General features: G+C 57.6%; 54 protein-coding genes and 4 tRNA genes (1 of these 58 only partly in view). 32 read left to right on the forward strand and 26 right to left on the reverse strand.

Going from position 1 to position 56,175, the window contains the following annotated elements; translation table 11 throughout:
- Positions 1–95: 95 nt before the first annotated feature.
- Positions 96–1,151: a histidinol-phosphate transaminase gene (hisC, locus tag BLW01_RS08200; RefSeq protein ID WP_092569038.1), complete on the reverse strand. Its 1,056-nt coding sequence runs from the start codon at positions 1,149–1,151 to the stop codon at positions 96–98.
- Positions 1,152–1,257: 106 nt separating this feature from the next.
- On the opposite strand from hisC, the gene BLW01_RS08205 reads away from it, so the two are divergent.
- The 5 genes from BLW01_RS08205 to mnmH all read left to right on the forward strand — a co-directional run bounded on the left by BLW01_RS08205 (position 1,258) and on the right by mnmH (position 6,405).
- The gene (locus BLW01_RS08205; protein ID WP_092569039.1) at positions 1,258–2,142 is read left to right on the forward strand and encodes an AEC family transporter; all 885 of its coding nucleotides are present in this window, start codon (positions 1,258–1,260) and stop codon (positions 2,140–2,142) included.
- A 115-nt stretch (positions 2,143–2,257) separates the two neighbouring features.
- Positions 2,258–2,710 carry a copper resistance protein NlpE N-terminal domain-containing protein gene (locus BLW01_RS08210; protein ID WP_092569040.1) on the forward strand — a complete coding sequence of 151 codons (453 nt, stop codon included), beginning with the start codon at positions 2,258–2,260 and terminating at the stop codon, positions 2,708–2,710.
- 109 nt (positions 2,711–2,819) lie between these two features.
- Positions 2,820–4,196 (forward strand): DNA repair protein RadA, encoded by a 1,377-nt coding sequence (gene radA / locus BLW01_RS08215; protein ID WP_092569041.1) that lies wholly within the window; start codon positions 2,820–2,822, stop codon positions 4,194–4,196.
- Positions 4,197–4,252: 56 nt separating this feature from the next.
- Complete coding sequence (selD, locus tag BLW01_RS08220; RefSeq protein WP_092569042.1) at positions 4,253–5,290, forward strand: selenide, water dikinase SelD; 1,038 nt, start codon at positions 4,253–4,255, stop codon at positions 5,288–5,290.
- Complete coding sequence (gene mnmH / locus BLW01_RS08225; RefSeq protein ID WP_092569043.1) at positions 5,287–6,405, forward strand: tRNA 2-selenouridine(34) synthase MnmH; 1,119 nt, start codon at positions 5,287–5,289, stop codon at positions 6,403–6,405. The genes selD and mnmH overlap by 4 nt, the downstream gene beginning before the upstream one ends.
- On the opposite strand, the gene BLW01_RS08230 is transcribed toward mnmH, so the two are convergent.
- Positions 6,358–7,044 (reverse strand): type 1 glutamine amidotransferase, encoded by a 687-nt coding sequence (locus tag BLW01_RS08230; protein ID WP_092569044.1) that lies wholly within the window; start codon positions 7,042–7,044, stop codon positions 6,358–6,360. The two genes, mnmH and BLW01_RS08230, sit on opposite strands and share 48 nt — an antisense overlap.
- Before the next feature lie 91 nt (positions 7,045–7,135).
- Here BLW01_RS08230 and BLW01_RS08235 point away from each other — a divergent pair, with 91 nt between their 5' ends.
- A complete protein-coding gene (locus tag BLW01_RS08235; RefSeq protein ID WP_092569045.1) occupies positions 7,136–7,432 on the forward strand; it encodes an MGMT family protein in 297 nt (98 codons plus the stop codon).
- A gap of 29 nt (positions 7,433–7,461) precedes the next feature.
- The gene (locus BLW01_RS08240) at positions 7,462–8,052 is read left to right on the forward strand and encodes a YjaG family protein (RefSeq protein WP_092569046.1); all 591 of its coding nucleotides are present in this window, start codon (positions 7,462–7,464) and stop codon (positions 8,050–8,052) included.
- A 12-nt stretch (positions 8,053–8,064) separates the two neighbouring features.
- Here BLW01_RS08240 and BLW01_RS08245 read toward each other — a convergent pair whose 3' ends face one another.
- From BLW01_RS08245 to hisB, 5 genes are all read right to left on the reverse strand, one after another.
- Positions 8,065–8,577: a hypothetical protein gene (locus tag BLW01_RS08245; protein ID WP_092569047.1), complete on the reverse strand. Its 513-nt coding sequence runs from the start codon at positions 8,575–8,577 to the stop codon at positions 8,065–8,067.
- Between the two features lie 10 nt (positions 8,578–8,587).
- Positions 8,588–9,361: an imidazole glycerol phosphate synthase subunit HisF gene (gene hisF, locus BLW01_RS08250; RefSeq protein WP_092569048.1), complete on the reverse strand. Its 774-nt coding sequence runs from the start codon at positions 9,359–9,361 to the stop codon at positions 8,588–8,590.
- Between the two features lie 3 nt (positions 9,362–9,364).
- Entirely contained in the window at positions 9,365–10,117 is a 753-nt protein-coding gene (gene hisA / locus BLW01_RS08255; RefSeq protein WP_092569049.1) for a 1-(5-phosphoribosyl)-5-[(5-phosphoribosylamino)methylideneamino]imidazole-4-carboxamide isomerase, read from the reverse strand.
- An 80-nt stretch (positions 10,118–10,197) separates the two neighbouring features.
- Positions 10,198–10,839, reverse strand: coding sequence for an imidazole glycerol phosphate synthase subunit HisH (gene hisH / locus BLW01_RS08260; RefSeq protein WP_092569050.1), 642 nt, complete (start codon positions 10,837–10,839; stop codon positions 10,198–10,200).
- Between the two features lie 24 nt (positions 10,840–10,863).
- On the reverse strand, positions 10,864–11,457 hold the full coding sequence (gene hisB, locus BLW01_RS08265; RefSeq protein ID WP_092569051.1) for an imidazoleglycerol-phosphate dehydratase HisB: 594 nt from the start codon (positions 11,455–11,457) through the stop codon (positions 10,864–10,866).
- A gap of 183 nt (positions 11,458–11,640) precedes the next feature.
- Between hisB and BLW01_RS08270 the strand changes: the two genes are divergently transcribed.
- The 9 genes from BLW01_RS08270 to BLW01_RS08310 all read left to right on the forward strand — a co-directional run bounded on the left by BLW01_RS08270 (position 11,641) and on the right by BLW01_RS08310 (position 17,125).
- The gene (locus BLW01_RS08270) at positions 11,641–12,093 is read left to right on the forward strand and encodes a GNAT family N-acetyltransferase (protein ID WP_092569052.1); all 453 of its coding nucleotides are present in this window, start codon (positions 11,641–11,643) and stop codon (positions 12,091–12,093) included.
- Positions 12,093–14,432 (forward strand): AsmA family protein, encoded by a 2,340-nt coding sequence (locus tag BLW01_RS08275; protein WP_092569053.1) that lies wholly within the window; start codon positions 12,093–12,095, stop codon positions 14,430–14,432. The genes BLW01_RS08270 and BLW01_RS08275 overlap by 1 nt, the downstream gene beginning before the upstream one ends.
- Before the next feature lie 72 nt (positions 14,433–14,504).
- Positions 14,505–15,599: an A/G-specific adenine glycosylase gene (mutY, locus tag BLW01_RS08280; RefSeq protein WP_092569054.1), complete on the forward strand. Its 1,095-nt coding sequence runs from the start codon at positions 14,505–14,507 to the stop codon at positions 15,597–15,599.
- A 15-nt stretch (positions 15,600–15,614) separates the two neighbouring features.
- The gene (locus BLW01_RS08285; RefSeq protein WP_092569055.1) at positions 15,615–15,887 is read left to right on the forward strand and encodes an oxidative damage protection protein; all 273 of its coding nucleotides are present in this window, start codon (positions 15,615–15,617) and stop codon (positions 15,885–15,887) included.
- Positions 15,888–15,969: 82 nt separating this feature from the next.
- Positions 15,970–16,045 (forward strand) — tRNA-Phe (locus BLW01_RS08290).
- 5 nt (positions 16,046–16,050) lie between these two features.
- A tRNA-Gln gene (locus BLW01_RS08295) sits at positions 16,051–16,125 on the forward strand.
- 23 nt (positions 16,126–16,148) lie between these two features.
- Positions 16,149–16,224: transfer RNA gene (locus BLW01_RS08300), tRNA-Thr, on the forward strand.
- Between the two features lie 140 nt (positions 16,225–16,364).
- Positions 16,365–16,440 (forward strand) — tRNA-Thr (locus tag BLW01_RS08305).
- A gap of 19 nt (positions 16,441–16,459) precedes the next feature.
- A complete protein-coding gene (locus BLW01_RS08310) occupies positions 16,460–17,125 on the forward strand; it encodes a fumarylacetoacetate hydrolase family protein (RefSeq protein WP_092569056.1) in 666 nt (221 codons plus the stop codon).
- 16 nt (positions 17,126–17,141) lie between these two features.
- Here BLW01_RS08310 and speA read toward each other — a convergent pair whose 3' ends face one another.
- From speA to BLW01_RS08330, 4 genes are all read right to left on the reverse strand, one after another.
- Entirely contained in the window at positions 17,142–19,043 is a 1,902-nt protein-coding gene (speA, locus tag BLW01_RS08315; protein ID WP_092569057.1) for a biosynthetic arginine decarboxylase, read from the reverse strand.
- Positions 19,040–20,002, reverse strand: a complete 963-nt coding sequence (locus BLW01_RS08320; RefSeq protein WP_092569058.1) for a homoserine kinase — start codon at positions 20,000–20,002, stop codon at positions 19,040–19,042. Before BLW01_RS08320 ends, speA begins: the two co-directional genes overlap by 4 nt.
- 119 nt (positions 20,003–20,121) lie before the next feature.
- On the reverse strand, positions 20,122–20,397 hold the full coding sequence (locus tag BLW01_RS08325) for a DUF2782 domain-containing protein (protein WP_092569059.1): 276 nt from the start codon (positions 20,395–20,397) through the stop codon (positions 20,122–20,124).
- A 60-nt stretch (positions 20,398–20,457) separates the two neighbouring features.
- Entirely contained in the window at positions 20,458–21,651 is a 1,194-nt protein-coding gene (locus BLW01_RS08330) for an MFS transporter (RefSeq protein WP_092569060.1), read from the reverse strand.
- 134 nt (positions 21,652–21,785) lie between these two features.
- Here BLW01_RS08330 and polA point away from each other — a divergent pair, with 134 nt between their 5' ends.
- Positions 21,786–24,551 carry a DNA polymerase I gene (polA, locus tag BLW01_RS08335; protein WP_092569061.1) on the forward strand — a complete coding sequence of 922 codons (2,766 nt, stop codon included), beginning with the start codon at positions 21,786–21,788 and terminating at the stop codon, positions 24,549–24,551.
- A 78-nt stretch (positions 24,552–24,629) separates the two neighbouring features.
- Here the strand turns inward: polA and BLW01_RS08340 are convergent, their stop codons facing one another.
- Positions 24,630–25,658, reverse strand: a complete 1,029-nt coding sequence (locus tag BLW01_RS08340; protein ID WP_092569062.1) for a Fe(3+) ABC transporter substrate-binding protein — start codon at positions 25,656–25,658, stop codon at positions 24,630–24,632.
- Positions 25,659–25,972: 314 nt separating this feature from the next.
- Between BLW01_RS08340 and BLW01_RS08345 the strand changes: the two genes are divergently transcribed.
- Positions 25,973–27,088: an ABC transporter ATP-binding protein gene (locus tag BLW01_RS08345; RefSeq protein WP_092569063.1), complete on the forward strand. Its 1,116-nt coding sequence runs from the start codon at positions 25,973–25,975 to the stop codon at positions 27,086–27,088.
- Here BLW01_RS08345 and BLW01_RS08350 read toward each other — a convergent pair.
- Positions 26,990–28,690: an ABC transporter permease gene (locus tag BLW01_RS08350; protein WP_092569064.1), complete on the reverse strand. Its 1,701-nt coding sequence runs from the start codon at positions 28,688–28,690 to the stop codon at positions 26,990–26,992. The two genes, BLW01_RS08345 and BLW01_RS08350, sit on opposite strands and share 99 nt — an antisense overlap.
- Before the next feature lie 112 nt (positions 28,691–28,802).
- On the opposite strand from BLW01_RS08350, the gene BLW01_RS08355 reads away from it, so the two are divergent.
- Positions 28,803–31,046: a tRNA(Met) cytidine acetyltransferase TmcA gene (locus BLW01_RS08355; RefSeq protein WP_092569065.1), complete on the forward strand. Its 2,244-nt coding sequence runs from the start codon at positions 28,803–28,805 to the stop codon at positions 31,044–31,046.
- Between the two features lie 38 nt (positions 31,047–31,084).
- Positions 31,085–32,569 carry an aminoacyl-histidine dipeptidase gene (locus tag BLW01_RS08360; protein WP_092569066.1) on the forward strand — a complete coding sequence of 495 codons (1,485 nt, stop codon included), beginning with the start codon at positions 31,085–31,087 and terminating at the stop codon, positions 32,567–32,569.
- Between the two features lie 600 nt (positions 32,570–33,169).
- On the opposite strand, the gene BLW01_RS08370 is transcribed toward BLW01_RS08360, so the two are convergent.
- Both BLW01_RS08370 and BLW01_RS08375 read right to left on the reverse strand, forming a co-directional pair.
- Positions 33,170–33,643, reverse strand: coding sequence for a Dps family protein (locus BLW01_RS08370; RefSeq protein WP_092569068.1), 474 nt, complete (start codon positions 33,641–33,643; stop codon positions 33,170–33,172).
- 141 nt (positions 33,644–33,784) lie between these two features.
- The gene (locus BLW01_RS08375) at positions 33,785–34,930 is read right to left on the reverse strand and encodes a glycerate kinase (protein ID WP_092569069.1); all 1,146 of its coding nucleotides are present in this window, start codon (positions 34,928–34,930) and stop codon (positions 33,785–33,787) included.
- Positions 34,931–35,073: 143 nt separating this feature from the next.
- Here BLW01_RS08375 and BLW01_RS08380 point away from each other — a divergent pair, with 143 nt between their 5' ends.
- Complete coding sequence (locus BLW01_RS08380) at positions 35,074–35,613, forward strand: hypothetical protein (protein ID WP_092569070.1); 540 nt, start codon at positions 35,074–35,076, stop codon at positions 35,611–35,613.
- Positions 35,610–35,975 (forward strand): hypothetical protein, encoded by a 366-nt coding sequence (locus BLW01_RS08385; RefSeq protein ID WP_092569071.1) that lies wholly within the window; start codon positions 35,610–35,612, stop codon positions 35,973–35,975. The genes BLW01_RS08380 and BLW01_RS08385 overlap by 4 nt, the downstream gene beginning before the upstream one ends.
- A gap of 10 nt (positions 35,976–35,985) precedes the next feature.
- Here BLW01_RS08385 and BLW01_RS08390 read toward each other — a convergent pair whose 3' ends face one another.
- Complete coding sequence (locus tag BLW01_RS08390) at positions 35,986–36,405, reverse strand: HIT domain-containing protein (protein WP_092569072.1); 420 nt, start codon at positions 36,403–36,405, stop codon at positions 35,986–35,988.
- 83 nt (positions 36,406–36,488) lie between these two features.
- Between BLW01_RS08390 and BLW01_RS08395 the strand changes: the two genes are divergently transcribed.
- The 4 genes from BLW01_RS08395 to BLW01_RS08410 all read left to right on the forward strand — a co-directional run bounded on the left by BLW01_RS08395 (position 36,489) and on the right by BLW01_RS08410 (position 38,142).
- Positions 36,489–37,241 carry a sulfite exporter TauE/SafE family protein gene (locus tag BLW01_RS08395; protein ID WP_229806310.1) on the forward strand — a complete coding sequence of 251 codons (753 nt, stop codon included), beginning with the start codon at positions 36,489–36,491 and terminating at the stop codon, positions 37,239–37,241.
- 80 nt (positions 37,242–37,321) lie between these two features.
- Positions 37,322–37,450, forward strand: coding sequence for an entericidin A/B family lipoprotein (locus tag BLW01_RS08400; protein WP_092569073.1), 129 nt, complete (start codon positions 37,322–37,324; stop codon positions 37,448–37,450).
- Between the two features lie 120 nt (positions 37,451–37,570).
- Positions 37,571–37,702 (forward strand): entericidin A/B family lipoprotein, encoded by a 132-nt coding sequence (locus BLW01_RS08405; RefSeq protein WP_229806311.1) that lies wholly within the window; start codon positions 37,571–37,573, stop codon positions 37,700–37,702.
- A 101-nt stretch (positions 37,703–37,803) separates the two neighbouring features.
- Positions 37,804–38,142, forward strand: coding sequence for an I78 family peptidase inhibitor (locus BLW01_RS08410; protein ID WP_092569074.1), 339 nt, complete (start codon positions 37,804–37,806; stop codon positions 38,140–38,142).
- A gap of 24 nt (positions 38,143–38,166) precedes the next feature.
- On the opposite strand, the gene BLW01_RS08415 is transcribed toward BLW01_RS08410, so the two are convergent.
- From BLW01_RS08415 to BLW01_RS08450, 8 genes are all read right to left on the reverse strand, one after another.
- Entirely contained in the window at positions 38,167–39,171 is a 1,005-nt protein-coding gene (locus BLW01_RS08415) for an ion transporter (RefSeq protein WP_092569075.1), read from the reverse strand.
- 28 nt (positions 39,172–39,199) lie between these two features.
- Positions 39,200–40,189 carry an MDR family NADP-dependent oxidoreductase gene (locus BLW01_RS08420; RefSeq protein WP_092569076.1) on the reverse strand — a complete coding sequence of 330 codons (990 nt, stop codon included), beginning with the start codon at positions 40,187–40,189 and terminating at the stop codon, positions 39,200–39,202.
- A 14-nt stretch (positions 40,190–40,203) separates the two neighbouring features.
- Positions 40,204–40,689, reverse strand: a complete 486-nt coding sequence (locus BLW01_RS08425; protein ID WP_092569369.1) for an acyl-CoA thioesterase — start codon at positions 40,687–40,689, stop codon at positions 40,204–40,206.
- A gap of 98 nt (positions 40,690–40,787) precedes the next feature.
- On the reverse strand, positions 40,788–42,098 hold the full coding sequence (locus tag BLW01_RS08430) for a short-chain fatty acid transporter (RefSeq protein ID WP_092569077.1): 1,311 nt from the start codon (positions 42,096–42,098) through the stop codon (positions 40,788–40,790).
- Between the two features lie 61 nt (positions 42,099–42,159).
- Positions 42,160–43,503: an MATE family efflux transporter gene (locus tag BLW01_RS08435; RefSeq protein ID WP_092569078.1), complete on the reverse strand. Its 1,344-nt coding sequence runs from the start codon at positions 43,501–43,503 to the stop codon at positions 42,160–42,162.
- Between the two features lie 73 nt (positions 43,504–43,576).
- Positions 43,577–43,825 (reverse strand): YfhL family 4Fe-4S dicluster ferredoxin, encoded by a 249-nt coding sequence (locus BLW01_RS08440; RefSeq protein ID WP_092569079.1) that lies wholly within the window; start codon positions 43,823–43,825, stop codon positions 43,577–43,579.
- A 48-nt stretch (positions 43,826–43,873) separates the two neighbouring features.
- Positions 43,874–44,353: a pantetheine-phosphate adenylyltransferase gene (gene coaD / locus BLW01_RS08445; RefSeq protein WP_092569080.1), complete on the reverse strand. Its 480-nt coding sequence runs from the start codon at positions 44,351–44,353 to the stop codon at positions 43,874–43,876.
- A gap of 16 nt (positions 44,354–44,369) precedes the next feature.
- The gene (locus tag BLW01_RS08450; RefSeq protein ID WP_092569370.1) at positions 44,370–46,250 is read right to left on the reverse strand and encodes a beta-ketoacyl synthase; all 1,881 of its coding nucleotides are present in this window, start codon (positions 46,248–46,250) and stop codon (positions 44,370–44,372) included.
- 207 nt (positions 46,251–46,457) lie between these two features.
- Between BLW01_RS08450 and trmB the strand changes: the two genes are divergently transcribed.
- From trmB to aroQ, 6 genes are all read left to right on the forward strand, one after another.
- Positions 46,458–47,159 (forward strand): tRNA (guanine(46)-N(7))-methyltransferase TrmB, encoded by a 702-nt coding sequence (gene trmB / locus BLW01_RS08455; RefSeq protein WP_092569081.1) that lies wholly within the window; start codon positions 46,458–46,460, stop codon positions 47,157–47,159.
- A 79-nt stretch (positions 47,160–47,238) separates the two neighbouring features.
- Positions 47,239–47,568: a DMT family transporter gene (locus BLW01_RS08460; protein ID WP_092569082.1), complete on the forward strand. Its 330-nt coding sequence runs from the start codon at positions 47,239–47,241 to the stop codon at positions 47,566–47,568.
- Positions 47,569–47,596: 28 nt separating this feature from the next.
- Positions 47,597–49,027, forward strand: a complete 1,431-nt coding sequence (gene dacB / locus BLW01_RS08465; protein WP_092569083.1) for a D-alanyl-D-alanine carboxypeptidase/D-alanyl-D-alanine endopeptidase — start codon at positions 47,597–47,599, stop codon at positions 49,025–49,027.
- 43 nt (positions 49,028–49,070) lie between these two features.
- On the forward strand, positions 49,071–49,442 hold the full coding sequence (locus tag BLW01_RS08470) for a diacylglycerol kinase (RefSeq protein ID WP_092569084.1): 372 nt from the start codon (positions 49,071–49,073) through the stop codon (positions 49,440–49,442).
- Positions 49,443–49,517: 75 nt separating this feature from the next.
- Positions 49,518–52,502 carry a bifunctional [glutamate--ammonia ligase]-adenylyl-L-tyrosine phosphorylase/[glutamate--ammonia-ligase] adenylyltransferase gene (gene glnE, locus BLW01_RS08475; protein ID WP_092569085.1) on the forward strand — a complete coding sequence of 995 codons (2,985 nt, stop codon included), beginning with the start codon at positions 49,518–49,520 and terminating at the stop codon, positions 52,500–52,502.
- 93 nt (positions 52,503–52,595) lie between these two features.
- Complete coding sequence (gene aroQ, locus BLW01_RS08480; protein WP_092569086.1) at positions 52,596–53,051, forward strand: type II 3-dehydroquinate dehydratase; 456 nt, start codon at positions 52,596–52,598, stop codon at positions 53,049–53,051.
- A gap of 187 nt (positions 53,052–53,238) precedes the next feature.
- Here aroQ and gfa read toward each other — a convergent pair whose 3' ends face one another.
- Positions 53,239–53,814, reverse strand: a complete 576-nt coding sequence (gene gfa / locus BLW01_RS08485) for an S-(hydroxymethyl)glutathione synthase (protein WP_092569371.1) — start codon at positions 53,812–53,814, stop codon at positions 53,239–53,241.
- Positions 53,815–54,200: 386 nt separating this feature from the next.
- On the reverse strand, positions 54,201–56,175 hold the 3' portion of the coding sequence (locus BLW01_RS08490) for an insulinase family protein (RefSeq protein WP_092569087.1). Its footprint extends 461 nt past the window's final position; only the last 1,975 of its 2,436 coding nucleotides appear in the window; its start codon lies off the right edge, out of view — the gene reads right to left on this strand; its stop codon occupies positions 54,201–54,203.

The following is a 56,175-nucleotide window of genomic DNA, read 5'->3' on the forward strand; positions in this document are numbered from 1 at the left end:
CCATGCGAGAGTAGGTCATCGTCAGGCCCTCACATGACAATCCCCCGGGAACCCCCCGGGGGATTTTTTTTGGGTCGTCGATGGGCCCGGCCGGGTCACGATGTTAATTCCGATAATGTCTCGGTCAGGCTGACCATTTCATCATCAGTACCAACAGAAATGCGCAAAAAGTCACGTAGGGCTTCTGTATTGAAATGACGTACCAGAATCCCACGTTCGCGAAGCGCAATGAAGAGCTGATCTGCGTCGTATTGCGGATGTCGTACCAGGAGGAAATTGGTCTGTGACGGCAAAACGTCGAATCCCAACTGCTGTAACTGCCGACGTGTACGCTCACGTGTCGTAATGATGCGGGAGCAGCAATCTTCAAAGTGCTGGGTATCCTCAAGGGCCGCGATACCAGCGGCGTGGGCCACGCTGTCAATGGGGTAGGAGTTGAAGGAGTTCTTGATGCGCTCCAGCCCCTCGATCAATTCTTCGGAGCCGATAGCAAAACCTAACCGCAATCCGGCTAGGCTGCGTGACTTGGAAAACGTATTGGTTACCAGCAGGTTAGGGTAAGTTTGGATCAAGGGGACGACACTTTCTCCGCCAAAGTCGACGTAAGCTTCGTCGACGACGACGACACATTCAGAGACTCGCTTCAGTAGTTCCTCGATCGATTCTCGCGAATGCCCATGTCCGGTGGGAGCATTCGGGTTGGCAAATATGATGCCCCCGCTGTCGGCTGTAAAGGCTTCTAAAGGAACTTGCCACTGATCACCCAGCGCGATGGTGCGGTAGTCAATGCCGTATAGGCGGCAATAGACGGGGTAAAAGCTGTATGTGATTGCCGGCATTGAAATCGGCCTTTCCTGGCGAAAAAACGCCTGGAAAGCAAATGCAAGGACTTCGTCTGAACCATTGCCGACGAAGACTTGAGCGGTATCAACACTGTACGATTGCGCAAGTGCTTCACGTAATGATTGCGATACTGGGTCGGGGTAACGCCGTAGATGATCGGCAGGGAAGTCCCGTAACACTTTCTCGACCCCGGACGCTGGTGGGTAGGGGTTCTCATTGGTATTCAGTTTGATCATATGCTCACGCGGTTGCTCCCCGGGCACATAAGGGGTCAAATCGCGAACGGCAGGACTCCAGTACTTGCTCATGAAAACTCGCATTGCAGGGTTGAGACTTTGGTCATCTTGACGTTCGCGAGCGTGTCACGCAAGTCATGAGATTGCGGGCGTTAGGTGCTAATTCAGGACATTCTTGATGATTGCTCAGATTCTTTCGACGCTACTTCCCGTGTTTCTGATTGCGGGCTGTGGAACGCTATACGGTTACTTTCGCTCTCCAGACATCAGGGGACTGAATACGCTCAACATGGAGTTATTTGTCCCCTTGCTTGTCGTTTCAGTGTTGGCCGACCAGCAGGCCCCCTTGGGCGATTATGCTGGCCTGGCTTCAGCGGCCGCCATCGTTGTACTGGGATCCGGAGTCCTGTTATGGCCAGTCGCTAGGCTGTTCAGGCTCGATACCCGGGTCTTCCTACCTTCCATGATGTTCAATAACGCAGGCAATATGGGGATCCCTCTACTGGTCCTGGCTTTTGGTGACGCCATTCTGCCGGCCGCTATCGTAGTGTTTGTGGTGGAAATGCTGCTGCACTTCTCAGTGGGGCTTTATATGGTCAGTCCGGGAACATCGCTGTGGCGTTTCCTCAGAACGCCGATTGTATTGGCGAGCGTTATTGGGCTGACTTGCAACCTGGGCAACATTGTCCTGCCTGGCTGGTTGCTGGAACCGATGGACATGTTGGGCAGCGTATCGATCCCATTGTTGTTGTTTTCCCTTGGTGTACGCATGCTGGAAATTGATTTTCGCGACTGGAAGCTGGGTATGCTTGGCGCGGTGTTGTGCCCCGTCAGTGGTTTGATAGTGGCGATTCCCATCATGTGGTGGATGGACCTGCCCGAATTGCAGGCCGCAACATTATGGGTCTTTGCAGCCTTGCCACCAGCAGTGCTTAATTATCTGGTTGCTGAGCAGTATCGACAAGCCCCCCACAAGGTGGCGTCTTTGGTACTGATCGGCAATTTAGGCAGTTTGGTGTGTATGCCGATGGTGCTGGCATGGCTGTTTGCTTCGGGGGCTTAATCGTAAGATGATTGGGAATCATTGCACGGGGAACTGTCCGTCAGCCAAACTTGTCGTTATGCTATGAACAAGTCATCGCATTCGCGGTGATGGCCCAATGGTTAGGAGGACTCTCATGCAGATAAGGAGCTTGCTGGCTGGTTCTGCCATGCTTGCAGTACTGGCGGGATGTGCCGCAGGACAGATGGAGGAGCAGAGTGCGGAGGAGCCCACTGCGACTGATGGAGCGGTTTATCAGGGAACCTTGCCCTGCCGTAATTGCGCTGGCATCGATATCGATGTGCGTCTGATGGGTGAGGAGGATAGCGCTGCTGAAGATCGCACATTCGATCTGGAAGCCAGTTATCGTGAGCATCCGCAAGACCCACCCGATGAAAATTATGCAGGCCAGTGGGAAGTCCTCGAAGGTACTGAGGCTGAACCTGATGCAACTGTGTATGAATTGACTCCCGAGGGGGATGGCCAAGTCTATTATTTCCTCAGAGTGGATGAGAATACGCTGGAGCTGATCGATCCTCAGCGTCGCCGTTTTGAAAATAACGACATGCTGCAGCTTGAACGTCAGTAACTCCGATGTGTTCTCTCTTCAAGGGCGGCCTGCGGGCCGCCCTTTGTGTGCTACAGCGACCCGAATCACACTGATTCATCGTGCGTCATGAAATTTAGAGAAGCCCGGTATGGCTAAAGCCAAAAGCGCCTACGTATGTTCTGAGTGCGGAGCGGAGTACCGTAAATGGCAAGGGCAGTGTTCAAGCTGTCGCGAGTGGAATACCTTGAGTGAGGTTCGGTTGGCGTCGGCTCGTTCCAGCAGTGTTGGCGCTACGCTGACAGGGCGACATGGTTATGCCGGGATTACATCAAGAGAAGTGGTCGACCTTGCCTCAGTGGACCTTACAGAGGTTCCGCGCCTCACGTCGACCTTCGGTGAATTCGATAGGGTGTTGGGGGGAGGACTCGTTCCCGGGTCTGCTGTGTTATTGGGTGGGCATCCCGGGGCGGGCAAGTCGACGTTATTATTGCAGGCGGCCTGCAATTTAGCGCAGCAGCACAAGGTTCTTTATGTGACCGGTGAAGAGTCGCTTTCTCAGGTGGCTATGCGTGCCAATCGCTTGCAGTTGCCTAGTCAGGGGTTGCAGATGCTGGCCGAGACCAGCGTGGAGATTATTCTTGGTGTCGCTGAGCGAGAGCAACCTTGTGTCCTGATTATCGACTCCATTCAGACCATGCATCTTGAAGAGATCGCATCCGCGCCGGGTGGCGTTGCCCAGGTTCGGGAGTCTGCCTCTGCCATGACTCGTTATGCCAAGCAGTCCAATACGGTCCTGCTGTTGGTCGGGCATGTCACCAAGGATGGCACCCTGGCAGGCCCCAAGGTCCTTGAGCACATGATCGATGCGTCTTTGTTGCTGGAGGGGGGGAGTGATTCGCGCTTCCGTACGCTACGTGGGCAGAAAAATCGTTTTGGTGCAGTCAATGAGCTTGGTGTTTTTGCCATGCTCGAGCAGGGATTGAAAGAAGTGAAGAATCCGAGCGCCATTTTCCTGTCACGTAATGATGAGCAATCCGCCGGCAGCCTGGTCATGGTGGTCTGGGAGGGGACGCGTCCGATTCTGGTTGAAGTGCAAGCGCTACTTGATGACTCGGCGTTGGGGAACCCCAGGCGCGTGGCGGTGGGGCTTGATCAGAATCGGTTAGCGATGTTGTTGGCGGTGTTGCATCGCCATGGCGGGCTCTTCACCGGTGATCAGGATGTCTTCTTGAATGTCGTGGGGGGGGTCAAGGTACTGGAAACCAGTGCAGATCTAGCGGTTTTACTGGCCGTTGTCTCGAGTCTCCAGGGACGCCCCTTGCCCCGAGAGCTGGTGGTGTTCGGTGAAGTGGGGTTGTCGGGTGAAATTCGACCGGTACCCAGTGGACAGGAGCGAATCGTTGAAGCGGCCAAGCACGGTTTCCAGCGGGCGATTGTCCCCCGCAGTAACGCTCCCAAGGAGGCGCCGGCAGGAATGGAGGTCATTGCCGTGACCCGGCTGTCGGAAGCGCTGGAGGCGTTGTGAAGTTATCTTGGCCGATCATCTAGACTCATGGGTGTAACGTCAGCAAGGAGAATGTGATGAGCGCTATTCGCCTCACTCAGTTCAGTCATGGTGCCGGTTGTGGCTGCAAGATCGCCCCCGACGTGCTGGATTCCATTCTGGCCAAAGCGGGGCCTGGAGCCGGTCATACGCAGCTGATCGTCGGTAATCAGGGACGTGAGGATGCGGCGGTTTATGATCTGGGCGATGGTCGTGGCATGATCGCAACGACCGATTTCTTCATGCCCATTGTTGACGACCCATTCGACTTTGGCCGTATTGCTGCAACGAATGCCATCAGTGATGTTTTTGCCATGGGAGGCACGCCGATCATGGCATTGGGAATCCTTGGCTGGCCGCTCGATAAATTGGGTGCGGATGTCGCAGGAGATGTCGTCGCTGGGGCACAAGCTGTATGTCGTGAGCTTGGACTGGCTCTGGCGGGAGGCCATTCAATTGATGCGCTTGAGCCAATGTTCGGGCTGGCGGTCAATGGGCTCGTGGAGCTTGAGCACCTCAAACTGAATAAGGGGGCTCAGGTGGGCGACTTGCTCTATCTGACCAAACCATTGGGTGTCGGGCTGCTTACGACCGCGGAAAAACGTGGACTGGTGGAAATCGGGCATCAGGGGTTGGCACGGGAAACCATGCTGGAACCCAACGATATCGGTCCTGAGCTAGCCAAGGTTCAAGGGGTGCACGCTATGACGGATGTGACCGGATTTGGCCTGGCAGGTCATCTGGTTGAGGTTTGCCGTGCCAGTGGCGTCGCCGCTCGTATTGATTTCAAGCATTTACCCCGGCTCTCTGAAGCCGAGGCCTATCGCCGCCAAGGGGCTGTGCCTGGCGGTACCCTGAGGAATCGTCAGGCATTGGGTGCTGCTCTGCCCTCGATGGATGAACCCCACTGGCAATGGCTGTGCGATCCTCAGACTTCCGGCGGTTTGCTGTTGGCAGTGCATCCCTCCTGGGCGGATGACGTGGAACGGCTCGGACGTCAGCATGAGCTTGCTCTTTCTCCTTTTGGAGAAGTTGTCGCTGCTAAAGGCGACACGCTTATCGAGGTATATGGATGACGTTGCCATTGATCGAACCGGATCTTGACCTGTTGCTGCAACGGCGTTCATTGATTGATGTGCGTGCGCCCGTGGAGTTTGCCCAGGGTTCGCTTCCGGGGGCGATAAACTTACCATTATTGAATGACGAGGAGCGTCGCCAAGTCGGCATTGCTTACAAGCAACAGGGGCAGAAGGCTGCTATTGCGCTTGGTGAGCGATTGGTCTCCGGGGCGGTCAAGGAGCGGCGGGTGGCGGCTTGGGTGGAGCAGGTCAATCATCATCCGGATTCCGTGATTTACTGTTTCCGCGGTGGCCTGCGCTCCCGGATCGCTCAGCAGTGGCTCTATGATGCCGGTGTCGAACGACCCAGGATTCGCGGTGGCTGGAAGGTCTTGCGTCAGCGTCTTTGTCGCCAGATCGATATGGCCGCGGAGCGACCATTATTGGTGGTGAGTGGTCTGACCGGGTGTGCCAAGACACGCCTGATCCATCAACTGGACAATGGTATCGATCTGGAAGCGTGCGCCCGACACAAGGGGTCGGCGTTTGGTCGTCATCCTCTCACCTCTCCGTCTCAGATCGATTTTGAACATGCAATGGGATCGGCTCTGCTGGGAGTCGAGGGGGCATATGTAGTTGAGGATGAGTCTCGCCATGTCGGGGCAGTGAATATTCCGCAACGGTTCTGGCAAGCCATGGAGCGGGCCCCGCGTATCCGTGTAGAAATGCCCCTGGATTGGCGTTTAGAGCAGATTCGACGGGACTACATTGACGATCTGTGGGAAGTCTATCAAAACCAATTCGGTGAGTGGCTGGGATGGAGCCTAATGAAAAAGCAGCTGTCCTCAGCACTGGCTCGCTTGAAGAAGCGTCTGGGCAGTGAACGCTTGGCACGGTTACAACGCTTGCAGTCCCTGGCCATTGCCGAGCATGAGAAGGGAAACCCGCAGGCACATGAAGCTTGGCTCGCCCCTTTGCTGAGCGAATATTATGACCCCATGTACCGCTACCAGTTGGAGAAGCATGATCAGGAATTTCTCCATGTGGGGGATTGGCACAGCTGTCTGGAAGCGGCACGTGAATGGTCACTCGACCGTTCGGAGCCACTGAAGAAGGACGCGGTCAAGCAGTGACGCTTGATGATCGAACCGCTTGGGGTCGCCAGCCATGACAGTAGCTATTTGTTCTGCATGGGTCTCGGTCAGCGATGATGGCGTGATCTCAAGTAGTGCCTGGGCGCTTTCCTGAGTCGCTTCCAGATGGCATTGCATGGCAACGACTCTGCCACGATCCCAAGAAAATCCTTGAACGGGGCAGTTGCTGCTGCTTCCGAGTGGTGTTGTGCCTTCTGGTAATGCAAGAATCTCATTTTGCCAGAGGAAAGCGTCGAACTGTTCGGGAAGATCGAAGGCACTATCGGGTGCACTTTGTATGGTATACCAACCGATTTCGGTATAAGGGCCTGGCGACGCAATGGCACCAAGTTCGGTGGCAATGAGTCGGGCGCCGAAGCCGATGCCCAAGAGGGGTTTGCCGCTTTTCAACGTGCGGGTGATCAATTTGCGTTCGCGCTTTATCCACTCCGGTGCAGGAGAGTTGGCGATATTCATGGGGGCATCGAGTACGATCAGGCCATCGCAGTCGGCTAGCCTTGGCAATGCTTCACCCTGATGTAACCGGCAGCTGTTGTGACTATGCCCCATACCGATCAACCAATCAGCTAGCCTGGCTGGTCCTATATAGTCGGCATGCTCCAGGAAATAGATATGCATCTCGTATCAATGACTCGTGCTTTGGCAGAATGAAAAAGCGTGCTTGCCTCGTCACAGACGAGTGGCTGTTGTCGGTAAAGGGAGTACATTCATGGTGCGCTCGGAATTGCTTGAGCAGATCTACACCATTGTTGCACAGATACCTCCGGGTAGGGTGACGACTTATGGCCGTGTGGCGAAAATGACGGAAGGTGCTACAGCACGCATGGTAGGTACCGCCATGCGACACCTTCCCGATGGACATGAGCTCCCCTGGCACCGTGTTATCAATGCCTCGCGTCGGGTGACGGAGCATGAAGGCGCCGCACGACAGCGGGAACGTTTGTGGGCCGAAGGAGTCATCTTTGATGCCTCAGGACGTGTCAGTCCCGATGTCATGTGGCCCTGAGTCATTGTAGTTACCTCACGGAGTTAAATATGGACTTTCTACATGACGACTTTCAGCACCGCCTCCATCGTTTGAATCAACGCCAAAGCGTAGCTTTCATGGCGGCATTGTGTGAACGCTTACTGCCCAATTATGCTCTCTATGCCGATACGACAGAAAATGGCGACGTTGCCGCACTACACAACATCCTGGACTTGGTTTGGGAAACGCTACTAGTACCTGGTGCGCATATCGATTTCGACCGTCAAGCCGATAAACTGGGAGCGCTCCAGCCTCCCTCGAATGATGACAGCTTTGGAGCTCGCCGAGCGTTGGATGCCGTTGTTGCGCTTTCGGCAACACTGGATACGCTTCGCGGAGAAGCTGTCGATTCTGTGGTTGAAGTGAGCCGGGTGTCTCAGGCTGGAGTGATCGCTTTTATCGAGATGACAGTGCACCTGGAAGAAGACGCCACCCTACAGAGAACGGTTCGAGATCATCCATTGATGGACGATGAGCGACACTTTCAGCAGGCCGTGCTGGAGCATACCGAACAGATGTCGTCACGCGATTCGGTCAAAGCTCTACGTCGTCTCGGACGCAATAATGGTGTCAGCAACCTGGGCTTGACCTTGGACTGATGTCACTGAATATCAAAAGCGTAGGCCGGCAGTCACCATCAGACCGGCATTCCCGAACAGAAGCAGGTCGGTTTCAACAGGACCCAAGCGGGCGCCTATGCTTGGGAGCACGGCAGGAGCAACGCCGAGATCGTTAAACGGAATCTTGTCTTTCTTGTCACCATCATAGCCGCGCAATAAGCCAGCCGTCAGCTTGGCGTGCACCTCGACACTATCACTGGGTTCCCATAGCGAGAAACGTCTGCCGCCATAGAAATACCAACTGGGTTGGTCAAATGAATTCTTGAACCACGCTGCACCAGCAAGCCATTCATCAGGGTTACGTGCCTCGGCGCTGATCAGGTTCTGGCTTTCGGTGTGCTCGGGATCAGAGTCGAAGTGCTTAGTGTAGAGGCTGGTCTGGAAAAGCCAATGATCCACTTCGAGTTTGGGATAGGCGGTTGATGACACACTGAAACCGCTTATCAGCAGGGTGAACATGACAACTATGGATTGTTTGATAGTCTCAGCCTTGTACCATTCCATGGTTAACCCCCTAGAGTCGCATTTCGATGCCATGTTCTGACATATACCGCTTGGCGTCGGGGATACTGTGCTCGCCGAAATGGAAAATACTGGCAGCTAATACTGCATCGGCGCCCCCTTCCAGCACACCGGCCACCAGGTGGTCGAGATTCCCGACGCCTCCGGATGCGATGATTGGCACAGAAACCGCTTCCGAAATCGCATGGGTCAGGCCAAGATCAAAGCCGGCCTTGGTGCCGTCCCGATCCATGCTTGTCAGTAATAACTCACCTGCTCCCAGGGACACCATCTTCCTTGCCCACTCCACGGCGTCCAGCCCGGTGGCATTGCGGCCACCATGAGTAAAGATTTCCCAATGAGAGGGGCTCCCGGTTTTCGATACCTGTTTGGCGTCAATGGCGACGACGATACATTGGCTGCCAAAACGCTGAGCCGCTTCGTAAACGAAATCCGGGTTATGGACGGCAGCCGTGTTGATGGACACTTTATCGGCACCCGCATTCAGCATGGTCCGAATGTCTTCACAAGTTCGTATGCCGCCACCGACGGTTAGTGGGATGAAGACTTCACCGGCAATACGTTCGACCATTTCCACTGTCGTGCCACGATCCTCGTGACTCGCGGTGATATCCAGAAAGGTGATCTCATCAGCTCCCTGCTGGTTGTATCGTTTGGCGATTTCCACCGGATCACCCGCATCACGGATACCGACGAAATTGACGCCTTTCACGACGCGTCCTGCGTCGACATCAAGGCAAGGAATGATGCGTTTGGCCAACCCCATGATTCAACTCCCGGAGGTTCTTCTGGACAGTGTATCGCACAAGTGCTGGGCATCGGCGATATTCAGACTGCCCTCATAAATGGCACGTCCCGTAATAGCTCCCAGTATGCCTTGGTCGGCGACGTCGGCCAGCGCACGGATATCTTCAAGTCTTGAGACGCCTCCCGAGGCAATGACGGGCAGGCCGCCGTTACGTGCCAAGTCTGCGGTAGCCGACACATTGACTCCCTCCATCATACCGTCACGGGCAATGTCGGTATAAACGATCGAGGACACTCCGTCGCCAGCAAAGCGTTTTGCCAGGTCAACGGCCTTTATCGTTGAGACTTCGGCCCAGCCATCGGTTGCCACGTAACCGTTGCGTGCGTCCAGTCCGACGATGACATGACCGGGAAATTGTCGGCACATGGTGCTGACGAAATCAGGCTCTTTGACTGCTTTCGTACCGATGATGACAAAAGACACACCGGCATCCAGATAATGAGCGATCGTCTCTGCGGAGCGAATGCCTCCACCGATCTGGATCGGTAAATCGGGAAAGGCTCGTGCAATGGCTGTCACTGCTTCGCCATTGACTGGCTTGCCTTCAAAGGCGCCGTTGAGGTCCACCAGGTGAAGACGGCGGGCACCGGCTTCTACCCAGCGGGCCGCCATGGCTACCGGGTCGTCGCCATAGGTCGTGGCATCATCCATGCGTCCCTGTTTGAGACGGACGCACTTACCATCCTTGAGATCAATGGCAGGAATTACCAGCATGTTGAATCCTCTTTGGCCCTAACAGGCAAAGTAACGTAGGGCGTGCTAGTGGGGATAGCCGTGATGTTGCCGAGAATGACTCAGGGTTCCCAGTTGACGAAGTTTTCCAGCAAACGAAGACCAGCGTCAGCACTTTTTTCAGGGTGGAACTGTACCGCGAAAACCGGACCTCGGCCGATAGCAGCGTGGACACCGACGTCACCGTAGTGAGTCGTGCCGAATACCGAGTTGTCGTCAGCAGCATCGACGTAGTAACTGTGAACGAAATAGAAGCGTTCGCCGTTGTCGATGCCGTGCCATAATGGATGCGAATGGTTCTGGTCCACTCGGTTCCACCCCATGTGGGGGACCTTCAGGCGGTGACCTTGGTCGTCTCGCATGCTGTCGTTGAAGCGGCGCACCCTGCCGGGTATGAAGCCAAGGCACGTAGTTCCCTCGTTCTCTTCACTATCATCCAGCAGCATCTGTTGCCCGACACAGATGCCCAGTAACGGTTTGTCGGTATTGGTAAGCACTTCCTGCACCAAGCCTTGTACGTTACTGCGCTTCAGTTCCGCCATGCAGTCGCGAATCGCACCCTGTCCAGGCAAGACTAATCGTGTAGCACCGCGAATACGGCGTTCGTCGCGGGTGATCACGACATGCTCATGAGTGACATGCTCCAGAGCTTTGGCAACGGAATGGAGATTACCCATCCCGTAGTCGATGACGGCGATCGTCATGCATTCTCCTTGTTCATGGCGGGCTCAAAGGCTGCCTTTGGTCGATGGCATACGGCCTGTCATGCGAGGGTCCTCGGCAACGGCCATGCGCAATGCCCGACCAAAGGCCTTGAAAATGGTTTCAGCCTGATGATGAGCATTAATACCTTTCAGGTTATCGATGTGTAGCGTGAGGCGCGCATGATTGGCCAATCCCTGAAAGAATTCCTGGAATAGCTGCGTATCGAATTTGCCGATGGTTGCACGGGTGAACGTTGCTTCCATGAATAACCCCGGGCGGCCGGAAAAGTCGATGACCACACGTGACAGGGCTTCGTCGAGTGGTACATAGGCATGGCCGTACCGGTATATGCCACGTTTGTCGCCGACTGCTTCGGCCAAGGCCTGACCAAGCGTAATGCCGATGTCCTCCACTGTGTGATGATCATCGATATGCACGTCACCTTCAGCCTTGACATCCAGGTCGATCAAACCATGACGGACAACTTGATCTAACATATGATCGAGAAATGGGACGCCGGTTTCACCGGTCAACTGTCCTTGTCCGTCGAGGTCGATCCCTATGGTGATGTGTGTCTCCTGGGTATCGCGAGTGACCTTGGCAGTGCGATCGCACATAGGGTGGGCCTCCTGTGCAGGTCGCTGCAGTCGCGCGACCGATGATTCATGCCCTCGACGCCGAAAGAATTGGCCAGTGTCCAAGGGTGGAAAGGGGTATTATAGAGAATCGTCCCCCCCATCCGCTACAATGCAGCTCATAACAGACGGCGATCAGCCGTCACGGTTTCGGGAGACATGTGAATGCCGGTCACACTTTACCGGGTCGACCATGCCACCTGGGCCGCTGATTCCCAGGTGGCGTATGACTTGATCCGGATCTATGCCGATGCACCGGATTACCGGCTACCTCAGCCGGCGGGAGAGTTCGTTGAAAACCACTTGCAGATGGGTGGGCTCTTCTATTGTGCCCAATTCAACGCGAGGCTGATTGGCGCCGTGGCCGTTCGTGTTGACGAGAGTGCTTGGTGGCTGTCCCATGTCTGCGTTCGGAAAGCGACCCGGCGCCGTGGCGTCGGGTCGCGTATGCTGTCACTGGTGGCTGAAGCGGCGGCTTCTGATGGTCGAGTGCTTCGGGTTCATGCAGCCTCATTGATGATGGGGGATCAACTGCTGTTGTCCCGATTGGGCTATCGACTCGTCGCGGGAGGTGCCCACTTCGAATTGAATCCGCTTCCATCTCAGGGAGGACATTGATGCGAGCGTTGTTACGTACGTTGCTGGCGGTGATCGGCGTTCTGGGGCTCGTCATGCTGGGCGCCGTTGTCTATGTCACCACGTTTTTCGATCCCAATGACTTGAAACCGAGACTTGTGGAAGTCGTGCGCGAGCATTCCGGTTTGGAACTGACACTCGATGGACCGTTGTCGTGGTCGTTCTATCCGCGATTGGGGGTCAGTGTCCAGGAAGCGAAGGCGCGGTTACCTGATCAGGATACCGAGCAGGCATTCATGGCCTTTAGCCAGGCTGAAGTCAGCTTGGCGTTTGCACCGTTGCTTTCCGGAGAGATCGCCATTGATGGCCTGACTGTTGATGGAATGCGGCTCAATCTGTCGCGGAATGAAGAGGGGGAGGGTAACTGGGAGGCCTTCCTGGAGCGCTTGGGGGAACGCAGCGAAGAAGCTGAAGCCGCGCTGGCTCCAGCCTCTTCGGGACCTAACCCCGATGATCATGGCGGCATGGCTGTGGCACTGGATATCGCCAGCGTGAAGCTACGTGATGGCGATATACGGTTCAGCGATGAACTCTATGACCGCCATTGGCATATCACCGGTGTCAATGTCGGTGGCTCCAATGTCAATCCAACATCAGCGTTCCCATTGAATACGACCTTTCGTGTGGATGCCTACTCGGGAGCGAAGCGTCCAGATGAGGCAGAGGAAGACGGTCCCACTCCCTATTTGAGCAGCGAGGTGTCGTTCGACAGTCGGGTAAAACTAGGACTGGCCGATGACCGTTACGAGTTCAATGAACTGTCCTTGAAAACTGATACGGCATTCGAGGCTCTCGAAGATCGTCGACAGCAGTTGACTCTGACTCTCGATGAGCTCATGGCCGATCTAGCCACCCAGCGTTACGAGGCTGAAGGCGGGCAACTGAAAGGTGGCCTTGATCACCCAGCCTGGGGCGACGATGCCATGCCTTTGACATTGGATTTCGATGCCGAGACCGACCTGAGTGAACAGAACGCGCGGATCAATCAGTGGCGGCTCACGGGGGAGGATGGTCTGGACCTGGGCGGCCATCTGCTGATCAGTGACCTGTTTGAAGGCATGCAGTACAGCGGTCAGGTCAGTATGGCACCAATGTCTCTCAGGCCCTGGCTTGAGCGATTCAACGTCTTGCCCAACACCGCGAGTGACGATGCGCTGAGTGATGTGACGCTGACCAGCCCATTGCAAGGCAATGCCGAAGAGGTAATGCTCAGCAACCTGACGCTGGTGATGGATGACAGTACCTTTACCGGGTACCTGAATGCAGGGCTGGATGGCGAGTTGCTTGACTTCGAACTCGATGGCGACGCGCTGGATCTTGATGCTTACCTTCCGCCTCCCGATGAGGAAGGGGCACAGGAAGAGAGTGCCATGCTCGGTATCCCTGGCGTGTCAGAAGCGTATGCGCAGGAAGAGGAATCGCAAGCAGAGTTGCTGCCGACTGCCTGGCTCGCTGCGCTGACGCTGAACGGTGAGTTGCGTCTTGGCCGACTCGATATATTGGGTATGGTGCTCGAAAATGCGGAACTGGTACTACAGGGGCAGAATGGCAATCATCGGCTAGAGCGCCTCGATGCGGATCTGTACGAGGGATCATTGTCAGCCACTGGCAGTCTCGACCTGCAGGATACGCCGCCTCATTGGCAGCTTGAGCCGCGACTCGAGCAAGTGCAAATCGCCCCTCTCTATCAGGCCCTGGCTGATACCGAGTCGCCATTACGTGGGCGTCTCTTTCTTTCAGGGGAACTGTCCACGCAAGGAAATACCATTTCGCACCTTCGTCGCAATCTCGATGGAACGGTCGAGACACGCATTGATGACGGCGCCATGCTGGCCACGAACGTCTCACGGGAACTCTGCAGTGTGGCCGCCAACCTGGAGGGTGAGGAAACGACGCGAGAATGGAGCGAAGACACTCGCTTCGATCGCGCACAGGCAAGCTTCGAGATACGTGACGGGGTGGCCCATAATGACGACCTTGATGTCGCCATTCCCGGTATAGATCTGGGGGGCGAAGGGCAGCTGAATTTCGAGACGCAACGTTTCGATTACCGAGCGTCCGCGCGGTTTGTCGATACTGCCGATGCGGCTTGCGATGTGAACCCCCGGCTTGAACGTATTCCGATGCCCGTCCGCTGCGAAGGGGAATTGGGTGGTGAAACGGGGGAATGGTGCCGTTTCGATCGCGATGCGTTCGTCGAGTCGATTGGTGATCTGGCCCGAGATGAGGCGATCGACCGGGCCAGCGAAGAAATCCGCGAACGCCTGGAAGAAGAAGGCGGTAAGGAACTTGAAGATGCACTTCGCGGTCTACTGCAATGAGCATCATTGAAAGTTGAAAGCCAGTCCCTGCGCCGACATCATGTCGGCGCTTTTTTTCGCATTGAGTGATGCATGAGTGACTTACTCGAAATCGGCCTGACACCAAATGAATTTCAGCGTCGAGTCCTGACCTGGTATCAAGCCAACGGACGCAAGGCTCTCCCGTGGCAGTATGACAAAACGCCCTATCGTGTGTGGGTTTCCGAGATCATGCTGCAGCAGACTCAGGTAGCAACCGTGATCCCATATTACGAACGGTTCATGGAACGGTTCCCGGATGTGGCCTCTCTCGCTGCCGCTTCACAAGATGAGGTATTGCACCTGTGGACCGGCCTGGGGTACTACGCTCGCGGACGAAATCTGCACAAGGCAGCATGTCTCGTCATGGAGGCCTATGGCGGGGAATTCCCTGTTCACAGCCTGGAGGAGATGGCTTCCCTGCCCGGGGTCGGGCGCTCGACGGCCGGCGCCATCATCAGTCTGAGTACCGGACGTAGAGCGGTTATCCTCGATGGCAATGTCAAGCGGGTGCTGACGCGCCTGCACGCCATCGAAGGTTGGCCCGGTCGTACCTCGGTCGAGCGGATACTTTGGCAACTCGCCGACCGCTATACCCCCAATACTGACTTGCCTGAGTATTCTCAGGCGATGATGGATCTAGGAGCGATGGTATGCACTCGAGGTAAGCCGAGCTGCCTGCTGTGTCCTTTCGAGGATGTCTGTGTCGCCCATGCCAGGGGGGAGGAGCGTCGTTTTCCCGAAAGCAAACCCAAGAAGCGCCTGCCCGAGCGCCAGACGTTGATGTTATTGCTGTATGATGACGCAGGGTGCGTCTATCTCGAGCAGCGTCCGGGGGCCGGTATTTGGGGAGGACTCTGGTGTTTCCCGCAGTTCGACGATATGACGTCGCTGGAAGACTGGCTGGCAACGTATTCTCCTGGCGCTTCGGTCGAGGATATCTGGTCGGTATTCACACACACTTTCAGTCACTTTCGTCTTTTCATCACGCCGGTACCCGTGCATTCGCCTCATGGTGTGGCAGTGAGCGATTGCGGAGGCTGCTGGTATGATCCTGTCAGCCCTCCGAACCTTGGCTTGGCTGCACCGGTCAAGGCTCTTCTCGAAACACTCACATCCGATGCCGTATCATCGCCGACACACCGATAGTCAGGAGTTGTAGTCATGTCGCAAACCGTATTCTGCCGCAAGTACCAGAAAGAGCTGGAAGCGCTGCCTTTCCCTCCGTTGCCCGGCAAGAAAGGGCAGGAGATACAGGCCAGTGTATCCAAGCAAGCCTGGGAAGAGTGGCAAGCGTTGCAGACACGTTTGATCAATGAGAAACATCTCAACATGCTGGATCCGCAATCGCGGGAATACCTGATGGAGCAGATGGAGCGTTTCCTGGATAACCAAGAAACCGACCAGGCTGAAGGCTATGTACCGCCGGAGGAGTAACCCCAGGCATTGTCCGGCATCTTTTTGAAATGGAAGCCTTGACGGGGTAAGGCCTTTCTAGTTTAATACGCGCCGTTGGCACGGCCAGATAGCTCAGTCGGTAGAGCAGTGGATTGAAAATCCTCGTGTCGGCGGTTCGATTCCGTCTCTGGCCACCATATGCTGGGGTATAGCCAAGTGGTAAGGCAGCGGTTTTTGGTATCGCCATGCGCAGGTTCGAATCCTGCTACCCCAGCCACGCCAACCCGCATTGCGTGTATAGCCGGCATAGCTCAGTTGGTAGAGCAACTGACTTGTAATCAGTAGGTCCCGGGTTCGACTCCTGGTGCCGGCACCAATCAAAAGCATTGTTTTTCAATCGCTTGCGAGATATCAAAACCGCCTGCCGAGGCGGTTTTTTGTTGCTACCCAGTCGCCTTCACTGTAACTGCCATCACTTGCCGTATCGCTGTCCTCGCAGTAGTATCGGTCCTCCCCGCCGGTGTAGCTCAGTTGGTAGAGCAACGCACTCGTAATGCGTAGGTCGGTGGTTCGAGTCCACTCACCGGCACCATGTTGAGGAGAGTATCACGATGCGCTTCGTGCCGAGTTTCAATGATGGTCAGAAGTATTCCGAGGCACTTGGCAAGATCGTTTGTGTGGGTCGGAATTACGTTGATCATGCCAAGGAACTGGATAACCCCGTTCCTCGCGAGCCGCTATTGTTCATTAAGCCCTCGACCAGTGCTGTGCCATTGGAGGACGTCATTAATGCGCCTTTTTCGCGGGGTGAAGTGCATTTCGAGACCGAGCTGGCTTTGCTGATTGGAAAAACGCTCACTGATGCCGATGAAACCGAAGCCCAACGTGCCGTCGTGGGGATTGGTTTGGCACTGGATTTGACACTGCGGGATGTTCAATCTCGTCTGAAAGAAAACGGGCATCCCTGGGAGAGGGCCAAGTCCTTCGATGGCGCCTGTCCGATGTCGAAGTTCCTGCGGGTGGATGTGGTGCCCAATTGGAACGCGCTGGCCTTTCGCCTCGATATTGATGGCGAGCTTCGCCAGCAAGGAGAAGGAGCCGACATGTTGTTTCCGGTACCGACGCTACTATCGGAAATGAGTCGGCATTTCACGCTGCTGCCCGGAGATGTTGTTCTGACAGGCACGCCCGCGGGTGTCGGACCACTGCCGAGAGGCTCCAGACTGGAATTCTCACTGACGGGCGGACTCAGCGTTGCCACGACAGTTGCCGAGTGAGTGAACTGCCTCCCGCTCATTCCAGATACGTGTAGCCTTCCAGACCGGCGGTCAGATCGTTCAGGAAACGCTGCTTTTCATGAGCAGAAAGTGAACTCTTTTCCAGTTGAACCGCCAGTCGCTGACGAAGGACATTGGCATCAAAGTTGACGTAGTCGAGGACATCGCTGACGGTATCGCCGTGGATGTGATGGGATAACCGCCATTGCCCGTCGGCGTCTATGGCCGCATCTACCGAATCCGTATCACCGAACAGGTTGTGAAGGTCGCCGAGAATTTCCTGATAGGCTCCGACCAAGAAGAATCCCAGTAATTTCTCTTCTCCCTCACGCCACTCCGGGAGCGGCAGCGTGGATTCGATACCCTGTCCATCGACATAACTGTCGATACGACCATCTGAATCGCAGGTAATGTCCTGGATAATGCCTCGACGGGTAGGCGTCCGGTCCAGCCCAGTCAAAGGTAGCACCGGAAAGATCTGCTGTATTCCCCAGACATCGGGCATCGATTGGAACAGAGAGAAGTTGACGAACAGTTTGTCGGCGAGCTTTTCGGCCAATTCGTCAATGATTTCACGGTGGGCACGGTTGCGTGGATCGAGAAGTGAACGCAACAGTTCACACGCCGCAAAATAGACCCCCTCGCCTTCGGCCCGGGCGGTGATGTCGGTCAGTCCCATGACATAACGGTCCTGCAACTCCCCCATTGCCTGGACTAGGTCATGATAGGCCTCAAGAAGCCCCCGGGAGGCTATCATATCGCTAAGGCGTTGATATACCCGCCATAACTCATCGACCATGGGATCGCCATTGACGCTAGGCTCGGGCGGATGGACATTGATACGCTCCTCGCTGATCACGTTGGTGATCAGTACGGCGTGATGGGCGGTGAGCGCACGGCCGGATTCACTGATGACATGCGGATAGGGTAGCTTGGCGTCGTCGCAGGCCTGCCGAAATGCCGAGACCACTTTGCCGGCATATTCATGCATCGAGTAATTGATCGAGCATTCGTTACGCGAGGAGGTTCCTTCGTAGTCGACTCCCAGGCCGCCACCGACATCCACGGTGTCGACCGGTGCCCCTAGTTCGTGCAGGCTTTGATAGAAGCGAGCACATTCCCGTAGTCCGCGCTGGATATCGCGAATATTGGCGATCTGCGATCCCAGATGGAAATGGATCAATTGTAGGCTTGAGAGAGAGCCGGTCTCGCGTAAGCGCTCGATGACCTTCAGGATCTGTACGGCCGTGAGACCGAATTTGGATTTCTCGCCTCCGGTATTCTGCCACTTGCCTCTCCCGACAGAAGATAGCCTGGCTCGGAGCCCGATTCGCGGCGTCACCGCCAGCCGGCTGGCCTCTTCCAGGATCAGTTCGAGTTCGGAATACTTCTCCACGACGAGGTAGACCCGGTGGCCCAGTTTTTCCCCCATCAGTGCTAACTGGATATATTCACGATCCTTGTAGCCATTGCAGACGATGAGTGAGGGGCTGTCGCCGGAAAGCGCCAGTACAGCCAGCAATTCGGGCTTGCTACCGGCTTCCAGGCCCACTCGGTCATGGCCGCGTTCCTGGGTTGCCAGCACTTCCTCGACGACACGCCGCTGTTGGTTGACCTTGATCGGATAGACGGCCGAATAGCCACCGGAATAGCCCTCACGAGACATGGCATCATCGAAGGCGGCACACAGTTGTTCGACGCGGTCATGGAGAATATCGGTGAAGCGAATCAGTACCGGGAGACGCAGGTTGGCGGCGCGCACTTCCTCGGTGAGTGCGGCGAGGGGAAATGCCGGGCCATCGGAATGACTGCCCAGCGGCCTGACCAGTGCATGGCCGTCGTCATCGACGTCGAAGTAGCCACTGCCCCACTGATCGATATTATAGATACGACGAGCGTTGGCAGCGGGTGATGTCATGCCGGACTCCGTTGGGGTAATGGCAGTGAGCCTTCATTGAGGCGGGTCTTCAGAATCGTTCGAAACCGCTGAGGGTCATGTGGCGTCAGGTCGTGGGCTGGCGGGTCGACATAGATGACCAATAAACGGGATAGCCAATAACGCAACGCGGTCATGCGCAGCATCATCGGCCACGCATTGCGCTCGGCATCGGTCAGAGGGCGTTCAGCAATATAGGCTTCTAGAATGGCGTCATGGCGTGCCTTGTCAAGATGCCCTGCCTCGTCACTCGCCCAGTCGTTGATAACGATGGCAAGATCGAAGAGCAGATCGCCGGTGCAACCATTGTAGAAATCGATGATGCCGCCCAACCGGTCTCCTTCGAATAGCGTGTTATCGCGGAAGAGGTCGCCATGTATCGCGCCCTGTGGCAATTCCGGGGCATCACCGAAATAGCTCTGATAGGCGTCCACTTCATCCGCCATCAAGGCTTGGTCGTCTGGCGACAGATAAACCAGGACACGGTGGTGCATGGCCACTAACCAATGCAGGTCGCGTGGATTGGGGCGATGGCCGTCAAAATAGCGAGATACGCAATGCATCCGTCCCAGCGTGTGTCCCAAGGCCCGGCATTGAGACAGGTCGGGGGCGCTCGGTGAAGTGCCCGGTAATCTCGGAAACAACAGTGCGGGGCGGTCGGCGAGACTCTGCAGTGCTATGCCTTGACGATCGTGCACGGGACCCGGTACCGGTAGGCGATGGTCTGCCAGGTAATCGAGTAGGTCGACGAAGAAAGGCAATTCATCATGATCGCCTTGTTCGAACAGCGTCAGTACGCAGTCGCGCTGGTCGGTGGTAACGAAATACGTGGTATTTTCGGTACCGCTGGCGACTCCTTCCAGATGGGCCAGCGTACCGATGTCGAAGCGCGATAGAAAGTCGATGACTTGAGTTTCGCTTAGCGGAGTAAATACAGCCATGTGTCTCTCGCCAGGGTTGCCAAGCGGCACATTGTACCGTCTTGTTGCCCTGATGCACGAACCGGATCAATGTTGGTGTTTCGCTATGATGTGCAGTACGGCAGTGGCAGGAGACGTGATCAATCATCCTCTTGTAGCCATTGCGGGATTTCGGTGCTTCCGTTCGTCTCGCGTTCGAAGTCGCCATCGCCTTCATGGTCGACCAAGGTATAGGCGCCTCCCTCTTCAGGAAGAATCTCGATGGCATAAAGCTGGCCCTGATAGCGATATTCACGAATGGTGCGATCATCTTCCTGACGTTCGGTGACGTCAGGCTCCTGAGCCAGCACCCAGCATGAACAAGCCAGCAACGTCGTGGTTCCGACGGTGGTGACCAAGGATTTGATGGTGCGCATGACGACCTCCTGCCAATAGGCTCGGGGAGTGGTTACCGGTTTGACAACACTGTTTTGAAATCACTTCATTCCGGCATTGATTTTACCCAGAGGACGCCGGGCCAGGCTCCAGCCGGCGATGATGAATGCCAGCATCCCGATCAGGATAGCCGTGAAATGGGCGCCAAGATCGATGGCGAGCCCTAGAATGGCTGGCGCGATACCTGTGGAAAAGACCATGCAGGCGCTTAAGGTGGCGCGCAAGCGTCCCAGATGTTCCGCTCCCCATAGGCGGATGAGAACGCTGGTGGCAATGGCTTCTTGCATGCCCATCCCCAGGCCACCGCCAATCATTAGCGCCCAGATACTGATATCGCCGCCCAATGTAATGGCGACCATCATTGCCAGGGTGTAGGGAATCAAATAGAGCCGAGCAACCCGCGCCGGACCGAGCTTGTCGACCCAACGACCACCAAGTAGTGCACCGGGTAGCTTGGCGATCCCCATGCCGGCCAGCGCCAGAGCATAAGTGGATAAGGAGGCTCCCAGGTCGGATGTCATCTGGGCTTGATAGATGAACAGGCCGGTCATTGTGATGGGCAGCGCCATCAGCAATGGCAATATCTGCCAGAAGTGACGTTCGCGGAACGGACTGGGCCCCTCTCGGCGTTTTTGCCGGTTCGGCCTGGCGCCGGGAGCCGCTGGCCAAGGACCACGTAGAAGCAGGGGGAGCCACAGGCAAAGGAGCGCGGCGCCGAATATCCACCAAATGAGGCGCCATTCGAACCAGATCAATAACGTGGCGATCAGCGGAGGGAGGGCGATTTCTCCCAGAGGGATGCCCAGGTTCACCAGTCCCAGAGCGCGCCCTCGATTTCGGGTAAACTCGCGCCCTGCCAAGGTATTGCCCAGGTGTGTCATCATGCCCTGTCCACAGAACCGGACCAGCCCCAGAGCAATAAGTCCCACTGCCCACCAAGGAGACAGGGTCAATATCAGGACACCGGCTGTCATGGCGATCAACGTGGTCAATGCAAAACGGCGGGGGGGAATCCAGTCGATGCTGGGGCCGATACGGAGCATGGCGAAGCCGGCGCATAGTGTCACGATGGCGTAGGCTGTACCGAACTGGCCTGCACTGAATCCGAGATGTTCGGAGATTGGCGCCTGAAACAACCCCACGAAATAGCTCTGTCCCAGGCTTGAGGAAAACAAGGCCAGGAAAGCGATGCTAAGCAGTTGCTTGTGGTCACGCAGGAGGCTTCGATACCCCATATGTCTCCTTAATCGGACTCCGTTCCCAGTGACAATGGAGAGATATTTTATCAGGCTTGGCCGCTTCGTGCCTGACGAGACACGGTCGACTGCGTATCATGAATTGAATTGCTGCATTCAAGGAAGGTAACGCCATGGCCGACAGTCCCATCGTCCTCGTTGACGGTTCGTCATACCTGTATCGCGCTTTTCACGCCTTGCCGCCACTGACGGCGTCCAATGGTCAGCCGACGGGAGCAGTGAAAGGGGTGCTCAGCATGCTGAAGCGCTTGCTCAAGGATTACCCGCAGAGTCCCATGGCCGTCGTTTTCGATGCCAAGGGCAAGACCTTCCGTGACGAACTGTTCGAGGAGTACAAGGCGCAACGCCCTCCCATGCCCGATGATCTCAAGGCTCAGGTCAAGCCACTACACGAATGTGTCAGGGCGCTCGGGCTACCGTTGCTCTGTATCGAAGGCGTCGAGGCTGATGACGTGATCGGGACCCTTGCCCGGCACGCCACTGAAGCCGGCCGAGACGCCGTCATCTCCACGGGTGACAAGGACATGGCCCAACTCGTCAATGGGCATATCACTCTGGTCAATACCATGAAGGGCGAGACACTGGATAGCGAGGGCGTAAAAGAGAAGTTTGGCTTGCCACCTTCATTGATTATCGATTTTTTAGCCTTGATGGGTGACAAGATTGACAATATCCCCGGTGTGCCCGGCGTCGGTGAAAAGACGGCCCTGGCACTGCTGCAGGACATCGGTGGACTCGACACCCTGTATGCCGATCTGGACAAAATCACTACCTTGAGTGTGCGCGGAGCCAAGAGTCTGCCCAAGAAGCTTGAGGCGCATCGCGATCAGGCGTTTCTCTCGTACCAGTTGGCCACCATCAAGACCGATTGCGAATTGCCGGTGGGGTTGAGTGATCTCGACGTGGCCAAGCCGGATCGCGACCGTTTGCTCGAACTCTATCGTGATCTTGAATTCAAGGGGTGGCTGGCAGAGCTCCTTGAAGGCCAGGACGAGGGAGTCGATGATATCTCGGGCGGACAGGCCGTAAGCGAAGGCTCCAGCCAGGATAACGATCCTGCCTCATCGGCCGAACGTCGGGATGTCATGATTCTGACTCGGGATGAGTTGGACGCCTGGGTCAAATGTCTCCATGAAGTCGATACGTTCTGCTTCGATCTGGAGACCACCAGTCTCGATTACATGGAAGCGGCCATCGTCGGGATAGGCATTGCGATCGAGCGCGGTGAGGCCGCCTATATACCGGTGGCGCATGATTATCTCGATGCCCCGGTCCAGCTCGACCGCCAACTCGTGCTGGATACGCTGAAACCGCTTTGGGAAGATGACCGTAAAGCCAAGATCGGGCAGAATCTCAAGTATGATATCTCCGTGCTGGCCAATTACGGCATCGACGTTGCGGGCGCTCTGGATGACACCATGCTGGAGTCCTATGTGCTCAACTCCACGGCCACGCGTCATGATATGAACTCTCTCGCACTCAAGTACCTGGGAGAGACGACCATTCATTTCGAGGATATCGCCGGCAAGGGGGCAAAGCAGCTTACCTTCAACCAGGTCGACCTGGAGCAGGCGCTGCCTTATGCCTGTGAAGATGTCGATATTACCATACGCCTTCATCATGAGTTGCGTCCCCGCGTGGAGGCCGAAGGGCGCCTCGCTGACGTGCTCGATACTCTGGAGCGGCCGCTGATCAAGGTCCTTTCGCGAATAGAGCGCAATGGCGTGGCATTGGATACCCAGCGGCTGCAGTCGCAGAGCCAGGAGCTGGCGTCACGCATCCACGACATTGAGGGGAAGGCGTTCGAACTGGCCGGCCGTGAGTTCAACCTGGGGTCCCCCAAGCAGCTTGGTCAGATTCTCTTCGAAGAGCAAAAGATTCCCGTGATTAAAAAGACCCCCAAGGGAGCTCCTTCCACGGCTGAATCAGTGCTGGAAGAACTGGCACTGGACTATCCCTTGCCAAAGCTCATCATGGAGCATCGAGGACTGTCGAAGCTCAAGTCGACATACACGGACAAGCTGCCTCAGTTGGTCAGTGCCAAGACCGGACGATTGCATACCAGCTATCATCAAGCGGTCACAGCAACTGGCCGACTGTCGTCGAGTGATCCCAACCTGCAGAACATTCCTGTTCGTACCGACGAGGGCCGAAAGATTCGTCAAGCCTTCGTGGCTCGCCCCGGCTATCGTATCGTGGCGGCCGACTACTCTCAGATCGAGTTACGTATCATGGCGCATCTTTCCGAGGACAAGGGGTTACTTGACGCGTTTGCCAATGATCTCGACATCCATGCGGCAACGGCGGCTGAGGTCTTCGGCATCGATATGGAGAAGGTCTCCAGCGATCAGCGGCGTAGTGCCAAGGCCATCAACTTCGGCCTGATCTATGGGATGAGTGCCTGGGGACTCTCTCGCCAGCTCCATATCGAACGCAATCAGGCTCAAACGTATATCGACCGCTATTTCGACCGTTATCCGGGAGTCGCTCGCTATATGGAGCGGATTCGTTCCCGAGCGGCCGAGGATGGCTTTGTCGAAACGGTGTTCGGTCGGCGGCTCTATCTGCCTGAGATCAAAGCACAGAACCATGCGCGCCGGCAGGCAGCGGAGCGCACTGCCATCAATGCGCCCATGCAAGGCACGGCTGCCGATGTCATCAAGCGGGCAATGATTGATGTCGATCACTGGTTGCGGCAGTCGGACTTCGATGCCTGGATGGTGATGCAAGTCCATGACGAACTAGTTTTCGAAGTCAGGGACAACCAGGTCGATGACTTCACCGGTACCGTGACGTCTCTCATGCGGGATGCCGCTGAACTCAAAGTGCCTCTGATCGTTGAGGCCGAAAGTGGGGCCAACTGGGACGAAGCGCACTGAGTCTACCGGCGCTGTTGCATGAAAAGGCCCGCGGGGTCCACCGCGGGCCTGTAGGTCAGGGCGAAGCCTGAGCGCTGATCAACGCCAGCCGACGCGATCGAAGATACGCACCGCCTCGGGATTATTCTCACCGAGTTTGCTGATATTGATGTCATCCTTCTTGAAGTCACCCCAGGATTCGAGCACCGGGTCCTTCTTGATGCCTTCCACGACCGGGAATTCATTGTTGCCGGAGGCGAAGGCTTCCTGTGCTTCATCGGAGGCGAGAAACTCAAGGAACGCGATAGCGTTGTCGCGATTGGGCGCTCCCTCGACGACACCTGCACCGCCAACGTTCACGTGTGCGCCGCGGCCATCCTGATTGGGGAAGATGATGCCAACCTTGCGGGCAGCCTCACGCTCGGCGTCATCGTCGGATTTGAGCAACCGGACATAATAATAGTGGTTGGCTACAGCGATATCGCACTCGCCGCTGGCAACACCGAGGATTTGATCGGTATCCCCCCCTTCGGGGTCGCGCGCGAAATTATCGACGACACCCTGAGCCCATTCTTCCGCCTCTTCGGTACCGTGATGGCCAATCATGGATGCCAGAAGGGACTGATTGTAGATATTATTGGACGAACGAATACAGACGCTGTCCTCGAAGCGGGGATCGGCAAGATCTTCATAGCTTTCGATCTCACCAGGATCGACATTATCGCGATTATAGTAGATCGCACGTACACGTTGGCTGAAGCCGAACCATTGACCGTCGGGATGACGCATGGAATCGGGCAGCCGCTCATTGAGCTCGTCGGATTCGATACCCTGAAAGATGCCTTCCTGCTCGGCACGCCACAGGCGACCAGCATCGACGGTCATCATGACATCGGCTGGACTCGCTTCCCCTTCCCGCTCGATGCGTTCGATGAGCTGATCCGAATCGCCTTCGAGCACGTTGACTTCGATGCCGGTACGTTCGGTGAAGGCGTCATAGAGGGCTTCATCCGAATCATAGTGACGAGCGGAATAGAGATTGAGTTCATCGGCCGAGACGGTGGTAGCAAAGGCGGAACCCGCCAGCAGTGCGGTCAAGGGAATCGATAAACGATAGTGGTTGAGCATCTTGAGCCTCATGGGTTGTTGTGGCTGTGTGGAGTATTGCACGGTGCAAATGAACAATAATAATTAGCATTTCGTGTTTCGCATTGAACATCCTTGGATGACGACCGTCAACCTCTATCGGCTAAAAGCGGGGGTTGCCAAGAGGTAACGACAATGGAGCAAAGCCAATACGGGACAGATTGACTCGTATTAGCATTGGCAGCGCGATACCATGCAGTTTGCCGTCAATGGATTAGTTGTGTGCCCAGCCGATGATTTCCCGATCCGAAGCGAACCGTCGCCAAGCGACACCGTCACCTGCCCGAGTGCTCTCCATGCAGCACATTCATCACCGTTACGGAAAACTCGAGGCGGTGCATGATGTCAGCTTGGACGTTCATTCGGGGGAGGTGGTATGCCTTTTGGGGCCATCTGGATGCGGTAAAACCACCCTGTTGCGTATTGCCGCAGGCCTGGAGGACGTTCAACAAGGGAGTGTGGCGATCAATGATCACTCAGTGGCTGCGTCGGGCCACCGATCTCTGCCGCCGGAGAAACGCAATGTCGGCCTGGCATTTCAGGATTCGGCACTGTTTCCCCATCTCCGCGTCATCGAGAACGTCACTTTCGGTATCAAGTCCCAACCGAGTGGCCAACGACGTCAACGGGCGCTGGACCTGTTGGAACAGCTTGGCATGGCGCGGTATGCCAATGCTTACCCGCATACCTTGTCGGGAGGCCAGCAACAGCGGGTTGCTCTGGCTCGTGCGTTGGCACCGGAGCCACAGGTGATGTTACTGGATGAGCCGTTTTCCAGTCTGGACGCACGGCTGCGCGACAGAATTCGTGATGACACCCTGCATGTTCTCAAGCGAGCTGGTGCGGGAACGTTACTGGTGACGCACGACCCGGAAGAGGCGATGTTCATGGCCGATCGTATCGCCTTGATGAAGGCGGGGCGTGTCGTACAGATCGGCACACCGCGGGAGCTTTATTGCTATCCGCGGGATCCCTTCGTCGTGACGTTCTTCGGTGATGTCAACGAGTTGAGCGGCCGTGTCCAGGGGGGGGGCGTTCAAACCCCTTTGGGACCAGTCGATGCGGGGGGATTGCCTGATGGGGCGTGTGCTCAGGTATTGATTCGCCCCGAAGCCCTGCATGTGGCCGAACTCCCTGAATCGGGGACATCTCATCGGTACAGCCACGTGATCATGGCGAAATTGCTGGGCAGGACCAGTTTGTTACATATTTGTGCTCATGGTCAGACGGGCCAGGAAGCGCACCTTCATGCCCGTGTTCCCGGTGTCTTTCTGCCGGCGGAGGGGCAGCCGATCTCGATTCGGCTCGATCCGTCACAAGTCTTCGTCTTTCCGGCGGCTACCGGGGCGCGAGCGGCGCATGGCGGCACTCAGGAAGATTACCGGGAGTATGCCCACAGCGACGATGGCTAGCGATGATGTAGCCGCCTCGGCCAAGCGTTCATCGGAAGCCAGATTATGCGCTCGCACGGCCAGTGTATCGAAGTTGAAGGGCCGGAGAATGATGGTTGCCGGCAATTCTTTCATGACATCCACGAATACCAGAATACCGGCTGCCAGCAGGCTGCCACGCATGATGGGCGTATGTACTCGGCGTAGCGTACCGCCGGCGGTATGGCCAAGTGTACGTGCAGCGGCATCCATTGCCGGTGTCACCTTGCCGAGACTCGCTTCAACGGCATTGAATGATACGGCGAGGAAGCGCACGACATAAGCATAGATGAGGATAAAGGCCGAGCCACTGAAAATCAGGCCGACCAGCATGTCGTAGTGCGCGCGCGTCCAGGCGTTGATTTGATTATCCAGCCATGAAAAAGGAATCAAAATACCCACGGCGATGACCGAGCCGGGGATGGCATAGCCCATCGCTGAGATACGGGTAGCCGTACGAGTTACCGGACTGTCGTGGAGCCGGGCACCATAGCTGAGCAGCACAGCGAAACCGACAGCGATGACCGCAGCAATCACCGCCAGTATCAGGCTGTTACCGGCATATTGCATGAAATTGGCGCCAAGTCGCGCATCTCCTTGCTCGATGGCGAGATGGCCGAGTAGTACGCACGGCAGGATGAAACCGATCAATACCGGTGTGGCACACGCGATGTAGGCGCCCATAGCACGCCAGCCATGTAGCGGGAACTCCGGCAGTTGCTGATAACGGCTGGAGGTATGGAAATACTGACGTTTTCCTCTGGACCATCGCTCGAGCAACACGAAGAGGATGACGAAGGCAAGCAGGCAGGCGGCGAGCTGTGCTGCGGCCACCTGCTCCCCGAGACCGAACCAGGTGCGATAGATACCGGTGGTAAACGTATCGACGCCGAAGAATTGGACGGCGCCGAATTCATTGAGGGTCTCCATCAAGGCCAGGGAGACCCCGCCGACGATGGCCGGCCGGGCTAGAGGCACGGCAATTCCGGCGAATAGACGCCATGGTCCTCGTCCCAGGGTCCGTCCCACATCGAGTACGCAGACCGACTGTTCGAGAAACGCGGCACGAGCCAACAGGTACACATACGGATAGAGTACCAGCGTGATCAGTGTGGCGCCGCCGCCGAGCGAGCGAATGCTGGGGAAGAAATAGTCATCGCGCCCCCAGTCGAACAGTTCACGCAGCCAAGTCTGCAAGGGACCGGCATATTGGAGGAAATCGGTGTAGGCGTAGGCGATGACATACGTCGGCACCGCCAGCGGTAGCAACAATGCCCATTCGAAGAAACGGCGACCCGGGAAACGACACATCACGACCAGCCAGGCGGTTCCGGTGCCGATGACAAAAGTGCCGATCCCGACTGCTGCCACGAGAACCAACGTATTGCCGATATAACGACTGAGCACCGTGCTGGCGAGGTGCTGCCAGATGTCGTTCGTAGGCACGACGATATGAGCGAGGATGATCAATACCGGTAGCGCCACGATCGCCGCGATGACAAGCGTTAGAACAGTCCAGGGACTGAGATGTGACGTGAGTCGTCCGGGAAGCGAGGTCGATCTGGGACTGGTGGCACTGAACAAGCGGGCGCTCCTTTCAATGGCATGGCCAGACAGGGGTTGAGGGCGTCATGATGAGAAATCAGATAGTATCAGGTCGTACATTCGACTTCAGCAGCGAGGGGAAGTGTCTCTGATGCCGGCGAATGAGAAGCCCTCCGGGACAGTGGTCGGAGCGTCGCAAGTGACATCGGCAACGTCCGATGACCCCGTTATTGAAGCATTGCAGTCCTGGTCATCACAGCTGCAGGTGCAGCGATGGCGAGGGTTGCTGTGGGTGACCGGGGAGAGCGGAGATTGTTACCGCCGTGCTCGAGCCATTTGGGAGGGTATCCGGTGGACGGTGCCGATATGGGTGTCCGCCGTGGCACCTGCCTGGATGGCGGACGACGAGCATTGGTTATCGCCGGAGAAGGCGCGCACGCGCCTCGGTGGAGAGTGCGACCTGGTCGTCATGGATGCGGTCGGAACCAATGACGGCTTTGATCCGGAGGCCTTCGGGATCCTCTCCGGTGCGATTACGGCCGGGGGGCTGCTGGTTCTGTTGACGCCGGTCGACTGGGGCTGCCGCCCGGATGCCGATTATCGGCGTCTGGCCGAATACCCTTATGAACCGTCGCAGTTGTCGGCACATTATTTGCGACGATTGTCTCGCCACCTGACTCATGCAGATGACATCGCTCACTGGCCGGTACTGGAAGCGCTGAGTCTGCCCCCGCTGAAAACAAGCCATTCACCGGCGACGACATGTCACGATCCCGACTGCCTGACGTCGGATCAGGCGTTGGCCGTGAAACGTCTGACTCGCCTGCGTCGCCGTCGCCCACTGGTTATCACGGCGGACCGCGGCCGGGGTAAAACCGCGGCGCTGGGAATTGCCTGTGCACGTCTGCTGATGGCCGGGGAGCGTGACATCTGGGTGACGGCGCCGCGTTCCAGTGCGGTAGAGGCATTGTTCGAGCGCTTGAAGGTGCTATGTCCTGAGGGTGAACGACAGCGTCACTGTTTCACCTTGATGGATGGTGATAGGGCACATCGGGTACGCTTCGCTGCTCCTGACGCATTGACTGCGCTGGATGAAGATGAAGAAGCCCCCGGCGGTCGTGGGAGTATATTGTTGGTCGATGAAGCCGCTGCCATTCCTGCGCCGTTACTTGGGTACTGGCTGGTGGTGTTTCCCCGCATTGCCTTTGCTACCACCGTGCACGGCTATGAGGGCGCGGGGCGTGGATTCGCCTTGCGTTTTCGCGATCGGCTCGACCAACTGACACCCGAGTGGCGCGGCTGCCACATGGCCGAGCCGGTGCGCTGGGCATCCGGCGATCCGTTGGAATCGGTGACATCCCGGTTGTTGATGCTGGACGCTGAACCATCGGAAACGGTTGTGTCGGCCGGCCCGACTCCGGTTCGTTGGTCACCTGCGATGCTGGCCAGCGATGAGATACGACTGCGAGCGCTTTTTGGGCTGTTGGTCCAGGCGCACTATCGGACGCAACCCAGTGATCTTCGGCGCCTGCTGGATGGTCCTGGTGTTTCCCTGGCGGGAAAGGAGGTCGCCCGGTCACCTGTGGCTGTCGTGGTGACCGTGGATGAAGGGGGATTCGATCGCTCACTTGCCGATCAGGTCGCGCTTGGCTTCAGACGCCCACAGGGACACTTGCTGGCGCAGTCATTGGCGGCGCATGCGGGTTCTCGACAAGCGTTGACTTCGCGGGTGCGCCGAATATGGCGGATTGCCGTACACGAGAGCTATCGGCGCCACGGTTGGGGCGCGCAATTATTGTCCGGCGAAGTGAACCGTGCGAGCGACGATGAGATCGATTTGCTGGGAGCCAGCTTCGGCGCTGACCCTGGACTCATGGCGTTCTGGCGACACCAAGGCTTCCGAGCCGTGCGTGTGGGGCTGACAAGGGAAGCCGCCAGCGGTGAACATGCTCTCATGGTCGTTCGTGGTACCAGTGCGGCAGGCAAAGAGCTTGCGAACGCGCTGGCCAATCGGTTTCAGGCACTGTTGCCCGCTCTGCTGGCATTCGAGTTACGTCGTCTCGACCCCCTGGTGGGGGCCGCCATATTGAGCGAAGGCGATGGGCAGACACTCTCCGCCGACGCATGGCGCGACGCCGAGGATGTCATCTCGGGCAACCGTGAGCCTGGCCTCGCGCGGCCGGCGTTGCAGGCATTGACTCGGCTGGGATTGCGTCAAGGCGCGCCGTTGAATGATGATGCCTGGCTGTTGGTGGCCGTGCTGTTTCAGGGACGTGATCCGGCATGGCTGGCACGGCGACTGTCGCTGTCGGGAGGGAAGCAGGTGAGACAGCGCTTGAAAGAGGCACTGGCACGCTGGCGGCGTGGCCTTGACGAGGGCTGGGCGTCGGGATGACGACACGAATGATAACGACACATGAGCGAGGCGATTCCATGAACGAGCATCTCGATACGCTGGAGCCACAACCGCTGTGGCGACATTTCCGGATATTGTGCGAGACCCCGCGTCCTTCCGGCCGAGAGGAGGCGCTGGTCTCCCATCTTGAAGCTTGGGCCGATAGCCAGGGTCTCGCTTACGATCGTGACAGTTTCGGCAACCTTCGCATTTGCAAGCCGGCCACAACGGGTCATGAGTCGGCGCCGGGTATCATCCTCCAGGGACATCTGGACATGGTTGCCGAGGCCAATGCCAGCCATGACCACGATTTTACCCGTGATCCTATCGACACCTATATTGCCGATGGCTGGCTGCGTGCCCGCGGGACGACCCTGGGGGCTGACAACGGCCTCGGAGTCGCGGCGGCACTGGCGATTCTCGAAGATACCTCTTTGATTCATGGGCCACTCGAGGCCCTGTTCACACTCCAGGAAGAGACCTCCATGGGGGGTGCCCTGGCACTGGATGACAACTGGCTCGATGGCGATATCCTGCTGAATCTGGATTCCGAGGACCGCGAACAGGTCTTCATCGGTTGCGCTGGTGGTGCCGATGTCGTGGTCGAAGCTGGTTTGCCGACCCAGGACGTGCAAGTGGATGAGTCCATCGTGAACGTGGCACTGACCGGTCTGCAGGGGGGACATTCCGGTCTTGATATCCACAAGGGGTTGGGAAACGCCAATCGCTTGCTGGTGCGTGTGTTGCGCCATCTGCAGACATACGACGCGCGTCTGATCGATTATCGGGGTGGGGCCCTGCGCAATGCGATTCCGCGTGAAGCCTTCGCTACATTGGCAATGCCGGCTGGTGCGATCGATGCCGCATCGGCGATGGTCGATGAGCTGCAGTCGGTGTTTCGTACCGAGTTGCAGGGCGTGGATGATGCCGTGAGCGTATCCCTGTCACCGGTAGAGACATCACACACTGAGCAGGCCTTGACGCCGCCGGCCAGCCGCTATCTGATCAATGCCCTGCATGCCGCTCCCTGCGGTGTGGAACGCATGAGTACCGATGTGCCCGGTGTGGTCGAGACATCGAACAATCTCGGGGTGGTAGTGCTGGATAACAGCCGGTTCTATCTCTGTGCCCTGGTGCGGTCGTTGCGCGACAGCGCAACGCAAGACATGGCCGATCGGTTCGCTGCACTGTTCGCTCTGATTGGTGCTGAGACGCGGGTCGAGAATGCCTATCCTGGCTGGACACCAGACCCGGAGAGTCCGTTGCTGGCTCGCTTCGTGCAATTGCATCGGGATACGCTCGGCAAGCAGGCTGACGCCAAGGTGATCCATGCCGGCCTTGAGTGCGGGATTCTGGGAGGTAAATACCCTCACCTATCCATGCTGTCCTTCGGACCACAGATCCGAGGGGCCCACTCTCCCGACGAACGGGTCGAGCTGGATTCGGTCCCCGAGTTCTGGCGGATGTTGCGCACCTTGATCGAGGATCTGGCCACGGCCGATCCTGCTAGTCGGCACGAATAATGAGGACCGGGACGCCTCCGACCGTCACCAAGGGGACAGTGTATGAATGCCTGTGGTGATGACGCCGGTCATGTCGTGGCGGACGGCGGTCGTAATGAGGTCTGGTAGGGGTGCGATAGCTTCGCCAGTGGCGCCTGGGCTTGTGAGAGCGTTGCAGGCTTCTGTGATGCCATTTTCCGGCTTTATGATCCGAGTCATGATAGTGGTGATGATAGGTGTGGTAGTGATATCCACCACGTCGGTCATGATCAGCGAAGGCGGATGTAGCCAATATCAATGGCAAAACCAGCAGTATGCCGAATAGCAGGCTGCGCAGGCTGTATGTCATGAACGTGAAGCGGTCCATGGGTTGTCTCCGTCGACACTCGGGCGGCATGTCGGTCGATGCCGTTCCCATACTCTGAAGTATATCGGCGGTGGTGATATTGTGGGGGGATGAAGGCGCCGTTTGTGTGACTTTCGCGATGCTTTCACAGTCTGTCGCGGCATGGCGACGGTGTCAGACACGGAAAAGACTGACGTCGCCCGGACAGGGCGACGCCATCATGGCATGCAGCATGGGACTCGGGGCGGGCGGAGCGAACGGTTACACAGCGCACGTCAGCCGAGATAAGCGCTCAGCATCCACACCGTTTTTTCCTGTTCACGGATATAGTCACTGACCTGTGCCGCGGTACCTTCGTCATCGGCATCGGAGGCCAGCGAGAGGATCTCACGCTGCAATTCGATCAGGTTCTGGTAACCCTGCATGATGCCCTTCACACAAGCCTGACCGTCACTGACATTCTTGTCTTCCTCGATACGAGAGATCTTCACGTAGTCGCTGTAGGCATGGACGGGCTGGGCACCCAGCGTCAGGATACGCTCCGCCACTTCATCGACTTTCACCAACAGGTCGGTGTAGAACTCTTCGAACTTGGTGTGTAGTTCGAAAAAGTTGGGGCCCTTGATGTTCCAGTGATAGCCCCGGACGTTCATGTAGAAAATCTGGTAGTTCGCCAGCAGTTCGTTGAGCTTCTCCGCCAGACGATTGGCGTTGTCGGCATGCAGGCCAATAGCATTCGTCTCACTCATGGGACCTCCTTGATCCGGAATCGATAGTTCGATGATTTTACGCTGCGCAAAAACAGGCGGTAAGCAACATCGGGCGATGGCTACGATAGGGGCTGTCAATGGCATCGTTACCGGAGAACATCTTGGCGACGCTCCCTGTTTTCAAGGCATTTCGCTGCTGTATGCGGTGATGATCCGGATCAGGCTCTCACTGCGCTCAGCGAGTAATTGGGGGCAGCGCAGCAAGGCGTCGTCGAGACTCATGGGGCCATCGGCGAGTGCAAAGGCAGCAGTGACGCCCTGCGCATGGGCTGCCTGCCATCCCGTACCCAAACGGCCCGCCAGCACCACGGTGGGCACATGATGGCTCATGGCGCGTCGAGCGATCCCGATAGGTGTCTTGCCGGCCAGGCTCTGCCCATCGAGTTGTCCTTCGCCGGTAATGACCAGGTCAGCCCTGTCGAGCAAGGCATCGAAGCCAACCTGCTCCATCACCAGGTCAATGCCGGGGCGCAGGCTGGCGTTGAGAAAGGCGCTGGCGGCGAATCCCATGCCACCGGCAGCGCCGGCACCGGGTCGCTCGCGCTCATCATGGCGCAACTGATCGGCTGTCAGGTCGGCGAAGTGAGCGAGCGCCAGGTCCAGGCGTTCGACATCGGCAGTCGTCGCCCCTTTCTGAGGGCCGAATACCGCGCTGGCACCATGTTGGCCGAGCAGCGGATTATCGACGTCGACGGCAGCTTCGATCGTGACATCCGCAAGACGGGTATCGAGCCCGGACAGGTCAAGGGTCTCCAGTTGCGCCAGAGCCGCGCCACCGGGCGGCAATGTCTTGCCTCGTCCGTCCCGAAGCGAAGCGCCCAGGGCGGCCAGCATACCGGCGCCTGCATCGTTGGTGGCACTTCCTCCCAATGTCAGCAGCAGGTGGTTGGCACCGGCGTCGAGAGCGGCAATTATCAGTTCCCCCACACCATATGTCGTGCTGTGCAGTGCCGTACGCTCATCAGGTGTCAGGTGTTGCAAGCCACACGCTTCGGCCAGTTCGATAAACGCGGTCTGATACTCAGCCAACCAACCCCATGTGGCTTCACGTTCGCGTCCCAGTGCATCGTGGACGGTGATTTGTCGGCGCTCCGCACCGGTGGCGGCGAGTAGGGCGTCCAGGGTACCTTCGCCGCCATCTCCCATTGGGCAGAGGTGGCAGTGGGCCGAGGGCAAGCCCAGTTGCACGCCTTGTGCAATGGCCTGGGCGGCGTCCCGGGCGCTCAGGGCATCCTTGTAACTGTCTGGTGCAATAAGAATGTTCATTGACGTTTCTCGAAGGCCGGTGAACTGTGATGGTCTGCCTAGCTTAGCGGGGTTGTTGCCTGCTCTGAAAGTGGGGAAGTCATCAACTGGTATCCGTCAGTAAGGCAACTTACACTGCCATCAGGACATGTCGGGAGAGTGCCATGAGGATATCGCTGTTGCTGCTACTGGTGTTGTCGACGGCAGGATGCGCCACTGGCCCCGTCATGATGCCGGAATCGCCCCATCGACCAGCGGCAACGTGCCAATGGGACTATGACGGCGAAGATGATACCTACATGGTGCGCCGCGTGGTATCGGCCCTGGAGGCTGATGGTTTCACGATAGTCGATACGGAAGTGGCGCTGGGACTGACGAGTGCCGAGAAGCGTCGCTCGATGCCGGCCTATCGTGACTTGTATGCACCTCGTTCTTCTATCGGGTGGTTCGGAGGGGGAGGTCGGGGGCGTTTCGCCAGTGGATTCTCGATGGGATTTCAACACTACGTGGGGCCGGATCCACAACGCGTGGAACGCATCTCAGTGCTAACGACGAACGGTCGAGGCCGGATATCCCGCATGATCCTGATCATCGATGCGGATGGACGTGTACGTGATTCAAGCAATGCCAGCGACGATGCATTCTGTCGCACGTTTCGTGATACTCTCGAACGCCAACCGGCTCGGGTGGAGGGCGCGTCATGAAAGGTCGCTTTCTGATTCCATCCATGCTTCTGATGCTGGCGGTCACGGGATGCACGACGACGCCTTTACCCGAGCAGCCGCGGGCACAGGTCATGGCCGTCGACGCTGGTGCGGCATTGCAGGAAGCGGCGCTGATGTTCGCCGACAAGGGGTATGTCGTGCGCTATGCAGATGCCGACTTGGGACGTATCGATGCCGAACGTATTGGTCGGCCAGCCTACCGAGTACGACTCGAAGTGGTCGAGCAAGGGGATCGAGTCCTCGTTTCCTTCAGCGGGAGACGCGGGTCTCAGCCGATCGATCCGGTCAGTTTCGACCCGCTACTTGCCGAACTACAGGCGCGTTTGGGCAGGTCGCCCTGAGTCAATGGGATCAGAGCGATAGTCCGTCGAGCAGGACCATCAATCGTTCCTGCATAGTCTGCAATCCGGCGTCTGCGTAGGGGATCGGCGTACCTTGGCCCCACACCGGCCCGGGCCAGGCATCATCGTCACGCTGTCTGACAATGACGTGCATATGCAGTTGCGCCACTATATTGCCCAGGCTGGCGAGGTTGAGCTTGTCGCCTCCCAACGAAGCCATCATGGCCTGCCCCAGCGTCGTCGCTTCCCGCCACAGCTGCATCTGATCCGTTTCATCCAGATCGTAGACTTCCTGCACATCGGGACGCCGGGGTATCAGAACGAGCCAGGGAAAACGGGCGTCATTCATTAGCCTTACATGGCATAGTGAAAGATCCGTCAATGGCATGGTGTCCCGTGCCAATCGGGGATCGAGGACAAAACGGGTCATGTCAGTGCCTGGACCAAGGATTACGGCCATTATCGTATCTCGAAAACGCATGATCTGACAGCCGGGGTAAGGAAAGGGAAACCATGGATATGCTAATCATGGAAGGGGTGGCATTGGTCGGCATCGGTGTCATCGCCGGGTTTATCAATGTGCTATCGGCAGGTGGCTCGATGATGACGCTGCCCCTGCTCATGTTTCTGGGGTTGCCGCCTCAGGTGGCCAATGGCACCAACCGTGTCGCCATCGTGCTGCAGAGCATATCGGCGGTGGGAAATTTCCTGCGTGCAGGGGCCAGTCATATTGGCTTGAGCTTGCGGCTGTCCGTCCCGGCAGTGGTGGGGTCACTACTGGGCGCCTGGCTGGCTCTACAAGTCTCTGATGCGTTTTTTGAAACCGTATTGGTCGTCGTGATGGCGGGGTGTTCCGTGATGCTGCTATGGCCGCAGCCCCATGTCGCCACACGTACACTGACGCCTGAGCATCTGACCACGAAAGTCTATCTGGCCATGTTCCTGATCGGCATATATGGCGGCTTTATCCAGGTCGGGGTCGGTGTGCTGTTCATTGCCGTGCTTTATCGCATGCTGCGCATCGATCTGGCTCAGGTCAACGTGTTCAAGGTCTTCATCATCCTGATCTACACCCTGCCTGCGCTGTGCGTATTTCTCTATCATGACCAAGTACGTTGGGGGTATGGCTTGTTGTTGGCTATAGGCAGCATGACTGGTGCCTGGTTGGGGGTGCGGGTCAATATGGGGCCGCGCGGGGCGGCATGGGTCAAAGGACTCACTCTGGTGGTGATCATTGCCATCATGTTGAGACTTCTCTTGACGTAAGGGCGGCAACTACGCGTTCGCGAGGATGGAACTGTGCTAAATTAACGGATAGTTGGCATATACTCCCGGGAGTCGAAAAAATGAAACGATGGCTGGCGGCTGCACTGACAGTATGTTTGCTGGTAGGCGTTACAGGATGTAATACCATGCGGGGCTTGGGCGAAGACATTGAAGAAGGAGGTGAAGCGGTTCAGCGCGCCTCCGACTGACAGCCTCGGCAGCTCTGGTATGCACGTTCGTGTCTGGGCTGCTAGGGTGGGTGATGAGTTGCTTGTGTCTAGGGACACGAGACAATCATTTCCCGTTGTTGTGTTAAGGAGGACATTCCAGTGAAAAAGACCGCAGTCCTGACCTTCGCTCTGTTAATGGTCACCAGTGTATTGGCCGGCTGTAATACCATGGAGGGGGCCGGCGAAGATATTGAGCGTGGTGGCGAAGAGATTCAGGAATCAGCCGATTGATCCCGCAGACAAGCCGACGGATTCACTGATCCCGGGCGGGCCCTATGGCCCGCCTGTTTCATAAGAGAGGACATGTTGCGCATGGACAAGGGAAGGTGGGCATGAGGATATGGAGAACAGTACTGCTGGTGGCAATGAGTTCGACACTGGTGGCTTGTGGTACGCCGAGAAATCAATCGTCTAGTCCCCACGACGAGGCACCGCCGCCGCCCAACGTCAGTGGTAACGGCAGTGATGACGCCTGTGGCGCCGAGTCGGTTCAGGATCGTGTGGGCCGGCCGTTGAGTGATGCATTGCAGCGTGCCATCGCCGAAGAGAGCCAGGCCGAACGAGTACGTGTACTTAGCCCCGGGGAGGCCGCAACCATGGATCACCGCCCTGATCGGTTGAACATCCGGCTGGATGAGGATGATGTCATCGTCGAGATTGGTTGCGGGTGATGGATTCAGTCGGTGTAATGCCCGTCACTCATAACGTTCCTTCCACTGCTGTTTGGCCACTTGTTCTTTCAGTACCTCGATGATATCGACCAGTACCTGTTCGGCGATACGGTCGGTATGGGCATCGACGTGCAGCCAGGCATCGAACCCGCTATCGGCCAGTCGTTCGACGAGGGTATCAAATTCCGGTGAACGCAATCCTTCAATGGCTTCATCGACCAGACGACAGGCAATATCGCTGAGGCTGCTATCCAGTGCCCGTGCGATCTGTTCGCCAAGCGGCAAGCGTTTGAGGCGCTGGATCTCACGGCTCTCTTCCAGTGTCCGGCCGACCAGCGCGCTGACATACCGCATCATGTCGGTTCGGTTGCTGGCGTACGCGCTACCTGCGGTATCTTCCAAACGGCGACTGATCTCGTGGATCAGTTGCTGCTTGCGCGGCATGACGACATCGTCGGAGATGCGCCGCGTCAGTGACTCACTGCCCTTGATCTGCTCCTGCACGTTGCCCAGCAGCCGGATGGCAATACGGTCCGACAACTCCTCCATCAGGATCTCATAATATTTTGAGACGACGCTGTATAGGTACCAGCGCCGGACATCGATCAGATTCAGCCGCTGCAGCCGGTACAGCAGTGAGATGACGCGCAGTATACGTAGCAAGCGGAAACCACCGAGCGGAATGCACCCCAGTACGTCATACCAGTGCACGAAAGGATAGAAAAACCAGCGATGGTAGCGCCGTTCCACAATGGCGGCGGCCCACCCAGCCAGAACATCAACGATGAAGATGGTGACGAAAGCCAGATCGATGGTCAGGAAATTGGCATGGATGTAGTGGTCATAGGCCTCGTGCAGGGTGGGGGACAATGCCTCGAACGCTGCGTTGAGTGGCGGTAGCAAGAACAGGCTATCGACAAGCAAGAGCGTCAGGTTGGTGATGACCAGAACGATGATGATCAGGTCCCAGGCCACATGCAGTCGTTCTTGGGCCAATTTAAGCGGGCGCGGTGAAGATGTATGAGGCATGGCGTCTCCTTATGCCGTTGCCTTCAGCCTAGAGGGCAACCAGGCGCTTGCCCAGATTGTCACCCGACAGCAAACCGATCAATGCGTTTGGTACAGCGCTGAGCCCGCCATGCCGAATGTCCAGCCGCCAGTGCAATTCGCCATGTTCGACCCTGGGGGTCATCGCTTCCAGGAACTCTGGGAAACGGGCGATATGATCGGGAGTGACGAAAGGGATGATCGAGACACCCTTGGAATTCAAGTGGCCGATATTCGTGGGGGCACGTCGCGGCTCCTGCCATTGGTACTGGCTGATGAGGCCGCACACGATGATACGTCCGCCGGGACGCATCTGCTCGATGGCAGCGGAGAAGGCGGTGCCCCCGAGGTTTTCATAATTCAGCGTCAGCCCTTCCGGTATGGCGTGCTGAAGCTGGGAGGGAAAGTCGTCAGCACGGTGGTCGAGAACCGTGGCGAAACCGATGCGCTGCAACCAGTCGCGCTTGTCCTGACGGCCAGCCGACACGATGACCCTGGCACCGGCCTCTCGTGCGAGCTGGGCGGCGATGGAGCCGACGGCGCCGGCGGCCGCTCCGACCAGCACCGTATCATCTGCCTGCGGCTTGCCCAGCAATGACATTCCTAGCCAGGCCGTGAATCCCGTCATCCCTAATGGGTGCAGCCAGCTCAGCGGAGGGTCTCCCGGTGGTGCGCGTCGCAAGCCGTCTCCGTCGTGGGCGATCATTTCCTGCATGGGCAGATGCCCGACGGCCCAGTCACCGGGATGCCAATCCGCTCGTTGGCTGGCGGTTACCTCGGCGATACCGTAGCCTGAGAGAATGCTTTGGGGTGCCCAGTGTGAGATATAACCGTACCCGTCGGACTGCATGCGGGTACGCATGTAGGGATCGACACTGATATATCGGAGCGTGAGTTGTAGCGGAGCCTGATCAGCCTCGGGGGGCTCAACGTCGACTAACGTGAAATCGTCGGTATTCAACTCGCGTTCGGGGCAATGGTGTAAACGCAGTTGCTGCATGATCGGGGGCCACTCTATGGGCTGGCTTCAGGGGTATTATCCTGCTGTTGGGCGTGATCGTGCCGTACCTCCTCATCTTCGGCCTGCTTGCGAAGTTTCTTGCGTAGCGCCGCTTTCTCGAAACGGCTTTTTTGCAATGTCGTCTCGAGCTGAAGCGGCGGCACCTCGGCTGGGTTGCCGGACTCATCGACGGCAACCATGGTCAGGTAACAGCTGTTGGTATGGCGGATCAGCTTGTTCTGAATATCCTCCGCGACGACTTTGATGCCGATCTCCATCGAGGAGCGGCCGACGTGGTTGACCGACGCCAGGAACGTTACCAGCTCGCCAACATGGATTGGTTGCTTGAACAGAACCTGATCCACGGAGAGCGTTACTACATAACGGCCAGAGTAGCGGCTGGCGCAAGCGTAGGCGACTTCATCGAGCTTCTTGAGAATCGCACCGCCATGTACCTTGCCGCTGAAGTTCGCCAGATCGGGTGTCATCAACACGGTCATCGACAATTCATGTTGGCGGGGCAGGTCGTCGTAGGGCACGCTCGGGTCTCCTCGTCATTGTCCGTGATGCTCTCAGGATAACCTGCACCAGGCCATCGTTACAGGAAGGTCAGAGCGGCACTGATGATGATGCCGGTCACGATGAGCTGGATCAGACAGAATCCCATGATGTCCTTGGCCTTCAATCCCGCAATGGCCAGTACCGGTAGTGCCCAGAAAGGTTGCAGCAGGTTGGTCCAGGCATCACCCCAGGCGACGGCCATGGCTACACGCGGAATGTCGGCGCCGAGGGTCTCGGCTGCAGGAAGCATGACAGGCGCCTGTACCGCCCACTGGCCACCCCCGGAAGGTACGAACAAGTTGATGATGCCGGCGCTGATGAACGACCAGAATGGCAGGGTATCGGCATTGGCGAGAGAGGCGAAACTCTGGGCAAATGTTTCCGCCAATCCGGACTCGACCATGATCGCCATGATGCCGGCATAGAAGGGAAACTGGATGACGATCCCGGCACCGCCTTGGATCGCTTCTTGTAGGCTGTTCAGCAGTCGTCTCGGCGTACGGTGCAGTACAATGGCCAGAAACAGGAACAGGAAGTTGACGATATTCAGGTTCAGACCGCCACCACGCAATACGAAGTGATCGACCAGGAATAACAAACCGGGAATGCCGACGAGCCAGGCCAGTGCCCGACTGTTTTCCAGGCGTTCCGCCGGGCGGGAGATATGTTGACGTTCCCGCTGTGTTGTCTTGAGTACCTTGGGATCGACATGAATGCTCTCCTCCTCGGGAGGGAGCATCATGCGATTGACCAGCGGGACAACGATGAACAGTACCATCACCAATACCAGGTTGAAGACAGAGAATATCGTCGAGCCGGTACCGATCACGCCGATGCGCTCGGCGGTGAAATGGCCGTCGGTGGCGATGGTCAGGGGAATCGAGCCGGCCAGGCCGCCATGCCAGACAATGAATCCCGAGTAGGCACTGGCAACCAGCAACCGATAATCGACGCGAACCTGACGTGCCAGTTCCTTGGCGAACAGGGCGCCGACGACCAGCCCGAAGCCCCAGTTAATCCAACTTGCCGCCATTGATATCAATGTCACCAGAACGATGGCGCGTGGGGCGGTCCCGGCCTGTGCCGCCAGGCGGTCAAGAAGTCGCTGAACAGGTGGCGTGTTGGCGAGCATGAAGCCAGTGATCAGCACCAGCAGCATCTGCATCGAGAATTCCAGCAGCCCCCAGAAGCCATCCCCCCAGTATCGGATGACCGCCAGCGGTGTTTGGCGTTCCACACCGATAGCGGCTGCCGAAGCAACCAAGGTCAGTAACAGTACGAAAATATAGGGATCGGGTAGATAGCGCTCGACCAGTCGCACGGCCGGCCGTGACAGCAATCTGAGCATGGCACGGATCCTTGTGTTAAGAGACGGGGTTACAACGCTAACGGATACTTATGGTTTCACGCTATCGACCTTGGTCAATATCGGTATGTCGCCAGTACGTTTGCCGATAATGCCAATAGTACGTGATCAATGTGGCTGAACGTACCAAGGTGAAGGTGACGAAGGCCAGCCATAGCCCGTGATTGCCCCAGCCTCGGGTCAACCACCAGAGCGGCAGGTAAACAGCGAGGCCGATATAGATACTGTTTCGCATCTCCCGGGTCGCGGTCGCGCCGATGAACACCCCGTCGAGCAGGTAGCTCCATACGGCGATCAGGGGCAGGGCAACCATCCAGGGGAGATAGGTGCCGGCTTCATTGCGGACGTCGGGCAGATCGCTCAGCAAGGCGATCAGTTCATGACCCGCCAGAGCGAATCCCAGCGCAGCCAATCCGGCCGTAGCCAGCGAGAAACGTGCAGCTGCTCTTACAGCCTGACCGAACTCGTCCCAGGCTTTACGACCGACCGCACGTCCCGTCAATGCTTCGCTGGCATGGGCGAAACCATCCAGAGCATAGGAGGTCAGCATGATGAACTGCATCAGCACCGCATTGGCGGCGAGTGTGGTGTCACCCTGGCTGGCCCCCTGGGCATGAAAAAATGCCATGGCAAACAGTAATCCCAGGGTGCGCACGAAGAGATGCACATTGACCTGGAACAATTCGGCATAGGCGCTGAGATGCCACAGGTAGCGATGCTGGAAGTGTCCCGACAGCGTACGGAGCTGACGTAGGACCAGCCACAAGCCGAACACCAGGGCCGTGTAGTCGGCGATGACCGAGGCCCAGGCGACACCATCGCTGGTCATGCCCAGCCCGACCACGAACAATAGGTCGAGCACGATGTTGACGCTATTGGTCAGTACCAGGACCGCCAGCGTGACCCGAGCGTTCTGCTGGCCCAGAAACCAGCCGAGGATGACATAGTTGGCCAGTACGGCAGGGGCGGAGACAATACGTATCTGTGCATATTCCGTTGCCAATGCGGTGGCTTCCTGGCTGCCATCGAGCAGCCAGAGGCCGATACGAATCAGTAAGGGAGACAGCACGATCAAGACGGTACCGATGACGACAGCCATCAACAACGCCTGACCGAGCAGGTTGCGAACGATATCATCGTCACCACGGCCCGCTGCCTGGGAGGTCAATCCTGTCGTGCCCATGCGCAGGAAACCGAATCCCCAGTAGAGGAAGCTGAAAAGCGTTGCCCCCAAGGTGACTGCCGCCAGGTAACGAGAATCGGGCAGGTGGCCCACCACAGCAGTATCGACCAGGCCGAGCAACGGTACGGTGACATTGGAAAGAATGATCGGCCAGGCCAGTCGCCAGATACGCGTTTCCTGCGACCGGGCCGGAGACGTGGACATGGGCGTTCCCTGCAGGCTGTCCTGGAATAGAAGCGCCCGGCGATCCGGGCGGAGACTGTCCGAGCCGGTTGGCTCAGGCAGCGGTGATGATGTGGTACTTCTCCATCAGTTGTTCATGACTTTCCTGATGGTTGGGGTCCAGGGGAATGCAGTCTACCGGACATACCTGCTGGCACTGAGGCTCATCGAAATGGCCGACACATTCCGTGCACAGATTGGGGTCGATCACGTAGATCTCGTCCCCCGGTGAAATGGCCCCATTCGGGCATTCGGGTTCGCAGACATCGCAGTTGATGCACTCGTCTGTGATCATCAGGGACATAGGTTACTCCCGGAACATCCTGAGTCGTCTCATTTCTGAGTGTCACACTCAGGTATTATATAGGTTATCCAGCGCTTCGACGACCTTCGGATGTACATGCTTCGATATGTCGCCCCCCAGCCGGGCGATCTCGCGCACGATGGTCGATGAGATATAGGAGTTTTCCACCGCAGGTGTCAGAAAGACGCTCTCGACATGCGGTGCCTGGGCACGATTCATGTTGGCGAGTTGCAGCTCATATTCGAAATCCGAAACGGCTCTCAGTCCCCGCAAAATGATACGTGCGCCTTTTTTGTCGAGCAGTTCCGTCAACAGGCAAGAGAAACCGATGACATCGACGTTATCGAGAGTGGCGACCACATTGCGAGCCAACGCGACCCGGGTATCGAGATCCAGAGCGGGCTTCTTCCCCGGGCTCGATGCGACAGCCACGATGATATGATCGAACATGCGAGCAGCGCGTTCGATCAGGTCGTAATGGCCATTGGTGATGGGATCGAACGTGCCGGGATAGACCACGATATTCATGGCAACATCCTGTACATCAGTCGTTGATGGAACCGAACGGGTTGTCGACGCTGAGTGAGACCGGTTGTCCGTATCCGGGGATATCAATGCGATCAGCTCGCACATCGAGTTCCGGCCCTTCCAGCACACCTTCGCCAAAGCGGTAGACTGCCTGGAAATGCCCCTTGTCGGCATGGGTCTCGTAGTCGGTAGCGCGTTCCAGCGTGACCGCTTGACGGGCTTTCCACCGTTCGAGGGCAGCCGAATCGTGTCGTTTGGTCAGCAAGCGCTCCGTGGCTTCGGGCGAAAGCACCAGTCCGGTTGCATTGTTACCACCGAAGCCCTTGGCATTGATGAAGGCGGCGTCGGCCTGGAACGAAAGTGGCGTTGAGAAAAAGCGCAATCGTTCATCGTGGACATCGTCGGCGACAGCATCCAGAGTGGGAATGCCAGGCAGAAGGCCGTAGGCAAAGCTGCCCAGAGCACTGACGAGTTGATCGCCGCCGGCACTGCCTTGCGAATGTCCGACGAAGGCTTTGATGGCAACGACCGGCCAGTCGTCGATGCCGTAGGCATGGGCGACCCGATCCAGGACATGAGATTCCGTTACCCGGTTCTTGGGCGTGCTGGTACCGTGGGCATGCAGGAAGGTGCGTTGCCGCAGCGCGTCTGGTCCCAGTATCTGGTTGGCCAACGATACAGCCTTGCTCAGGGTAAGGTAATTGCCGATGCCAGGCGCTGAAATCGAGCGTTTCCATCCGTCAGCATTGGTATAGACGGCTGGCACCGAGCCGAGGATCCGGGCACCGAGTTCCAGAGCCAGTTCGTCATCCATCAACATCAGGAACTGGCTGGCTTCGGCAATCGTGAAACCGCAATTGCGAGCGAAAGGACGGCAGGCACGTTGGTAATCGGCATCAGTCAACAGCGTCAGGGCATCCAGCGCCTTGAGGCTGTCATCATCGGCCAGCGCTCCCATGGCCCGGAACCCTTCGATGATTTCAGGTGTGACCGGGGCATCGGAGGTACCGACCATGACGACACGACGTCGTCCGTTGGCGATGTCCTCGACTCCCTGACGCAGATTGTAGAGGAAGCTTGCGCAGGCACCCTGGACAGCCCCTGTCGCCCCTACACTGCCCAGAACATAAGCGTTCAGGAAGTCGGCCGGCATTTGCCCGTACCCTAGAGGCATCTGCTTGGAGGTTGCCCGTTGACCGGCGACGAAACTCTTGAGCAGCCCTCCCCAGCCTTCATCATCCAATTGCCCTATTGAATTGCCGGCATAGACGGCAATGGCATCCGGATCGAGACGCTCGCGCAACTCTTCCCAGGACAGGCCACTCTGCCCCAGGCAATCGGAGGCGCCGAAGACCGTCATCGACAGGCCACGAGGATGATGCACGCTACGGTAGAAACGGCTGGGATCGAAACCCTGGGGCAGTTGTCCGGCAGCCCGCACTTGTGCCATCCGACGCTCGGGGAGCATGACATCCAGGTGGCCGGGGGGAACGGTGACTTCCACCTGACGACGGTCGATTTCGTGAACCTGCCAGGTTTCCGGCAAACTGTCGGGTAACTGGCGGCGACGGATCCGAAACACCAACGGCGCTTCGATATCCAGTCGCGCCTGGCGATTGGCTGGAATACCATCGGTAGTGAAGCGGGGATCCTCGATGCGACGAATCAGGGTGTGATCGAGGACATGCTGATGAAAACGTTCGACGATGTCGGCCTCGTCCAGGGACTGACCATTGGCATCGCGCCAACTACCATCATCCTGGCAGCGGGCCAGACGCATCATCGCTGCCAGGCCAAGAAGCGTGCGAGCCTGCTCCTCTTGAGGCAGAGCGTCAAGCACCGTGCGCCGATATCCTTGGTGGCCCGAGGTTCTGCCGGCGGGGTTGACGCCACCCATGCCGACAATCACCGGTAACTGTGACAAGCCGCGTTCCTCGTTGAGCTGTGTGCAGTCATGCATCATGTTATGAATCGAGTGTCGCGATAATAGCACCGGGGCCGGTGCGGCGTCATGCCAAGCGTTGAACGACCCTGGGGCAATTCATGCAACCTTGGGCCCTAACTTGTATGATACGACTCCATTCCAAGCTGGATGTCCGTGGTTATGCCTCCCGAGCGCCATATCCCTGCCAGCCGCTCCATCAGCAGTAACCAGGCCACTCCTCACCATGACCTGGCCCGTCGGGTGAGTCGTGGTTTGCAGAGCCGTTGGCAGAAGCCTTTTGCTCCACATACGCTGCAGGCCTTCGCCGACGCTCATGATTGGCTTTTATCCCGACAGCGCCCATTGGTACTGGACGCCGGGTGTGGCGTCGGGTTGTCGACCCGCCAACTCGCCGAGCGGCATACCGAGCACGCAGTCATCGGCGTCGATCGCAGTGCCGACCGGCTGTCGCGTGATCATGGCCGACTGCCGGACAATGCCTTGCTGGTACGAGCGGACCTTGTCGACTTCTGGCGTCTGGCGCTTGATGCCGGTTGGCGGCCGGATTTTCATTATCTTCTTTATCCGAACCCCTATCCGAAATCGGCCCATCTAAAGATGCGTTGGCATGGGCATGCCGTCTTTCCTGCGATCCTGGCGCTGGGAGGGTGCCTGGAACTTCGTTCCAACTGGCGACTGTATGTCGAGGAATTTTCCTTGGCCATGGCCCAGGTCAGCAAGATCAGGGCCGAGGTTGAGCCTTGGGATCCCGAGGGCGGATATCTGACCCCCTTCGAGCGCAAGTATCATCTCAGTGGGCAGCCGTTATGGCGACTCGTGACGCGTTTGCCTCATGCCCCCTCGCTGCTGCCCAGCGCATAAGACCAGGGCAATATCATCAAGGCGTTTGGGTGGTTAGAATAGCTCGCGTTTCACTGACAATCAGCGGGGGAGCTTGTTCATGGTGTATGTCTATATGGCCTTGGCCATCGTCGCTGAGGTGATCGGCACGAGCGCACTCAAGGCCTCCAATGAGTTTACCCGCTTCTGGCCGACCGTGTTGGTGGTGATAGGCTATGTCACAGCCTTTTACATGTTGACCCTGGCGTTACGAACGCTGCCGGTGGGCATCGCCTATGCCTTCTGGGCGGGGCTGGGTATCGTCCTGGTTACGCTCATAGGTATCCTCGTCTACGGCGAGAAACCCGACTTGCCTGCTGTGATCGGATTGGCAATGATCGTCGGCGGTGTCGTGGTGATACAGGTATTTTCAAACGTGTCGGCTCATTAACATCCTTCGTTCTTGTGGGTTTATATACATGATAAGACGGCTTGTTGTCTGTTTGAGCCTGGTGTTTCCCCTGACAGCCATCGGGGCAGGCTTTTCCCATCTTGCTCAGTTGGATGAAGAGGGATTCAAGATAGGGGCTCAGGCCCGGTTGCTCGATAATGGCGCAACCCTGGGCGAGATCAATGCCGACCAGTCGTTGTCTCCTGCCTCGGTAACGAAAGCCTATCTGGCGGCGGCCGCACTCGAACGCTGGGGGCCCCAACATCACTTTACCACCCGTCTGGTAACGGCGGCCGATGTGAACGATCAGGGACATCTGGAGGGTGATCTGGTGTTGGAAGGCGGCGGTGACCCGGCGCTGGCTTCCGAGCATCTCTGGCGTATGGTTCAGTCTCTGCATCATCGTGGCATTCGCCATATCGATGGTCGCCTGGTCATCAGTCAGTGGCGATTCGGTCCCGTCGCCTGTGTGACGGAGGATCGTTGTGACGCACGCTCGCGGTCAGGGAATTCCTACAGTGCGCAGCTCTCCTCGGCCGGCATCAACCATGGGAACTGGTGTGTGCAAGTCCTGCCGGTAGGCAGTACCGGTGATAGAGCCCGCATTGTGAGTTGTGACAACCGGGCACCCCTGGTCGGTATCGAGAGTGAAGTGAGCACTGGGGCGAAAGACAGTGCCACCGAACTGTATGCCGAGCGTGTCACCAATGGTGATGGGGACCGGCTGGTTCTGCGAGGCAATATTGCAGCCGATGATTCAGCACGGACCGTATACCGGTCCAGTGCCGATGCGGCTGACCAGACAGCACAGACGCTGTTGACGCTGATCGAGCAAACGGGAATCACGGTGGAAGAGGGCTATGCGCTCAGCCAGACGCCGCCGCCGGAGTCGTCGAGGACACTGGCGAGTCATGACAGCTCGGCATTGCAGGAACTGTTATTACGTACCATGAATTACTCCAACAATTACATGGCCGATGTGCTGGCCCTGAACCTGGTGGGAAGCGCACAAGCCGATCTGAGTCAGGCCGGAGAATCGCTGGAGTCATTCGTCGCGCAGTTGGATGGGCATGGCCCGGCGACATTGCACAGTGGCAGCGGACTGACGCCGGAGAATCGCACGACAGCCGCTGGCGTCAACGTTCTGCTCGAACATATGTACCGTCAGGCGTCACTGTTTCCATCGTTCGTGGCAGGATTGCAGTCACCGGTCAACGGTGTCATGAGGATGATCCGAAAGGGCAGTGATTCGTTCCAGAATAATGTCATGCTCAAGACAGGGACGCTGAATCAACCATTTGCGGTTCGTTCCGTCGCAGGATACTTTCGTACTCAGCAAGGCCGATGGGGAGTGTTCAGTGTCATGGTCAATGGGTCCAGCAACACCCCTTACTTGAATTGGACCAAAGTCCTCGATCCTCTCGCCAAGGACCTGACCGCCATGATCGAGTCCCATTGATCACTCGCTGATACCGTTTGTTGCCTATATAGAGAGCAGAGCCATGAAGCCTGACCATAGAGGTTGGCGTCACCTCGTCAATTCGACCCGCTACTCGCTCAAGGGGCTACGAGCGGCATATCGTAATGAAACCGCGTTCCGCCAGGAAGTGGTGCTTTGCGTCATCCTGCTCCCCCTGGCCTGGTGGATCGGTACTACCCCGCTCGAATGGCTCCTGTTGATCGGAAGTTGCGTCATGGTGCTGATCGTCGAACTGCTCAACAGCGCGATTGAAAATGTGGTCGACCGTATTGGAACGGAGCATCATGAACTCTCTGGACGCGCCAAGGACATCAGCTCAGCCGCTGTCATGCTGTCCTTGTTGGTCGCAGGGATGACGTGGCTGTTGTTGGCATGGCAACGTCTGTGGGGGTGATCCATTGGTCTGTGCCGGGTGCCAGTCCGTGCTCGGTTTCACTATGCTGAAGGCAGGTTCTGCAAGGAGAGAAACATGGCGCTGCCCGACGGCTTCTTGCCCCCGACAGATATCCCGGTACCGTTGCAGGATGAGTTGAGCAAGGCCGAGCAACGTCTGGATGAAGCGTTGGTCCAGGCCGATGCCTATGCCGCTGATCAGAACGGTGATCCTCTCAGCGAGAGCTGGTTAGCGCTTTCGGCATTACGTCGCGATCAGTTGGCTCGTGTACTGGCCACTTCCCCTTATGTGATCGAGACCCTGGTTAATCACCCGGATTTACTGATCCAGTTGGATGCCAATGGTGAACTGGACAATGCGCCGGATGACGAGCTCCTCTCGCATTGGCTGTTTGACGCCCTTGAGTCGTGTGATGAGGAAGGCGACATGCATGCGGTCATCCGGCGGTTCCGCCATGCCCGGATGCTGGGGATCATCTGGCGGAATGTGACTCGCCCGGCGGGTGCTGACATGTGGTCGATTTCTGCTGCGGTGTCATCGCTTGCGGAGGTGTGTCTGGATGGAGCGCTGTCCTGGCTCGAAGCGCATCTGGCACCTCGCTGGGGGTATCCCGTCCCCCGCGACGATGGGAGCCCCCAACGATTGGTCGTGCTGGGTATGGGCAAGCTTGGGGCTGGCGAGCTTAATCTCTCCTCGGATATTGATCTGATCTTTGCCTTTCCCGAAAAAGGCACGACCCAGGGTGGCAAGCGTGAGCTCGATCATCAGGAGTACTTCACCAAACTGGGACAGAAACTGATCACGGCTCTGGACGCGATCACTGCGGATGGTTTCGCGTTCCGTGTCGATATGCGCCTGCGCCCTTTGGGGGACGGCGGTCCTCTGGTCGGCAATTTCTCCATGCTGGCAAGTTACTATCAAGACCAAGGGCGTGAATGGGAGCGCTATGCGTTACTCAAGGCCCGAACGGTGGCCGGTGATCGCGACGCCGGGCAGGAGTTACTTGCCGGTTTGCGCCCCTTCGTGTATCGCAAGTATCTCGACTATGGTGCCATCGAGTCCCTGCGCGAAATGAAGTCCATGATCAACCGAGAGGTCAAGCGCAAGGGGATGGACGACAACATCAAGCTGGGGCGTGGTGGAATCCGGGAAGTCGAGTTTGTGGTTCAGGCGTTTCAACTGATCCGCGGTGGCCGTGAACCCGAACTGCAGGTCACTTCGCTGAATAGTGCACTCCAGCAATTGGCCGAACTGGAGCTCCTGCCTATCGAGGTCGTCGAGGAACTGGATGATGGCTACATGTTCCTGCGAGATCTGGAGCATGCGCTGCAATCGATCGAGGATCGTCAGACTCAGGCACTGCCTGCTGAATCATTGGATCAGGAGCGAGTCGCCCTGGCACTGGGCATGGAAGACTGGCCGGCGGTGATGGCCAGGCTCGATGAAGTTCGTGCCTCGATACGTCAGCATTTCGATGATGTCGTAGCGGATCCGGAAGACGAACACGAGTCAAGTGGCTGTGATGCAGAGATCCAGGACGAACCAGGGATCGCGACTGAAACCTGGCGGGCACTGTGGCGTGGCGAACTGGATGATCAGGAGGCACGAACGGTGTTGTCCGAGGCCGGTATCGCCGCACCGGAGACGGCGTGGCGTCGTGTCAATGAACTGCGGCAGTCGCGTATGGTTCATAGCATGCAGCGGGTCGGTTTCGAGCGTCTGGATGCATTGATGCCGCTGCTGCTTTCAGCCGTGGCGGACAGTGCCACGCCCGATCAGGTGCTGGAACGGGTCTTGCCGTTGATTGAAGCGGTGCTGCGTCGTACCGCCTATCTCGCGTTACTGCGTGAAAATCCCGAAGCGCTGGGGCACCTGATTCGTCTGTGTTCGGCCAGCCCCTGGATCGCCGAGCAATTGACCCGTTATCCGGTACTGCTTGATGAGTTGCTGAACCCGGCGACCTTATATACTCCGGCAGATAAAGACAGACTGGCCGATGAATTGCGTCAGGCACTAGGGCGCATTCCCGAAGACGATGAAGAGGCCCAGCTCGAAGCGCTGAGAGTGTTCAAGCATGCACAGGTCCTGCACGTGGCAGCCTCCGATATTGCCGGGACGCGGGCGCTGATGAATGTCAGCGACTATCTGACTTACATTGCCGAAGTCGTGCTCGAGCAGATACTGACGATGGCCTGGCGCCATCTCACGCGCAAGCACGGGCATCCACAACCGCGAAGCGATGCTACCGATGGTGCCGGTTTCATCATCGTCGGTTATGGCAAGCTGGGCGGTATCGAACTGGGATACGGCTCCGATCTGGATCTGGTGTTTCTTCATGATGCTGCTCCTCAGGGCATGACGGATGGTGCTCGGCCCATCGACAATCCCGTGTTCTTTACTCGGCTCGGGCAACGGATCATTCATTTGCTGACCGCGATGACGCCGTCCGGGACGCTTTACGACGTCGACATGCGTCTGCGCCCCTCCGGCAATTCCGGACTGTTGGTGACCACGCTCGACGCATTCGCGGATTACCAGCGCCAGGATGCCTGGACCTGGGAACACCAGGCGTTGGTGAGGGCGCGGATGGTGGCGGGAGATGCCGCATTGGGAGAGCGCTTCGATGCGGTGCGTCGGGAGATCCTCGGACAGGAGCGGCAACCCGAAGCGCTGCGCGATGAGGTCGTCAAGATGCGCCACAAAATGCGCGATCACTTGGGTAGCAGCGCATTGGACCAGGACGAGGGGCGGTTCGATATCAAGCAAGATGCCGGCGGTATGGTGGATATCGAATTCCTTTGCCAATATGCCGTGCTGTCGATGGGGAGCCGCAATCCTGAATTGCTTCGCTATAGCGATAACATGCGCATCCTGGAAACACTGGAGTCCAGTGGCTGCTTGTCCACCGATGACGCTCGCCACTTGCGGGAAGCCTACTTGGCATATCGGCATGCCAGTCATCGGGCCGCTCTGACCAAAAGCGCCCCCGTATTGCCGGATGAAGTCGCGCAGCATCGCGATCATGTGAGCGCCCTGTGGCAACGCTGGATGAATGAGTGACTCCCAGCGTTGATAAAAAGCACGCGGGATGCCGTAAACCTATCCTGGGCGCGGTATACGACCCATGAATGTCATTGGTAACGAGGTCATAACGTGAAAAAGATCGTTGTACTCCATGGTCCCAACCTCAACCTGTTAGGGACGCGTGAACCGGATATCTACGGCCGGGAAATGCTGGATGACATCAACAACGCGTTACGCGAGAAAGCGCGGGACCAGGGGTGGGATCTACAATGCCTGCAAAGCAATCATGAGGGTGAGCTCGTCGATGCTATCCAAGCCGCATGCCAGGATGGCACTAGTGCGATCATCATCAATCCTGCCGCTTATACACACACCTCGGTCGCGATCCTCGACGCTTTGAACATGTTCAAAGGAAGGGTCATTGAGGTGCATCTTTCCAATGTGCACCAACGAGAACGTTTTCGTCACCACTCATATGTCTCGTTACGCGCGGATGGTGTCATCGCTGGATTGGGCAGTCAGGGTTACCAGGCGGCGCTGGATTCTATAATGACAAGAGAGGGACAGAGCAGGGCTAATGGCTAACGAGGAGTAATGGGCTTGATCGGTTTTTTTAATTACCATCATTCTACTTAGCATGCTATTTTTCTATCATCTGGTGCCCGCCAGATTGTTGTTTCATTGCCCGCATCGATTCTTGATGCATCCCAAGCAATAACCCCCCTAGACCCGCGCCATCGGCACGGGTCTTTTTTTGCACTGACGGGGGCGATTACGACGGTAGCACGCCCTTGGACTTGGCAACATGCGTGGCGATGGCATCCATCAACGGGGGCGAGAGACAGTCGTAGGGCGTCAGCCCCAGCTCCTCGAGCCGCGAGCGAACACGGCCCATGTTTTCCGGCGGTGTCCCCGACTCGATGATCGACGAGACGAAGGCGGCGAACTCGGGACCGGCCCAGCCATCTTCACGGGAAAGTTCAGTGTGAATGAAGTCCAGTCCATGGAAAGGATGGTTGGTGTCCTCGATACGACCAAACATGTGGACACCGCATTCACGGCACGCATGGCGCTGGATCGCTGCGGAAGAGTCGACGACCGAAAGTTTGTCCTCGTTGGCGGTCACGCTGAGTGAATCGCGAGGTACGACGGCCACCATCGAGAACAGGGCGCCTTCCGGTTTCCAGCACTTGGTGCAGCCGCAGACATGGTTGTGGGCGCATTGGGCATTGACGGTGACTTCTACCTTGTTGTCACTGCAATGACAATACAACTTGCCGCCCCCAAAGTCGTCGCGCCCTTTGGGCACACCGTTATCGACCGAGGGATGGATCTTGATGTCACTCATGGATCGTTCTCCTTGGGAGCCCCCCGAAGGCTGTTCGCTGGTTGGATTGCGCGGTGGTTCCTGGGGTCGTTGTTGGTCGGAGGCGTGCTGACGACTGTCACCACGCAAGCTGGCCATGATTCGCGATAGCCACGACATTGGCGTCACCTCCTTGGTTGTGTGCAGCACCGTGCGAATTCCGCCAGTTACCGGGTTGGTAGGTGTATGGGAGCGTCACCTGGCGTTAGCTGCGTATTGTTGTGGTTGTCCGTTGTTACGTTTATGGCTTCCCTTGTCGACATCATCGACATTGGCACCCACTAATGTGGGGGCTGGTTACAGTCTAGGTTAGCTTGGGCTTCCTGTTAGGCGCTGAATGACACAAGCCTATTGCCAAATGACAACAATCACTCTCGTGACGCTCGTTCACTCTCATGTAGCCACCAGCAGCCGGGGAGTCGACCGTCGGCCAGTTGGGTAGCCAGCGTGATCAGGTCACCACTTTCGAGTTGGTCCAACACCCCTCTATCCGTTTCCCACGCCGGATGCGGCCCGTGGTCGGGCTGAGTGCGTAGAGCTTGCCAGCGCCTGGCAATCCCTTCCCACGCGGTTTCCGGCGCACCTACATGTGCCAAGAGATGTTGACGGCGATGTCGGAAGGTAGCGTCGTCCAGAGTCGCCAAGGCTTGGCCCGGATCAACCAGAAAGGTCTCGACCATGCCTTGCAGCGTTGCGATATCGGCATGTGGCGACTGAATGACGTAGCCGAGACGCGGCCAGCCTCCGCCCTCGCGATAACGGACGGCCGCGGCATAACCGAGTTCGCGACGAGTGCGGACCTCATGGTGAAATGCGCCATCGTGGCAACTTGCCAGTAGTTGCATGAGCAAGCGTGTTGCCGGGGTATCGTCCGGCCCATCGACCTGCAGCATAAGGACATTGTCATGGCCCTGACATGACAGAAAGCGCTCGGGCCAGGGAGCGACATGCGTGATCGGCCCATGCGTGTCGGTTGCCGACGAACGAGTGACAGGTATCGTGTCGATCAAACGCTGAAGGCATTCAGGGGATACGGCGTGAGTCATCCAGCCACAGGCCGTCGGCATCGTGGACAAGGTCGCGAGCGGCTGGTCAAGGCGGTTGAGTAAGCGCTGGGCAATGAGCCCCTGAGAGGCATCGTGAGACGACATCGATGGCATGTCGCCCCGGGGCCAGGCGGCGATGACTTGCATGGCCAAGGAGGTCAGTCGTGAGGGATCGCCTTGGGCGATCAGGTAATCTCCGTATCGGTCACTAGCCAGAGACAGTGCCATGCCACGGGCGCTGGCCACCTGCCGTAACGCCAATGTCTTCTGTCGCCAATGCATCAGGCGTGACCGTCGTTGGGTCGGTTCGGCCGGCCAACCAAGGCAGCAGGCAGGCGGCAGTTCGCTTCCCCCTTGCCAGAAATGGATCCCCTCCAGGGGGAGGCGTCGTAATGACGTTTTGCGATGAGCCGGTCGGTATGCCAGACGTGGTGCTGCCCGAAGGGACATGAGTTGGGGGAGGTCACAGTCGATTTCGTGGGGCCGGATCGGGGTATGGGTCTCCGGCACATACGAGGAGACCGATGACAGCGATGGCTGTCGTTCCAGTACCCGGCGATAGGTCGCTGCTAGCCAGTCCGATAGAACGGCCGGCGTCGTCGGTTCGCTGGCGAGGCGCGCTTGCATTGCTCGCCGGCGTGCGTGCATCAGGACCCTCGAGTCGAGATCCTGTTCCGGTCGGGGGGGCGATGCGATGGAATGGCGGTGGTCGTTATCCGGCAGGCGTGCAGCCAAGTCGGAAACGGCAGACTGGCATGTCGCAATGAGGGACAGTTTTTCGGTCACCGCTTGATGTGTATCGACAGACAGCGATAACGCAGGGCCCGTCCCTGTGGGGAAACGGCTCGCTTCGAGATGAGAGATGTCCGGGCCGAGAGAGGTTGCCAGTTGCCCGTCGTTCAACCAGGCAATGAGCCGGTCGAGTTGCTCGGTCTGCCGGACCGATAGGCGCATGGGGAGCGGCCAAAGGAGCTCGAGTCGTATTCCGTCGACAGCCCCTTGTTCTGCCGGTAAACACCATTGCAGATGCCTCGCGCCTTCCTCACGCCAGCGTGAGGGTCGGTCAACGTGCGGTTGGGCGCCAGGCGTGAAGCGGGTACCGGCGTGTTCCAGCCAGCCCAGCATATCGTCCAGCGGCTGTGGGCCCAGCATCGTGAGTTCGATGCGCTCGGCCCGGTAATGGTCGGTGTAAAAGCCCCGTAACGCCTGCTGCAGTGCCGAGGTGTCGCCGCCCAGGCTGACATGATGACCGTGACGAAGCTGACTCGCGGGATGTCGGTGGTGGAAGAAACGTGTC

The organism is Aidingimonas halophila (genome assembly GCF_900106955.1).
GTDB classification, from domain to species: Bacteria; Pseudomonadota; Gammaproteobacteria; order Pseudomonadales; family Halomonadaceae; genus Aidingimonas; species Aidingimonas halophila.

What these genes read in the sequence shown, in the direction of transcription:
- BLW01_RS08205 (WP_092569039.1), top strand. Translation starts at nt 1,258, where the DNA reads ATGATTGCTCAGATTCTTTCGACGCTACTTCCCGTGTTTCTGATTGCG.
- BLW01_RS08345 (WP_092569063.1), top strand. Translation starts at nt 25,973, where the DNA reads ATGCAGCACATTCATCACCGTTACGGAAAACTCGAGGCGGTGCATGAT.
- BLW01_RS08410 (WP_092569074.1), top strand. Translation starts at nt 37,804, where the DNA reads ATGAGGATATGGAGAACAGTACTGCTGGTGGCAATGAGTTCGACACTG.
- BLW01_RS08240 (WP_092569046.1), top strand. Translation starts at nt 7,462, where the DNA reads ATGGACTTTCTACATGACGACTTTCAGCACCGCCTCCATCGTTTGAAT.
- BLW01_RS08450 (WP_092569370.1), bottom strand. Translation starts at nt 46,250, where the DNA reads ATGGGTGGCGTCAACCCCGCCGGCAGAACCTCGGGCCACCAAGGATAT.
- coaD (WP_092569080.1), bottom strand. Translation starts at nt 44,353, where the DNA reads ATGAATATCGTGGTCTATCCCGGCACGTTCGATCCCATCACCAATGGC.
- BLW01_RS08320 (WP_092569058.1), bottom strand. Translation starts at nt 20,002, where the DNA reads ATGGCTGTATTTACTCCGCTAAGCGAAACTCAAGTCATCGACTTTCTA.
- BLW01_RS08440 (WP_092569079.1), bottom strand. Translation starts at nt 43,825, where the DNA reads ATGTCCCTGATGATCACAGACGAGTGCATCAACTGCGATGTCTGCGAA.
- hisC (WP_092569038.1), bottom strand. Translation starts at nt 1,151, where the DNA reads ATGAGCAAGTACTGGAGTCCTGCCGTTCGCGATTTGACCCCTTATGTG.
- BLW01_RS08470 (WP_092569084.1), top strand. Translation starts at nt 49,071, where the DNA reads ATGAAGCCTGACCATAGAGGTTGGCGTCACCTCGTCAATTCGACCCGC.
- speA (WP_092569057.1), bottom strand. Translation starts at nt 19,043, where the DNA reads ATGACATCACCCGCTGCCAACGCTCGTCGTATCTATAATATCGATCAG.
- trmB (WP_092569081.1), top strand. Translation starts at nt 46,458, where the DNA reads ATGCCTCCCGAGCGCCATATCCCTGCCAGCCGCTCCATCAGCAGTAAC.
- glnE (WP_092569085.1), top strand. Translation starts at nt 49,518, where the DNA reads ATGGCGCTGCCCGACGGCTTCTTGCCCCCGACAGATATCCCGGTACCG.
- hisF (WP_092569048.1), bottom strand. Translation starts at nt 9,361, where the DNA reads ATGGGGTTGGCCAAACGCATCATTCCTTGCCTTGATGTCGACGCAGGA.
- BLW01_RS08210 (WP_092569040.1), top strand. Translation starts at nt 2,258, where the DNA reads ATGCAGATAAGGAGCTTGCTGGCTGGTTCTGCCATGCTTGCAGTACTG.
- mnmH (WP_092569043.1), top strand. Translation starts at nt 5,287, where the DNA reads ATGACGTTGCCATTGATCGAACCGGATCTTGACCTGTTGCTGCAACGG.
- BLW01_RS08385 (WP_092569071.1), top strand. Translation starts at nt 35,610, where the DNA reads ATGAAAGGTCGCTTTCTGATTCCATCCATGCTTCTGATGCTGGCGGTC.
- BLW01_RS08340 (WP_092569062.1), bottom strand. Translation starts at nt 25,658, where the DNA reads ATGCTCAACCACTATCGTTTATCGATTCCCTTGACCGCACTGCTGGCG.
- polA (WP_092569061.1), top strand. Translation starts at nt 21,786, where the DNA reads ATGGCCGACAGTCCCATCGTCCTCGTTGACGGTTCGTCATACCTGTAT.
- BLW01_RS08330 (WP_092569060.1), bottom strand. Translation starts at nt 21,651, where the DNA reads ATGGGGTATCGAAGCCTCCTGCGTGACCACAAGCAACTGCTTAGCATC.
- BLW01_RS08425 (WP_092569369.1), bottom strand. Translation starts at nt 40,689, where the DNA reads ATGACCGTGTTGATGACACCCGATCTGGCGAACTTCAGCGGCAAGGTA.
- BLW01_RS08360 (WP_092569066.1), top strand. Translation starts at nt 31,085, where the DNA reads ATGAACGAGCATCTCGATACGCTGGAGCCACAACCGCTGTGGCGACAT.
- radA (WP_092569041.1), top strand. Translation starts at nt 2,820, where the DNA reads ATGGCTAAAGCCAAAAGCGCCTACGTATGTTCTGAGTGCGGAGCGGAG.
- BLW01_RS08415 (WP_092569075.1), bottom strand. Translation starts at nt 39,171, where the DNA reads ATGCCTCATACATCTTCACCGCGCCCGCTTAAATTGGCCCAAGAACGA.
- BLW01_RS08420 (WP_092569076.1), bottom strand. Translation starts at nt 40,189, where the DNA reads ATGCAGCAACTGCGTTTACACCATTGCCCCGAACGCGAGTTGAATACC.
- BLW01_RS08460 (WP_092569082.1), top strand. Translation starts at nt 47,239, where the DNA reads ATGGTGTATGTCTATATGGCCTTGGCCATCGTCGCTGAGGTGATCGGC.
- hisB (WP_092569051.1), bottom strand. Translation starts at nt 11,457, where the DNA reads ATGTGCGATCGCACTGCCAAGGTCACTCGCGATACCCAGGAGACACAC.
- BLW01_RS08235 (WP_092569045.1), top strand. Translation starts at nt 7,136, where the DNA reads ATGGTGCGCTCGGAATTGCTTGAGCAGATCTACACCATTGTTGCACAG.
- BLW01_RS08355 (WP_092569065.1), top strand. Translation starts at nt 28,803, where the DNA reads ATGCCGGCGAATGAGAAGCCCTCCGGGACAGTGGTCGGAGCGTCGCAA.
- BLW01_RS08395 (WP_229806310.1), top strand. Translation starts at nt 36,489, where the DNA reads ATGGATATGCTAATCATGGAAGGGGTGGCATTGGTCGGCATCGGTGTC.
- BLW01_RS08390 (WP_092569072.1), bottom strand. Translation starts at nt 36,405, where the DNA reads ATGACCCGTTTTGTCCTCGATCCCCGATTGGCACGGGACACCATGCCA.
- mutY (WP_092569054.1), top strand. Translation starts at nt 14,505, where the DNA reads ATGAGTGACTTACTCGAAATCGGCCTGACACCAAATGAATTTCAGCGT.
- BLW01_RS08370 (WP_092569068.1), bottom strand. Translation starts at nt 33,643, where the DNA reads ATGAGTGAGACGAATGCTATTGGCCTGCATGCCGACAACGCCAATCGT.
- BLW01_RS08230 (WP_092569044.1), bottom strand. Translation starts at nt 7,044, where the DNA reads ATGCATATCTATTTCCTGGAGCATGCCGACTATATAGGACCAGCCAGG.
- selD (WP_092569042.1), top strand. Translation starts at nt 4,253, where the DNA reads ATGAGCGCTATTCGCCTCACTCAGTTCAGTCATGGTGCCGGTTGTGGC.
- BLW01_RS08400 (WP_092569073.1), top strand. Translation starts at nt 37,322, where the DNA reads ATGAAACGATGGCTGGCGGCTGCACTGACAGTATGTTTGCTGGTAGGC.
- BLW01_RS08270 (WP_092569052.1), top strand. Translation starts at nt 11,641, where the DNA reads ATGCCGGTCACACTTTACCGGGTCGACCATGCCACCTGGGCCGCTGAT.
- BLW01_RS08325 (WP_092569059.1), bottom strand. Translation starts at nt 20,397, where the DNA reads ATGCGCACCATCAAATCCTTGGTCACCACCGTCGGAACCACGACGTTG.
- hisH (WP_092569050.1), bottom strand. Translation starts at nt 10,839, where the DNA reads ATGACGATCGCCGTCATCGACTACGGGATGGGTAATCTCCATTCCGTT.
- BLW01_RS08285 (WP_092569055.1), top strand. Translation starts at nt 15,615, where the DNA reads ATGTCGCAAACCGTATTCTGCCGCAAGTACCAGAAAGAGCTGGAAGCG.
- BLW01_RS08310 (WP_092569056.1), top strand. Translation starts at nt 16,460, where the DNA reads ATGCGCTTCGTGCCGAGTTTCAATGATGGTCAGAAGTATTCCGAGGCA.
- dacB (WP_092569083.1), top strand. Translation starts at nt 47,597, where the DNA reads ATGATAAGACGGCTTGTTGTCTGTTTGAGCCTGGTGTTTCCCCTGACA.
- BLW01_RS08245 (WP_092569047.1), bottom strand. Translation starts at nt 8,577, where the DNA reads ATGGAATGGTACAAGGCTGAGACTATCAAACAATCCATAGTTGTCATG.
- gfa (WP_092569371.1), bottom strand. Translation starts at nt 53,814, where the DNA reads ATGAGTGACATCAAGATCCATCCCTCGGTCGATAACGGTGTGCCCAAA.
- BLW01_RS08275 (WP_092569053.1), top strand. Translation starts at nt 12,093, where the DNA reads ATGCGAGCGTTGTTACGTACGTTGCTGGCGGTGATCGGCGTTCTGGGG.
- BLW01_RS08435 (WP_092569078.1), bottom strand. Translation starts at nt 43,503, where the DNA reads ATGTCCACGTCTCCGGCCCGGTCGCAGGAAACGCGTATCTGGCGACTG.
- hisA (WP_092569049.1), bottom strand. Translation starts at nt 10,117, where the DNA reads ATGCTGGTAATTCCTGCCATTGATCTCAAGGATGGTAAGTGCGTCCGT.
- BLW01_RS08430 (WP_092569077.1), bottom strand. Translation starts at nt 42,098, where the DNA reads ATGCTCAGATTGCTGTCACGGCCGGCCGTGCGACTGGTCGAGCGCTAT.
- BLW01_RS08375 (WP_092569069.1), bottom strand. Translation starts at nt 34,930, where the DNA reads ATGAACATTCTTATTGCACCAGACAGTTACAAGGATGCCCTGAGCGCC.
- BLW01_RS08380 (WP_092569070.1), top strand. Translation starts at nt 35,074, where the DNA reads ATGAGGATATCGCTGTTGCTGCTACTGGTGTTGTCGACGGCAGGATGC.